This is a genomic window from Lentzea sp. NPDC037011, assembly GCF_055607425.1.
In genome coordinates this window covers 710,108-753,520 of sequence record NZ_JBVJRT010000005.1, presented here as the reverse complement: position 1 = coordinate 753,520, position 43,413 = coordinate 710,108, and the positions used below count along the sequence as shown (strand labels likewise).

General features: G+C 70.1%; 35 protein-coding genes, 1 tRNA gene, 1 rRNA gene and 1 other RNA gene. 12 read left to right on the top strand and 26 right to left on the bottom strand.

What is annotated here, in order from left to right; all coding sequences use genetic code 11:
• From ACZ7CH_RS19150 to glnA, 3 genes are all read right to left on the bottom strand, one after another.
• Positions 1–1,103, bottom strand: a 16S ribosomal RNA gene (locus ACZ7CH_RS19150); the annotation flags it as partial.
• A gap of 474 nt (positions 1,104–1,577) precedes the next feature.
• Positions 1,578–5,108: an FkbM family methyltransferase gene (locus ACZ7CH_RS19145; RefSeq protein ID WP_470374444.1), complete on the bottom strand. Its 3,531-nt coding sequence runs from the start codon at positions 5,106–5,108 to the stop codon at positions 1,578–1,580.
• Positions 5,109–5,127: 19 nt separating this feature from the next.
• Positions 5,128–6,471 carry a type I glutamate--ammonia ligase gene (gene glnA, locus ACZ7CH_RS19140; RefSeq protein WP_360386587.1) on the bottom strand — a complete coding sequence of 448 codons (1,344 nt, stop codon included), beginning with the start codon at positions 6,469–6,471 and terminating at the stop codon, positions 5,128–5,130.
• A gap of 125 nt (positions 6,472–6,596) precedes the next feature.
• Between glnA and ACZ7CH_RS19135 the strand changes: the two genes are divergently transcribed.
• Complete coding sequence (locus ACZ7CH_RS19135) at positions 6,597–7,148, top strand: LppX_LprAFG lipoprotein (protein ID WP_470374443.1); 552 nt, start codon at positions 6,597–6,599, stop codon at positions 7,146–7,148.
• A 1-nt stretch (position 7,149) separates the two neighbouring features.
• A complete protein-coding gene (locus ACZ7CH_RS19130) occupies positions 7,150–8,661 on the top strand; it encodes an MFS transporter (protein WP_470369347.1) in 1,512 nt (503 codons plus the stop codon).
• Here ACZ7CH_RS19130 and ACZ7CH_RS19125 read toward each other — a convergent pair.
• Both ACZ7CH_RS19125 and ACZ7CH_RS19120 read right to left on the bottom strand, forming a co-directional pair.
• Positions 8,616–10,139: an alpha/beta fold hydrolase gene (locus ACZ7CH_RS19125; protein WP_360386581.1), complete on the bottom strand. Its 1,524-nt coding sequence runs from the start codon at positions 10,137–10,139 to the stop codon at positions 8,616–8,618. The two genes, ACZ7CH_RS19130 and ACZ7CH_RS19125, sit on opposite strands and share 46 nt — an antisense overlap.
• Complete coding sequence (locus ACZ7CH_RS19120; RefSeq protein WP_470374442.1) at positions 10,136–11,701, bottom strand: alpha/beta hydrolase; 1,566 nt, start codon at positions 11,699–11,701, stop codon at positions 10,136–10,138. Before ACZ7CH_RS19120 ends, ACZ7CH_RS19125 begins: the two co-directional genes overlap by 4 nt.
• A gap of 29 nt (positions 11,702–11,730) precedes the next feature.
• Here ACZ7CH_RS19120 and ACZ7CH_RS19115 point away from each other — a divergent pair, with 29 nt between their 5' ends.
• From ACZ7CH_RS19115 to ACZ7CH_RS19105, 3 genes are all read left to right on the top strand, one after another.
• Positions 11,731–13,443 carry an NAD+ synthase gene (locus tag ACZ7CH_RS19115; RefSeq protein WP_360386576.1) on the top strand — a complete coding sequence of 571 codons (1,713 nt, stop codon included), beginning with the start codon at positions 11,731–11,733 and terminating at the stop codon, positions 13,441–13,443.
• A gap of 273 nt (positions 13,444–13,716) precedes the next feature.
• Positions 13,717–14,901, top strand: a complete 1,185-nt coding sequence (locus ACZ7CH_RS19110; RefSeq protein WP_360386573.1) for a sensor histidine kinase — start codon at positions 13,717–13,719, stop codon at positions 14,899–14,901.
• A gap of 4 nt (positions 14,902–14,905) precedes the next feature.
• Complete coding sequence (locus tag ACZ7CH_RS19105) at positions 14,906–15,553, top strand: response regulator transcription factor (RefSeq protein WP_360386570.1); 648 nt, start codon at positions 14,906–14,908, stop codon at positions 15,551–15,553.
• A 10-nt stretch (positions 15,554–15,563) separates the two neighbouring features.
• On the opposite strand, the gene ACZ7CH_RS19100 is transcribed toward ACZ7CH_RS19105, so the two are convergent.
• The 3 genes from ACZ7CH_RS19100 to lysX all read right to left on the bottom strand — a co-directional run bounded on the left by ACZ7CH_RS19100 (position 15,564) and on the right by lysX (position 20,489).
• Positions 15,564–16,100, bottom strand: a complete 537-nt coding sequence (locus ACZ7CH_RS19100; RefSeq protein ID WP_470374441.1) for a PIN domain-containing protein — start codon at positions 16,098–16,100, stop codon at positions 15,564–15,566.
• Entirely contained in the window at positions 16,097–17,179 is a 1,083-nt protein-coding gene (locus ACZ7CH_RS19095) for a helix-turn-helix domain-containing protein (RefSeq protein WP_360386565.1), read from the bottom strand. Before ACZ7CH_RS19095 ends, ACZ7CH_RS19100 begins: the two co-directional genes overlap by 4 nt.
• 64 nt (positions 17,180–17,243) lie before the next feature.
• Positions 17,244–20,489 carry a bifunctional lysylphosphatidylglycerol synthetase/lysine--tRNA ligase LysX gene (gene lysX, locus ACZ7CH_RS19090; protein WP_470374440.1) on the bottom strand — a complete coding sequence of 1,082 codons (3,246 nt, stop codon included), beginning with the start codon at positions 20,487–20,489 and terminating at the stop codon, positions 17,244–17,246.
• 21 nt (positions 20,490–20,510) lie between these two features.
• On the opposite strand from lysX, the gene ACZ7CH_RS19085 reads away from it, so the two are divergent.
• The gene (locus ACZ7CH_RS19085) at positions 20,511–21,350 is read left to right on the top strand and encodes an alpha/beta fold hydrolase (protein WP_470374439.1); all 840 of its coding nucleotides are present in this window, start codon (positions 20,511–20,513) and stop codon (positions 21,348–21,350) included.
• On the opposite strand, the gene ACZ7CH_RS19080 is transcribed toward ACZ7CH_RS19085, so the two are convergent.
• Positions 21,328–21,690 (bottom strand): VOC family protein, encoded by a 363-nt coding sequence (locus tag ACZ7CH_RS19080; protein ID WP_360386557.1) that lies wholly within the window; start codon positions 21,688–21,690, stop codon positions 21,328–21,330. The genes ACZ7CH_RS19085 and ACZ7CH_RS19080 overlap by 23 nt on opposite strands.
• A 125-nt stretch (positions 21,691–21,815) precedes the next feature.
• On the opposite strand from ACZ7CH_RS19080, the gene panB reads away from it, so the two are divergent.
• Positions 21,816–22,673, top strand: coding sequence for a 3-methyl-2-oxobutanoate hydroxymethyltransferase (gene panB, locus ACZ7CH_RS19075; RefSeq protein ID WP_360386555.1), 858 nt, complete (start codon positions 21,816–21,818; stop codon positions 22,671–22,673).
• A 75-nt stretch (positions 22,674–22,748) separates the two neighbouring features.
• On the opposite strand, the gene ACZ7CH_RS19070 is transcribed toward panB, so the two are convergent.
• Entirely contained in the window at positions 22,749–23,606 is an 858-nt protein-coding gene (locus ACZ7CH_RS19070; protein ID WP_360386553.1) for a glutathione S-transferase family protein, read from the bottom strand.
• A gap of 18 nt (positions 23,607–23,624) precedes the next feature.
• Here ACZ7CH_RS19070 and pip point away from each other — a divergent pair, with 18 nt between their 5' ends.
• Positions 23,625–24,566: a prolyl aminopeptidase gene (gene pip, locus ACZ7CH_RS19065; RefSeq protein ID WP_470374438.1), complete on the top strand. Its 942-nt coding sequence runs from the start codon at positions 23,625–23,627 to the stop codon at positions 24,564–24,566.
• On the opposite strand, the gene ACZ7CH_RS19060 is transcribed toward pip, so the two are convergent.
• The 11 genes from ACZ7CH_RS19060 to ACZ7CH_RS19010 all read right to left on the bottom strand — a co-directional run bounded on the left by ACZ7CH_RS19060 (position 24,563) and on the right by ACZ7CH_RS19010 (position 35,367).
• Positions 24,563–25,324 (bottom strand): helical backbone metal receptor, encoded by a 762-nt coding sequence (locus tag ACZ7CH_RS19060; RefSeq protein ID WP_470374437.1) that lies wholly within the window; start codon positions 25,322–25,324, stop codon positions 24,563–24,565. The two genes, pip and ACZ7CH_RS19060, sit on opposite strands and share 4 nt — an antisense overlap.
• Positions 25,324–25,989 carry an NADPH-dependent F420 reductase gene (npdG, locus tag ACZ7CH_RS19055; protein WP_458429222.1) on the bottom strand — a complete coding sequence of 222 codons (666 nt, stop codon included), beginning with the start codon at positions 25,987–25,989 and terminating at the stop codon, positions 25,324–25,326. Before npdG ends, ACZ7CH_RS19060 begins: the two co-directional genes overlap by 1 nt.
• Before the next feature lie 190 nt (positions 25,990–26,179).
• Entirely contained in the window at positions 26,180–27,577 is a 1,398-nt protein-coding gene (locus ACZ7CH_RS19050; RefSeq protein WP_470374454.1) for an RNB domain-containing ribonuclease, read from the bottom strand.
• Positions 27,578–27,612: 35 nt separating this feature from the next.
• The gene (locus tag ACZ7CH_RS19045) at positions 27,613–27,807 is read right to left on the bottom strand and encodes a hypothetical protein (RefSeq protein ID WP_360386543.1); all 195 of its coding nucleotides are present in this window, start codon (positions 27,805–27,807) and stop codon (positions 27,613–27,615) included.
• The gene (locus ACZ7CH_RS19040) at positions 27,804–28,277 is read right to left on the bottom strand and encodes a hypothetical protein (protein ID WP_360386540.1); all 474 of its coding nucleotides are present in this window, start codon (positions 28,275–28,277) and stop codon (positions 27,804–27,806) included. The genes ACZ7CH_RS19045 and ACZ7CH_RS19040 overlap by 4 nt, the downstream gene beginning before the upstream one ends.
• 18 nt (positions 28,278–28,295) lie before the next feature.
• Positions 28,296–29,297 (bottom strand): C40 family peptidase, encoded by a 1,002-nt coding sequence (locus ACZ7CH_RS19035; protein ID WP_360386537.1) that lies wholly within the window; start codon positions 29,295–29,297, stop codon positions 28,296–28,298.
• Between the two features lie 3 nt (positions 29,298–29,300).
• Positions 29,301–29,897, bottom strand: a complete 597-nt coding sequence (locus tag ACZ7CH_RS19030; RefSeq protein ID WP_458429224.1) for a hypothetical protein — start codon at positions 29,895–29,897, stop codon at positions 29,301–29,303.
• Positions 29,898–29,913: 16 nt separating this feature from the next.
• Positions 29,914–31,785, bottom strand: coding sequence for a hypothetical protein (locus ACZ7CH_RS19025; protein ID WP_360386531.1), 1,872 nt, complete (start codon positions 31,783–31,785; stop codon positions 29,914–29,916).
• Positions 31,782–34,595 carry an ATP-binding protein gene (locus tag ACZ7CH_RS19020; RefSeq protein ID WP_360386695.1) on the bottom strand — a complete coding sequence of 938 codons (2,814 nt, stop codon included), beginning with the start codon at positions 34,593–34,595 and terminating at the stop codon, positions 31,782–31,784. The genes ACZ7CH_RS19025 and ACZ7CH_RS19020 overlap by 4 nt, the downstream gene beginning before the upstream one ends.
• A 19-nt stretch (positions 34,596–34,614) precedes the next feature.
• Positions 34,615–35,085, bottom strand: a complete 471-nt coding sequence (locus ACZ7CH_RS19015) for a hypothetical protein (protein WP_360386528.1) — start codon at positions 35,083–35,085, stop codon at positions 34,615–34,617.
• A 3-nt stretch (positions 35,086–35,088) separates the two neighbouring features.
• Positions 35,089–35,367 (bottom strand): hypothetical protein, encoded by a 279-nt coding sequence (locus ACZ7CH_RS19010; protein WP_360386526.1) that lies wholly within the window; start codon positions 35,365–35,367, stop codon positions 35,089–35,091.
• A gap of 489 nt (positions 35,368–35,856) precedes the next feature.
• On the opposite strand from ACZ7CH_RS19010, the gene ACZ7CH_RS19005 reads away from it, so the two are divergent.
• Positions 35,857–36,048, top strand: a complete 192-nt coding sequence (locus tag ACZ7CH_RS19005; RefSeq protein ID WP_360386523.1) for a ParB family protein — start codon at positions 35,857–35,859, stop codon at positions 36,046–36,048.
• Between the two features lie 61 nt (positions 36,049–36,109).
• Here ACZ7CH_RS19005 and ACZ7CH_RS19000 read toward each other — a convergent pair whose 3' ends face one another.
• The 3 genes from ACZ7CH_RS19000 to rnpB all read right to left on the bottom strand — a co-directional run bounded on the left by ACZ7CH_RS19000 (position 36,110) and on the right by rnpB (position 39,392).
• The gene (locus tag ACZ7CH_RS19000) at positions 36,110–37,696 is read right to left on the bottom strand and encodes a DUF6345 domain-containing protein (protein WP_470374436.1); all 1,587 of its coding nucleotides are present in this window, start codon (positions 37,694–37,696) and stop codon (positions 36,110–36,112) included.
• Positions 37,697–37,856: 160 nt separating this feature from the next.
• Positions 37,857–38,981: a threonine synthase gene (locus tag ACZ7CH_RS18995; protein ID WP_360386518.1), complete on the bottom strand. Its 1,125-nt coding sequence runs from the start codon at positions 38,979–38,981 to the stop codon at positions 37,857–37,859.
• Positions 38,982–38,998: 17 nt separating this feature from the next.
• Positions 38,999–39,392, bottom strand: an RNA gene (rnpB, locus tag ACZ7CH_RS18990) — RNase P RNA component class A.
• A gap of 176 nt (positions 39,393–39,568) precedes the next feature.
• On the opposite strand from rnpB, the gene ACZ7CH_RS18985 reads away from it, so the two are divergent.
• Both ACZ7CH_RS18985 and ACZ7CH_RS18980 read left to right on the top strand, forming a co-directional pair.
• Positions 39,569–40,090 carry an NAD(P)H-dependent oxidoreductase gene (locus ACZ7CH_RS18985; RefSeq protein WP_360386515.1) on the top strand — a complete coding sequence of 174 codons (522 nt, stop codon included), beginning with the start codon at positions 39,569–39,571 and terminating at the stop codon, positions 40,088–40,090.
• A 19-nt stretch (positions 40,091–40,109) separates the two neighbouring features.
• Positions 40,110–40,289 carry a hypothetical protein gene (locus ACZ7CH_RS18980; RefSeq protein WP_360386512.1) on the top strand — a complete coding sequence of 60 codons (180 nt, stop codon included), beginning with the start codon at positions 40,110–40,112 and terminating at the stop codon, positions 40,287–40,289.
• Positions 40,290–40,291: 2 nt separating this feature from the next.
• On the opposite strand, the gene ACZ7CH_RS18975 is transcribed toward ACZ7CH_RS18980, so the two are convergent.
• Positions 40,292–41,392, bottom strand: a complete 1,101-nt coding sequence (locus ACZ7CH_RS18975) for a bifunctional RNase H/acid phosphatase (protein WP_470374435.1) — start codon at positions 41,390–41,392, stop codon at positions 40,292–40,294.
• A 119-nt stretch (positions 41,393–41,511) separates the two neighbouring features.
• Here ACZ7CH_RS18975 and ACZ7CH_RS18970 point away from each other — a divergent pair.
• Positions 41,512–41,597: transfer RNA gene (locus ACZ7CH_RS18970), tRNA-Leu, on the top strand.
• Here ACZ7CH_RS18970 and ACZ7CH_RS18965 read toward each other — a convergent pair.
• Complete coding sequence (locus ACZ7CH_RS18965; protein ID WP_470374434.1) at positions 41,576–43,324, bottom strand: recombinase family protein; 1,749 nt, start codon at positions 43,322–43,324, stop codon at positions 41,576–41,578. The genes ACZ7CH_RS18970 and ACZ7CH_RS18965 overlap by 22 nt on opposite strands.
• Positions 43,325–43,413 lie beyond the last annotated feature (89 nt).

Genomic DNA, 43,413 nt, shown 5'->3' with positions numbered 1-43,413 from the left:
GCTGGCAACATGGAACGAGGGTTGCGCTCGTTGCGGGACTTAACCCAACATCTCACGACACGAGCTGACGACAGCCATGCACCACCTGTACACCGGCCACAAGGGGGCCAATATCTCTACTGGTTTCCAGTGCATGTCAAGCCCAGGTAAGGTTCTTCGCGTTGCATCGAATTAATCCACATGCTCCGCCGCTTGTGCGGGCCCCCGTCAATTCCTTTGAGTTTTAGCCTTGCGGCCGTACTCCCCAGGCGGGGTGCTTAATGCGTTAGCTGCGGCACGGAGGACGTGGAAGTCCCCCACACCTAGCACCCACCGTTTACGGCGTGGACTACCAGGGTATCTAATCCTGTTCGCTCCCCACGCTTTCGCTCCTCAGCGTCAGTATCGGCCCAGAGACCCGCCTTCGCCACCGGTGTTCCTCCTGATATCTGCGCATTTCACCGCTACACCAGGAATTCCAGTCTCCCCTGCCGAACTCAAGTCTGCCCGTATCGACCGCAGGCTCGGGGTTAAGCCCCAAGTTTTCACGGCCGACGCGACAAACCGCCTACGAGCTCTTTACGCCCAATAATTCCGGACAACGCTCGCACCCTACGTATTACCGCGGCTGCTGGCACGTAGTTAGCCGGTGCTTCTTCTGCAGGTACCGTCACTTGCGCTTCGTCCCTGCTGAAAGAGGTTTACAACCCGAAGGCCGTCATCCCTCACGCGGCGTCGCTGCATCAGGCTTTCGCCCATTGTGCAATATTCCCCACTGCTGCCTCCCGTAGGAGTCTGGGCCGTGTCTCAGTCCCAGTGTGGCCGGTCACCCTCTCAGGCCGGCTACCCGTCGTCGCCTTGGTAGGCCATTACCCCACCAACAAGCTGATAGGCCGCGGGTCCATCCCATACCGCCGGAACTTTCCACCAAGAATCATGCGATTCCAGGTCGTATCCGGTATTAGACCTCGTTTCCAAGGCTTATCCCAGAGTACAGGGCAGGTTACCCACGTGTTACTCACCCGTTCGCCGCTCGTGTACCCCGAAGGGCCTTACCGCTCGACTTGCATGTGTTAAGCACGCCGCCAGCGTTCGTCCTGAGCCAGGATCAAACTCTCCAATAAGGATTGTGTTGATCGCTCCAGACGGAATATGTCTGGCAATCTGGTCTAGCTACTCAAAGGAATACTCCTGACGAGGAGTATTCATATTACTGGCTGTGTTATCGGCACGCTGTTGAGTTCTCAAAGAACACGCGCTCACCGGGTCCATCTCCGTTTCCGGAGAGTTTCTCTCGGGGCTTGTGTTTGAAGCTTAGCCAGTTCGTTTTCGCTTTGTCAAATCGGCCGTTTCGGCTTCTTCGGTGCGGCGCAAACTCGCTTCGCATTCAATTTTGCTTGGTTCAGAAGTTATCCGACTGGCTTTTCCGGTGTCAAATCGGGGTCATTTTCAGATCCCGGACAGCACGGTAGGCCGTTCATTTACTTCTGGGGGTTTGACGCCGTGAAACTTTACCCGGCCCGATCCGCGGTGTCAACCGCTCGTTCCGGGGGTCTCGCTTGCGACCCGGAGAAAGTTACTCACCGGGGGCACCGGTGTCAAATCGCCTGGTCAGCGGGCTGCTTGATGGGCACGGACGGCGGTGGAGCGGCCGGCTTGGCGCCGATCGGACGCGGTCGCAGCCACAGCGTCACCGACCGCAGACCCTCCATCGCCCGCACGATCTGCTCGGGAGAGGCGGCCTGGCGGGTGGCCAGCGGCACCAGCTCGTACCCCCAGATGCCGAACTCCTTGAGGACCGTCACCGGATCGTCACCGAAGTCGGCGGTCGCGGTGGCGGAGAACTCGAGGAACACCTGCGGGCGGTCCCTGCGCAGCAACCGGACCAGGCCGGCCAGTGCGCGGTGACCACGACCGGGCGTGTCGACCCGGACGACCGAGAGCTTCATGCCCTGTGCGAGCGCGATCTCCTCGAGCTCCTTGTCGAGCCGGACCGCGCGGACCCGCGGGACGTCGTCACCGGCATCGGCCGGCAGCGGTGCCACCGACACCCCGCCGGTCAGCGTCGGCGCGGCGGCCAGCTCGCCCGTGCTCTCCCACGCGGCGCCCTCGATGACGGTCATCCGGTCGGCGACGGCGGCGGGCAGGTTCGCGGTGACGTTGTGCCGCAGCAGGGCCGCGGCGCCCCTGTCGGGTTCGACGGCGACGACCGCGCCCATCAGGCCGAGGCGGGACAGCACCCTGATGGAGTGGTAGCCGACGTACGCGCCGACGTCGAGGAAGATCCCGTCCGGTTCGACGTGCGAGTCGAGCACCTCGGCGAGGTCCGGTTCCCACACGCCGTTGGACGACAGCAGCGGCAGCATGAACGCGTCGTCGGAGGGCAGCCGCAGCATGCCCGCGTCGCACAGCACCAGCGAGCTGCGCACCCCGGGCACGTCGGAGGAGGTCTCGTGCTGGCGCACCACGACCCGGCGGAGCGCGTCGGCGGTCTGCTGGGCCTGGTGGGCGGCGCGGACGGCGGCGTCGAGGCGGGTGTCGCGTTCGCGGAACACCTCGACGACGCGCGATTCGAGGGTGTCGATCCGGTCGAGCGTGCGGTCGAGTGCGACGGTGAGCTTGTCGATCCGGTCGGCGAGCACGTCGGTCGTCTTCGCGCGCTTGGCCGCCTCGGCGACGACGGCGTCCTCGATCTCGCGCAGCCGGCGGCCTTGGCCGGCCATGTCGGCGCGGACGCGGACCACGCCGTCGTCGACGCCGACGAGCTGGTCGGTGAAGTGGGTCTGGCGGGCGGCGACCTGTTCGACCTCGGCGCGCAGCAGCTCCAGCTCGCCCGCGCCGACGCCGGTGCGCAGCGCGTCCTGCCGGTTGACCAGCTCGGACACGGTGCGTTCGACGCCGTCGACGAGGGTGTGGAGCACCTCGCGCATGTGGTTGTCGTAGTGGTCCAGCGCGCGCAGCACGACCTTGCGCAGCGCGGGAGCCATGGGCGTTCGGTGTGCGGATCCCACGTCGGGCTGGCGCAGCAACGCGTGCTTGGCCGACTGGAGTGCGAGCAGCGGGTCGACCTCGGGGCGCGGCTTGGGCCGGCGGGCCCGCCAGCCGCGGTAGGAGTGCTCGACGCGTTCGCGCAGCAGTTCGCCGACGCGTGCGACGGACCGCACGGACAGGACGTGGTCGCGTGCGGCCTGGCCGAGGGCGGCGGCCGTGCCGAGGTCGTCGGCCAGTGACCGCATCAGCTTCGCGGCGGCCTGGACGTCGGGTTCTGCGCCCTGGTGGCACGGCACGAGCACGGCGGTCTTGCCGAACAGCTCGGCCACCCCGCCGTGGTCGGAGGCGAGCACGGGGATGCCGCGGACGGCGAGCTCGGCCAGGCGCAGTGCGATCCGGTCGTCGGCGCCGCCGCGGTGCAGCGACACCACGACGTCGGCGGTCTGGCACACGTCGAAGTCCTCGACCAGGGCGATCCGCTGGTCGGAGGCGGTGGCGAGACGCAGCCGCTCGGCGGCCTCGGGGTGGTCGTACGCACCGGAGACCGCGACCTGCAGCGTCACGTCGGTGCGGTCGGGGAACGCGCTGAGGAACGCCGACACGGCGCCGAGGACGTTGCCGGGCCGGTCGAGCGCGTGGTCCGCGATGGCCGCGAACACCACCACCGAGCCGGCCTCGTGGTCACGTGCGCCCACGTCGTGCACGGGTACCGGGACCACGCGGACGATCGGGCCGCCGATGCGTTCCGCGGCGGCGCGTGACGACTCGGACGACACCCACAGCTCGTTCACGCCGACGCGGTCGTCGGCCGCGGAGGCGTCCAGGGCGATGTCGACGACGAACCGCCCGTCGGGGACCTCGACGTCGTCGGAGGTGCGCACGACGACCGGGTAGGCGGCGGAGTCGGACACGGGCAGTCCGGACGCCCGTGCGGCGGCCAGCACGCGTTCGGTCACCGGGCCGTTGCCGACGATCGAGACGCCGAGCTGGTCCAGCAGCGCCGGGCCTTCTGACCGCGGCTGGGGCACGGCGGGCACGGGCAGCCGCCCGGAGGCGACGCCGGCACCGGCGCACCACTCGCGCCAGTCCTCGAAGTCGGCGCCGAAGGGTGCGGGGAACTGCTGTTGCAGCGCGGGGTCCGCGCGCCAGACGGCGTCCGCCCAGCGGGTGCCGCCCTGCTCGGTCCGCTCGCACGCCCAGATGAGGAACCCGCCGCCGCCGTCCTCGCCGAACGCGGGCAGCGGCGTCGGTGCGGTGGCCCGGTAGTCGGCGCGCAGCTCGGACGGGATGACCGTGCCGTCGATGAGGGCCCCGAACCGGTAGGGCACGGGGGCGGTGGTCCACCCGCAGCGCACCAGCTCGGCGCGGTAGGCGGTGCACAGGTCGGCGACCAGGGGGTGTTCGGACAGCAGCACGCGCGGCCGTTCGACGAACTCCGCGGACAGCATCCACGGTCGCAGGGGGTCGAAGCCCGCGAAGTGCACGGTGAGCAGGTCCTCGCCGAGGACTTGGACGGTGCCGGCCTCGGAGCGGTGCAACGGCCGGTCGGCGACGTTCCACACGGACAGTCCGACCCGTGCGTCGCGCACGACGTGGTGCGGCACGATCGCGGGCATGTCGAGCGAGCCGAGGTAGGGCTCGGAGCCGGGGCCGACCGCGATGAAACCGGGGTCGAAGGCACCTGACTCGTGCAGCTCCCACGGCCCCGGTTGCAGGCCGTCGTCGGGCAGTGGTCGCAGGGTGCGCGGCAGCAGCACGACCGGTGCGGTGCGCAGCGCCTCCAGCACGAGCTTCGTGACCGACCCGAAGACCTGCACCCACGGGTCGAGGTAGAGCACCGGCATGCCCTGCGTCAGCAGCGCCTCCAGCAGCCGGGGCAGCATGGCGGCCTTCAGCTCGGCGGCGTCGCGCGCGGTGGCCAGCACGTGCAGCTCGACCTCGGAGACGCCGATCTCGAGCGGTGTGATGAGGCCGGGGCCTGCGTGCTCGGGCTGGGCGTCGACGATCAGCGCGACGAACCGGCCCTCGGGGTGTTCCGCGAGGAAGGAGCTGGACAGCACCTTCACCGCGGGCAGCTCCGCCGCCGTGGCGACCGTGCACGCGCAGATCGTCGGCTGGAACTCGGGTACCTCTGTCACGGAGAGCAACGTATCGGCCTCACAGCACGGGAAGAAGAGTGCGCAACTCGTACGGGGTGACGCTACGACGGTACGCGTCCCACTCCGTCCTCTTGTTGCGCAGGAAGAAGTCGTAGACGTGCTCGCCGAGCGCTTCGGGGAGCAGTTCCGAGTTCTCCATCTCGGTGAGCGCCTCGCCGAGGTTCTGCGGCAGGTTCGCGTAGCCCGCGGCACGGCGTTCGCGGTCGGTGAGCGACCACACGTCGTCCTCGGCGGGCGGCGGCAGCTCGTAGCCCTTCTCGATGCCCTTGAGGCCGGCGGCCAGGATCACCGAGTACGCCAGGTACGGGTTGCAGGCGGAGTCCAGCGTGCGGACCTCGACGCGGCGCGACGACGACTTGCCCGGCGAGTACATCGGCACGCGGACCAGCGCGGACCGGTTGGCGTGGCCCCAGCAGACCGCCGTGGGTGCCTCGCCGCCGACGATCAGGCGCTTGTAGGAGTTGACCCACTGGTTCGTGACGCCGGAGATCTCGCGCGCGTGCTTGAGGATGCCCGCGACGAACTGCTTGCCGATCTCGGAGAGCTGGTACGGGTCCTCTTCGTCGTAGAACGCGTTGCGGTCGCCCTCGAAGAGCGAGAAGTGCGTGTGCATGCCGGAGCCGGGCTGGTCCGAGAACGGCTTGGGCATGAACGAGGCGCGCACGGCCTGCGTGATCGCGACCTCCTTCACCACGTACCGGAACGTCATGACGTTGTCGGCCATGGTCAGGGCGTCGGCGTAGCGCAGGTCGATCTCCTGCTGGCCGGGTGCGCCCTCGTGGTGGCTGAACTCGACGGAGATGCCCATGGCCTCCAGCGCCTCGATGGCGTGGCGGCGGAAGTGCGTGGCGGTCTCGTGCGAGGTCTGGTCGAAGAAGCCGCCGTTGTCGGCGGGCTCGGGTTCGCTCCCGTCGCCGGGAAGGCCCTTGAGCAGGAAGAACTCGATCTCGGGGTGCACGTAGCAGGTGAAGCCGGCCTCGCTGGCCCTGGACAGGGTCCTGCGCAGCACGTGCCGCGGGTCGGCCCACGACGGGGAGCCGTCCGGCATGGTGATGTCGCAGAACATGCGCGCGGAGTAGTTGTTGCCCTCCGGCGTCTGCCAGGGCAGCACCTGGAACGTGGCGGGGTCCGGCTTCGCGACCATGTCCGACTCGTAGACGCGGGCGAAGCCCTCGATCGCGGAGCCGTCGAAGCCGATGCCCTCGCTGAAGGCGCCCTCGAGCTCGGCGGGTGCGACCGCCACGGACTTCAAGAAGCCGAGGACGTCGGTGAACCAGAGCCGGACGAACCGGATGTCGCGTTCCTCGAGCGTGCGGAGCACGAACTCCTGCTGGCGGTCCATAACGCGCAGCCTAAGGCCTGGGGGGACTCTACGATCAACGCATGTCCGCCCGTTGGTTGTCGGTTTGCTTACTCGCCCTGCTCACGAGCTGCACCTCAGGCGGGGATCTCCCCGATGGTGCGACTTTGCTCTCGAAGTCGGCGGAGTCGATGCGCTCGGTGTCGAGCGTCCACTTCTCCATCAAGGTGGACGGGGAGCTCCCGGACGTGCCGGTGAAGGACGCCGACGGCGACCTCACCGCGGCCGGGGACTCGAAGGGCAACGCGAAGGTGAACTTCGCCGGTCAGCTGTTGTCCATCGAGTACGTGCTCACCGGCGGCAACCTGCACTTCAAGGGCCCGACCGGTGGGTACACGAAGCTGCCCGCGGCGTTCGCGGGCCAGGTGTACGACCCGTCGGCGATCCTGAACCCGGACAAGGGCGTGGCGAGGGTCCTGTCGGCGGCGAAGGACCCGAAGACCAAGTCGGCCGGTGACGTGTCGGTGGTCGAGGCGACCGTGCCGAAGGACGTGGCCGCGGGCCTGGTGCCGGGGATGTCGTCGGACGTGAAGGCGACGTTCTCCGTCGACCAGGACTCGAAGCTGAAGAACGCGCTGTTCGAGCTGCCCGGCGGGCAGAAGGTCGACGTCGGCCTGACGGACTTCAACAAGCCCGTCACGGTGACGGCGCCCGCGTAACGTGCGCACAGCAGCCCTTGCCGCGTCCGGCGCGGCCGTGCTCCTCGGTGCGCTCGACGCGTACGTCGTCGTCGGCGTGCTCACGGACATCGTGCGCGACCTGGGCATCGCGGTGAACCAGCTGGAGCAGGCCACGCCGATCGTCACCGGGTACCTGCTCGGGTACGTGGCGGGCATGCCGTTGCTCGGGCAGCTGTCGGACCGGCTGGGGCGGCGGTTCGTGCTGCAGGTGTCGCTGCTCGGGTTCCTGGTGGGGTCCGTGGTGACGGCACTGGCCGCGGACGTGCCGGTGCTGGTGGCGGGACGCGTGGTGCAGGGACTGGCCGGTGGTGCGCTGCTGCCGGTGACGATGGCGCTGGTCGCGGACCTGTGGGAGGCCGGGAAGCGGTCGACGGCGCTCGGGACCGTGGGTGCGGCGCAGGAGCTGGGGTCGGTGCTCGGCACCCTCTACGGCATCGGTGTGGCCACGTTGTTCAACGCGATGCCGTTGTTCGAGGCGTGGGAGCCGCAGAGCTGGCGGTGGGTGTTCTGGGTGAACGTGCCGTTGGCGGTCATCGCGATGGTGGTCGTGCAACGGTCCGTGCCGGACACACGGCGTCCGGTTCGGATCGACGTCGTGGGCGGTGTGCTGCTCGCGGTGGCGTTGTCGCTGCTCGTCGTGGCCCTGTACAACCCGGCGCCCGCCGAGTCCGTGCTGCCCGCGTGGGGTTGGCCGGTGCTCGGTGCGGCAGTGGTGGTGTTGGCGGGCTTCTTCGTGTGGGAACGCCGTGCTGCCGTGCGGCTCATCGATCCCGAGGGTGTGCAGTGGCGGCCGTTCTGGGCGGTGCTCGGGGTGTCGCTGGCGGCCGGTGCGGCGTTGATGGTGACGCTGGTCGACGTGGAGCTGTTCGCGCAGACGGTGCTGCGGCGTGACTCCGCCGCCGCGGCGACCCTGCTGACGCGGTTCCTCGTCGCGTTGCCGGTCGGTGCGGTCCTGGGTGGACTGCTGGCCGGACGCGTCGGTGACCGGTGGGTGTCGTTCGCCGGTCTGGCGATCGCATCGGTGTCGTACGTGTTCATCGCGCAGTGGCCCGCGGAGGTGAGCGGGCTGGTGCTGACGCGGGACCTCGCGGTCGCCGGGTTCGGGCTGGGCCTGGTGATCGCGCCGCTGTCCGGTGCGGTGCTGCGGGTCGTGCCACCGGTGCGGCACGGGGTGGCGTCGGCGTTCGTCGTCGTCGCGCGCATGACGGGCATGCTCGTCGGCGTGGCGGCGTTGTCCGCGTGGGGACTGCACCGCTTCCGCGAGCTCACGGCAGACCTGGACACCCCGCTGCCGTTCGGGGTCGAGCCCGCCGAGTTCCAGCGGCGGTTCGCCGAGTACCAGCGCGCGCTCACCGAGGCGCTGCTCACCGAGTACCACGAGATCTTCCTGATCACGTCGGTGGTCTGCGCGCTCGGAGCGCTGGGATCGGTGTTCCTGCCCGCCCGTCAGCAGACCGGGTCGGTCTCGGGCAACCGCAGCTCCGCCAGGTAGTTCGTCGCCACCCCGTCCACGCAGCCGATACCGGCCAGGAACGCCGTGTGCTGGTTGCCGTTGTAGGTCAGCAGCCGCGCGCCCAGTGCGGCCGCGAGGTCCACACCGGACCGGTACGGCGTGGCCGGGTCACCGGTCGTGGAGATGACCAGCACCTGCGGCAGCCCGGTGACGTTCGGCGGATGCGGTTCCGAGGTGTGCGGGGCCGGCCAGAACGCGCACGGGCCGAGCGCCGTCTCGTCGGTGGGGACCGTGTCGTTGCCGAGCAGTTCCAGCAGCTTCCGGCGGTTGGACTCCAGGGTGGCGCGGTCCTTGATGGGCGGTTCGTCGACGCAGCGGATGGCCACGAACGCGTCCTGGATGCGGCTGTAGGTGCCGTCCGCGGCGCGGCCGAGGTACTGGTCGGCGAGCTGCAGCAGGGTGGTGCCGCGGTTGGTGCGCAGCTCCTGCAGGCCCTTGAGCGCGGTCTCCCACAGCCGGTCGCTGTACATCGCCTGGATGATGGCGGTGTTCGCGTCCGAGTGGGACAGCCTGCGGTCGCCGACCGGCAGCGGGGTCTTCTTGAGCGGCTCGATCAGCTGGCGGAACTTCGACTCCGCGGTGTTCGTGTCCCTCCCCAGGGGACAGTCGCGTTGCGCGCACCAACCGGCGAAGCGCTGGAACGACTCCTCGAAGCCCTGCGCCTGCCGTGCCGACGCGGCCACCCGGTCGGGGCTGACCTCCACGGCGCCGTCGAGCACCATCGCGCGCACGTTGCGCGGGTACATCTCGGCGTACAACGTGCCGATGCGCGTGCCGTAGGAGTAACCGAGGTAGGTCAGCTTCTTCTCGCCCAGCGCGGCCCGCAGCACGTCCAGGTCCCGTGCGACGTCACGGGTGCCGACGTTGCGCAGCAGGTCGATGCCGCTGCGCTGGGTGCACCGGTCGACGAAGAACTTGTTCTCCGACTCCGTCTGGCTCGCGTTCTCGCCCTTGGGGCGCAGGCGTTGCGCGTCCCGTTCCGCGTCGGTGAGGCACTGGACGCGGGGCTGGCTCGCCCCGACCCCGCGCGGGTCGAAGCCGACCACGTCGAACCGCTTGCCGACCGGGTTGTCCGGCTGCATGTTCGCGACGTGCGTCATGCCCGAACCACCCGGACCGCCGGGGTTCACCACGAGCGACCCGACCCGCCGCTGCTGTTCGGCGGCGGGCCGGCGTAAGAGCCCGATGGTGATGGTCCCGATGTCCGGCTTCTCGTAGTCGAGGGGGACCTGCAGCCGTGCGCACTGGATGCCTTCGCGCTCGAACAGGCCCTTGCTCTTCGCATCGGTCGCGTACGGCTGGCACGCGGCCCACGACAACGCCTGCGCGTAGAAGCGCTCGACGCCCTTGCGCGCGGCGACGGGACTGCCGTCGATGCGCGCGTAGGACGTGGAGGTGCCCAGCACGACTATCAGGGCGAACACGGCCGCGGTGATGCGGGACCGCCGTTTCGTCATGAGGCGCACCGGGTTCCGTCGGCGGGCAGGGTCAGGTCGACCAGGTACTTCACGCCGGCCGCGTCGACGCACGACTGGCCCTGCAGGAACACGGTGTGCTGGACGCCTTCATAGGTGAGCAGCCGCGAGTTGAGCGCCTTGGCCAGGTTCACGCCGGCCTCGTAGGGCGTGGCGGGGTCACCGGTCGTGGAGATGACCAGCAGCGGCGGGATGCCGTCGGCCGTGGGCGGGCCGGTGCGCGCGGTCACCGGGGCCGGCCAGAACGCGCACGAGTCGAGCGCCGCGCCCGGCGGGTTGCCGTCGTCGAGGAACGGCGCCGCGGCCTTGTACTGCCTGGCGGTCTCCAGCAGGGCGTTCTTGTCGGTCAGGCGCTGGTCGTCGACGCAGTGCACGGCGCTGAACGCGTCCGTGATGGTCGAGTAGCTGCCCTGGTCGTCGCGGTCGAAGTACGCGTCGGCGAGGCGCAGCAGCATCGTGCCCTTGTCGTTCTTCAGCTCGTTGAGCCCCTGCAGCAGCAGCGGCCACAGCTGCTCGGAGTACAACGCCTGGATGGTCGCGGTGACGGCGTCGTTGTAGGACAGCTTGCGGCTGCCCACGTCGACCGGTTTCTGGATCAACGGGGTCGTGAGCTGGCGAAAGCTCGTGTTGGCGTCCCCGGCCAGGGGACAGTTGTCCTCCGTCCGGCACCACTTGACGAACTCGTCGAACGCCTTCTGGAAGCCGGCACCCTGCGCGACCAGCGACTGGAGCTGGTCCTGGGTCGGGTCGACGGCACCGTCGAGGACGAGGGCGCGCACGTTCTGGGGGAAGGTCTCGGCGTACTCGGTACCGATGCGGGTGCCGTACGAGTAGCCGACGTAGCTCAGCTTCGCGTCGCCGAGCGCAGAGCGAAGGACATCCATGTCCTTAACTACGTCCCGCGTGCCCATGTTGGCGAGCATTGCCGCCCCGAATTTCGTCCCGGCCGCACACTTCTCGGCATACGTCCTGTTCTCCTGCTCCGTTTGGGCGATTCCGGCCGCAGAAGTGTCCGTGTCGAGGTCGAGCCGCTCCGCGTCGCGCTCGGCGTTGGACAGGCAGCGGACCGCCGGCTCGCTCGCCCCGATGCCCCGCGGGTCGAACCCGATCAGGTCGAACCGTTTCGCGAGCTCGGTCTTGCGGTAGTCACCCACCATGCCCGCGGCCGACGCCATGCCGGACGCGCCCGGCCCGCCGGGGTTGGTCAGCAGCGACCCGATCTTCTGACCGGTGGCCCGGTAGCGCAGGACGCCGATGGTGATCGTGTCGCCCTCGGGCTTGGCGTAGTCGAGCGGGACCTGCAGCCGGGTGCACTCGACGTCGCGCTTGGAGCCGTAGGCCTGCCGGCTGGTGCCGGTCGTGGCGAACGGCGCGCAGTCCTGCCAGGCGAGCTGCTGGCCGTAGTACTTCTCCAGTCCCGGCGGGACGGTGCCGGCCGGACCGGGCTTCTCGAAGGTCACGCCGGGCTTGGCGGTCCCTTCGAGGATCGAGGTGCAGGAGGCCAGAAGGGGAATGACGAGCAACACGCTCAAGAGACGGACCACAGTCCGATGGTATGGGAGATGATGAGGGCATGCCGCAGCTTCGCATCGCGCTCGCCCAGGTCAACGCCACTGTGGGCGACCTTTCCGGCAATGCCGCGCTGGTCGTGGAGTGGACGCGCAAGGCCCGCGAGGGCGGCGCCCACCTGGTGGTGTTCCCCGAGATGGTCCTGACCGGCTACCCGGTCGAGGACCTGGCGATCCGCACCTCGTTCGCACGGGCGTCCGCCGAGGCGCTGGAGGCGCTGGCGGTGTCACTGGACGACGCCGGGCTCGGCTCCGTGACCGCGGTCGTCGGCTACCTGGAACACGACTCCGTCGGCCCGCGCAACGCGGTGGGGGTGCTGCACGAGGGCCGGGTCGTGGCGCGGCAGTCGAAGCACCACCTGCCCAACTACGGCGTGTTCGACGAGCGCCGCTACTTCAAGCCCGGCTCGTCGCTCGACGTCGTGCGCGTCAACGGCGTCGAGGTCGGCATGGTGATCTGCGAAGACCTGTGGCAGGACGGCGGCCCGATCACCGCGCTGGGCGACGCCGGCGTGGACCTGGTCGTCTCCCCCAACGCCTCCCCGTACGAGCGCAAGAAGGACGACGCCCGGCTGCCCCTGGTGGTCCGCCGCGCGGCCGAGGCGGGCGCACCGCTCGCGTACTGCAACCTCGTCGGCGGCCAGGACGAGCTGGTGTTCGACGGCGACTCGATGGTCGTCGGCGCGGACGGCCAGCTGATCGGACGGGCACCGCAGTTCGTCGAGCACCTGATGCTGGTGGACTTCGACGTGCCTTCTTCGGCGTCCTACGAGCAGGGTCAGATCGGTGACTTCTACGTGCGCCGTGTGTTCATCTCGGACGCCGTCGCTCCTTACGAACCGCTGCCCGCACCGCGCGTGTTCGAGCCACTGTCCGATGAGGCCGAGGTGTGGCACGCGCTCGTGACCGGCCTGCGCGACTACGTGCACAAGAACGGCTTCCGCTCCGTTGTGCTCGGTCTGTCCGGTGGCATCGACTCTGCCGTGGTGGCCGCACTGGCCGTGGACGCCCTCGGCGCCGACTCCGTGTACGGCGTCTCGATGCCGTCGTCGTACTCATCGGAACACTCCCGTTCGGACGCTTCGGAGATGGCGGCGCGCACGGGCCTGCACTTCACCACGGAACCCATTGGCGAGATGGTGTCCGTGTACGTGTCGCAGCTGGGGCTGACGGGTCTCGCCGAGGAGAACATCCAGGCGCGTTGCCGCGGCATGCTGCTGATGGCGTTGTCGAACCAGCACGGGCACCTGGTGCTGGCGACCGGCAACAAGTCCGAGCTCGCGGTCGGCTACTCGACCATCTACGGCGACGCGGTCGGTGGTTACGCGCCGATCAAGGACGTGCTGAAGACCCTGGTCTGGGACCTGGCGCGGTGGCGCAACGCCGAAGCCGAGAAGCGCGGCGAGACCCCGCCCATCCCGGAGAACTCGATCTCCAAGCCGCCCTCGGCCGAGCTGCGGCCGGGTCAGGTCGACTCGGACTCGCTGCCGGACTACGCGGTGCTGGACGACCTGCTGGACGACTACGTCGAGGGCGACCGCGGGTACGACGACCTGCTGGCCGCCGGGTTCGAGCCGGAGCTGGTCGACCGGGTGCTGCGGATGGTGGACCGGGCGGAGTACAAGCGGCGGCAGTACCCGCCGGGCACGAAGATCTCGAACAAGGCATTCGGGCGGGATCGGCGGTTGCCGATCACGAACGGGTGGCGGGAGGGCTGAGGGCCGGGTTGGGCAGGGTTGGCCAGGCTGTGCTCGCCCTCCTGACCTCGACGGACAGTCCACTTCGTCACCCACCCGAGTGATCCTTGTCCTGATCCACGCCTGACCGCGTCTGTCTCATGTCCGGATCTCCCTCCTCCGACCCCCGCCGAAGGAGGAAGGGGCGCGGGGGTGGCGAGCGGTGCGGCCGAGAACCCGGGCAGGAGGGTGGAAACCGGGGAGTGGAGCCTGCTCTACCGCGACCGACGGGTCCGGGTGGCTACGTTTGGCCACATGAAACGGATCTGGGCAGCGGTGGTCTACCTGGCGACCGGGTTGCTGACGGCGATCGCCGCGTGGCTCGCGATCGGCGTGCTGCTGCTGTCGGTGGTGGTGCTGCCGTTGTTGCCGGTGACCGCGCCGTACATCCGCCGGATCGTGGACTTCGACCGGCGGCGGCTGGCCCGGTTCACCGGGGTGGAGGTGCCCGCGTCGGAACCGCTCGACGGGCCGTGGCTGCACCGGGCGCAGCGGGTGCTGGCGGACCCGGCGAGCCGGCGGGACGGGTTGTGGCTGGTGCTGCACGCGATGTTCGGCACGTTGTTCGGGTCCCTGGCGATCGGGGTTCCCGGGTCGTTGGTGCAGCAGCCGCTCGCGGTGGCGCTGTGGTCGGTGGTGCCGATGGAGAACTCGTTCGGCATGCGGATCGACTCGTGGGGCAAGGCGCTGCTGAGCATCCCGATCGGGCTCGTGCTCGCGCTGGCGCTGACGCAGTTGCCGCGGCTCGCCGAGGTGGACGCGCGGTGGGCGCGGGTGTTGCTGGCGCCGCCGCGGGCGACGTTGGAGAAGCGGCTGGCCGAGGTGGTCGCGACGCGGGCCGCGGCGTTGCAGGCGCACGGGGCCGAGCTGCGGCGGATCGAGCGGAACCTGCACGACGGCACGCAGAACAAGCTGGTCGGTGTGGTGATGATGCTGGGGATCGCGGAGCGGACGCTGCACCAGAACCCGCAGAACGCGCTGCAGGCGTTGCTGCGGGCCCAGGACGCGGCCGGCGACGCCCTGGAGGAGCTGCGCAACGTCGTGCGCAGCATCCACCCGCCGGTGCTGGAGGACCTGGGGCTCGACGGGGCGATCCAGGCGCTCGCGGCGCGGTGCCCGGTGCCGTGCCTGTTGCAGGCCGACCACCTCGGGCGGTTGCCGGCGGCGGTCGAGGCGGCGGCGTACTTCGCGGTGGCCGAGGCGCTGACCAACGTGGCCAAGCACAGCGGCGCGAACCACGCGTGGGTCAGCCTCGGGATGAACGGCGAGCGGCTCACGGTCGTGGTGCACGACGACGGCAAGGGAGGTGCTGACGAGAAGAAGGGCACCGGCCTGGACGGCATCCGCGGGCGGGTCGAGGCGCTGGACGGGACCGCGACGATGAGCAGTCCCGAGGGAGGCCCTACGGTTCTCACCGTCGAGTTGCCGACCGGGAAGTGACCACATGCGCATCGTGATCGCCGAAGACGACGCGTTGCTCCGCGAGGGGTTGACGTTGCTGCTGCGCAACGAGGGCCTCGACGTGGCCGCGGCGACGGACAACCCGGACGACTTCCTGGTCGCCGTCGCCGAGCACGAGCCGGACATCGCCGTGGTCGACGTGCGCATGCCGCCGACGTTCACCGACGAGGGACTCAGGGCCGCGGTCGAGGCGCGCGCACGGCACCCGAAGCTCGCCGTGCTGGTCCTCAGCGCGTGGGTGGAGCAGAGCTACGCCCACGAACTGCTGGCCGGCACCTCCGGCGGCGTCGGCTACCTGCTCAAGGAACGCGTGGGCCGGGTCGCGGACTTCCTCGAGTCGCTGCACCGCGTCGCGAACGGCGGCACGGCGCTGGACCCCGAGGTCGTGTCGCAGCTGCTGGTGCGCCGCAAGTCCGACGACGCGCTCAGCGGGCTGTCACCGCGCGAACGCGAGGTCCTCGGCCTGATGGCGGAGGGGTTGTCGAACGCGGCCATCGGCGAACGGCTCGTCGTCAGCCCGGGGGCCGTGCACAAGCACATCGGCAACATCTTCCTCAAGCTCGGCCTCAACACCGAGGACGGTGCGGGTGACCGACGCGTGCAGGCCGTGCTGGCGTACCTGGATCACTGAGGACGAGCGCTCACAGCAGGCCGTAGCTCCTCGCGTATGCGATGAAACCCGAGCCCGTACAGGGCAGCCTCATGTTGCTGTCCCGCAGCATGTCGATGAGGTTGCCCGCGCCGGCCTCGGGAAGTTTGCCGTCCCGGCACAGCTGGGCGAGCAGCCAGATGGTGCCGTGCACTTCCAGTCCCCGTGCGCGCGCCACCTTCGTGGCTTGCCGGTCGTCGGTGAGAGCGACACCGTCGAGGACCTCGCTCGCCGCGAACACGCTCGCCTCGCCGTGGTCGCGGTCCGACGTGCCGATCGCCCTCGACCACTTGACGAAGAGCTGGATCTCGGAGAGTTCGTCCAGCGCCTTGACGTGCAACCACGGCAGGTCCAGAGCGTTGCGCAGCAGCGGGTGCTGCCCGACGCCGCGGGAGATCTCCTCCTTCACGACCGCGGTGGTCCAGCACTCCCTGTTGCCGAGCAGCTCTCCGAGCACGTCGAGCCGTTCGATCAAAGCGAAGTGCGACAAGCACATGGTGTCCAGGACCAGCGGCTTGTCGGCCTTCACGGTGCGACTTCGTCGTCAGGCGCGACAGGCAGGTCGCTCTCGACGAGCTGGCCGTGCATGAGCTCGACCGCGCGGGACGACGTCACCAGGTCGCGCTTCCACGCTGCCATCACCGCCTTCGCGTAGCTGCGCGGCACTCGGACGGAGTCGAGGTCGGGTTGCGGCGCCCATCCGACGGCGTCCATCAGCTCCGCCTTGGTCGGCGTGCGGTGCTTCCACCTCCGAGCCTCAGCGGCGTCGAACGAGTCGACCAGCTGGGCCTGGCGCGTTGCCAGCGACCAGGACGTCCGGTACCGAGCCGCCAACTCGACGAGGCCTTGGCGGCCGTTCGCCTTCGCCACCACCTCGGACGGGAGCAGCAGTTCCGCCGCGAACGCGTCGACCACCGCTTCCCGTTCCCGCAGTGACGCGTGCACGCCGATGTCGTTCGAATAGGGATCTCCGAGCACCATGTGCCCGAGCTCGTGCGCGGCGGTGGCGCGTCGCCGGCCCGGATCACCCGACCTGCTGACCACGGCGACCGCCAGCTCGTCGTCCACCAGCACCGATGCACCATCGCCCGGCAGGTCGGTGACGAGCACGAACTGCCCCGCTTGCTCGCACAGGTCCATCAGGGTCGGGATCGGCTCGAGGACGAGGCCCGCGCGTTCCCTGAGCCGCAGCGCCGCCCGCCTCGCGTCCTCTTCGGTGGCGACGGCTCCCTGGAAGCGGTAGGGGTTCCTGGGCGGGAGCGTTCCGAGCCCGATGAGCTGCTGGACGTCGCGTACCCACGATTCCAGGCGCGCTTCCAGCCGGTGAGCCTGCCGGCCCGCGTCGGTGGCGGTGTCCTCGCTCAGCTCGGCACGCCTGGACAGCACCGCCGGCGCGCTGTGGAGGAAGTGGTCCAGTGGCACCTGCAACGCGGCAGCCAGCCTGGTCAGCTCCAGCGCGTCGACCTTGCGCGTTCCCGCTTCGATCTTCGCGATCATGGTGCGGTCGAGCGACAACGCCGCGCCCAGCTCGGCCTGGGAGAGACCGGCGCCGATTCGAGCGTCACGGACACGCTCGCCCACCTGGCTCCACTCCCGGATTTCAGCCATGGTGCGATTTTCGCACACACTGTCGCGCGTGTCACAGTCGATCACCCAGGTGACCAGGAGTGGGTCACTGAGGGCGGACGAACGGGAACAGCACGGTCTGCCGGATCGACGTCCCGGTCAGCATCATCAGCAACCGGTCCACGCCCATCCCGAGCCCGCCCGTGGGTGGCATGCCGTGCTCCAGCGCCCGCAGGAAGTCCTCGTCCAGCTCCATCGCCTCGACGTCGCCGGACGCGGCCTTCAGCGACTGCGCCTCCAGCCGGCGCCGCTGTTCGAGCGGGTCGGTGAGCTCCGAGTAGGCGGTGCCGATCTCCGCGCCGAACGCGACGAGGTCCCATCGTTCGGCCAGGCGGGGGTCGTCGCGGTGGCGGCGGGTCAGCGGGGACACCGAGGTCGGGAAGTCGATGTAGAAGGTCGGTCCGACGGTGGTCGCCTCGACGAACGAGTCGTACGCCTCCTGCACGAGCTGGCCGTGGTCCCAGTCCTCGTTGATCTCGACGCCGCGTGCGGCGAGCAGCGAGCGGAGTTCCGGGACCGGTGTCGAGGGCGTCACCGAAGTGCCCAGCGCCGACGAGACCGCCGTGTAGACCGGGATGACCGGCCACTCCCCCGAGAGGTCGAAGTCGCCGTCGGGGCGTGAGGCGATCTCCGCGCCGAACGCTTCCCGTGCCGCGTGCTGGATCAACGCGCGCACGAGGTCCAGCATCACGCGGTAGTCCGCATAGGCCTGGTAGGCCTCCAGCATCGTGAACTCGGGGTTGTGCGTGGCGTCGGCGCCCTCGTTGCGGAAGTTGCGGTTCAGCTCGAACACCCGGTCCACGCCCGCCACGCACAGCCGCTTCAGGTACAGCTCGGGGGCGATCCGCAGGTACATCCGCATGTCGTAGGCGTTGATGTGGGTGACGAACGGCCGGGCGTTCGCTCCGCCGTGCACCGCCTGCAGCATCGGCGTCTCGACCTCCAGGTACGAGCGCGCGTGCAGGAACTCCCGCACGCTGCGGATCACGTCGCTGCGCAGCTTCAGCAGGGCCGCCGAGTCGGGGTTCACCACCAGGTCGAGGTAGCGCTGCCGCACCCGCGCCTCCGGGTCGGCGAGGCCCTTGCGCTTGTCCGGCAACGGGTGCAGGCACTTCGCGGTCAGCGTCCACGAGGTGGCGCGCACGGAGATCTCGCCCTTGTCGGTCTTCATCACGGTGCCGGTCACGCCGACGTGGTCGCCCAGGTCGACGTCCGACTTCCACGACCGCAGGGCGTCGCCGAGCGACTCGGTCTCCAGCATCAGCTGGATCTCGCCGCTGAAGTCGCGCAGCCGTGCGAAGCACAGGCCGCCCATCTCCCGCAGTGCGACCACGCGGCCGGTGACGGAGACCTCCTCGCCGAACCGTTCCCGTGCGCCCGCGAGGAGGTCCGACCGCGCGAAGCCGACCGGGTACGGGTCGACGCCAGCGGCGACCAGGCGTTCGACCTTCGCGATGCGGACCCTGACCTGTTCGGGGCGGCGGACGGTCTTCGGCTCGACCTTCAGCGCGTCGATCTCGGCGACGCGGGCGGCGAAGTCGGAGCTCACGCCGGTCTTCTGCAACGCGCGCCTGCGCAGCGACCGCAGCGACGGCACGAACCCCTCGGCCACGCCGGCGGCGATGCTGACCCGCGGCAGGGCCCTGGACCGCTGGTAGCAGAGGAACCGCGGCTCCCACTCCGGCAGGTACTTGGCGTTCGACCGGTACAGCGACTCCAGCTGGAAGAACCGCGACGCCAGCGACAGCACCCGCCGCCACGCCCGCAGCACCGGGCCGGCGCCGATCTTCTCGCCCTCCTCGAACACCGCGCGGAACATCGCGAAGTTCAACGAGATCCGCTGCACGCCGAGGTGTCCCGCGGCCGCGGCGAGCTGGGCGACCATGTACTCGTTCAGGCCGTTCTCGGCTCCCCGGTCGCGGCGCATCAGGTCGAGCGACACGCCCCGGCGGCCCCACGGCACGAACGACAGCAGCCCGCGCAGCGCACCCGAAGCGTCGTAGGCCTCGACCATCACGCACCGGCCGTCGCTCGGATCTCCCAGGCGCCCCAGCGCCATCGAGAAACCGCGCTCGGTCTCCGCTCCGCGCCACGCCTGCGCCAGGTCCAGGATGGACGACATCTCGTCCGGTGCGATCTCGCTGTGCCGGCGCACCCGCGTGGTGTACCCGGCGCGTTCCACGCGGGACACGGCCTGGCGCAGCCCGCGGCGTTCCGGGCCGGCGAGGTTGAACTCGCGCACGTCGAGGATCGCCTCGTCACCGATCTCCAGCGCCTTGAGGCCCGCGTCGGTGTAGACCTGCGCGCCGCGTTCGGAGGCGCCCAGGACACCGGCGGTCCAGCCGTAGGTGCGCGCCTCCGCGAGCCACGCGAGCACGGCCTCCGGCCACGCCTCCTCGTCACCGACCGGGTCCGCGCTGGCCAGCGTCACGCCGCCGATCACCCGGTAGGTCAGCGCGGCGCGCCCCGAGGCCGCGAACACGACGCTCTTGTCGCGCCGGGTCGCGAAGTAGCCGAGCGAGTCGGGTTCGCCGTCGGAGGCGAGCAGGCGGCGCACGTCCAGCTCCTGCTCGGACGTGATCATGCTCTGGGTGCGGACACCGCGGAAGAACACGTACAGGGCGCGGCTCGCGACCAGCGTGCCGCCCAGTCCCAGCACGACGCTCAGCCACTGCGGTCCCTCGGGGATGTCGAGCCGGCCCAGCCGGACGACCTCACCGGTGGCCTGGTTCGCCGCCCACGCGAGCTTGTCGGCGTGCTCCACCAGCCTGTCGGGGAACAGCTCGGTGAGGCCCCAGCCGGCCAGCACCAGGGCGATCATGCCCAGCACGAACGACGCCAGCGCCTGCCGCCACGCACCGCGCGCCAGCCGGGCCGGGAACGCCGCCCGCACCGCCCACAGCGCCGCCACGAACAGCACCGAGGTCGCGAGCCCGACGCCGAGGAACGCCCAGTAGCTCGACTCGTCGTCGCCGTCCAGCACTTCTTCAGGTGCGACGGCCAGGATGACCATGGTGAACGCGACCGCGAGCAGGCCCAGCGCCTGGAACAGCAGCAGGGCCCACAGGGCGGCCCGCTTGCGCCTGCGCAGCGCCGCGCCCAGCACGAAGAACACGAGCGCGATGAAGAGGTTGCCGTCGATGGGCAGGCCCGTGAAGTACCCGACGCCGTCGGCGAGGTCGGTGAACCAGCTGTCCTCCGGCAGGACCACCCGCAGCAGCGACATCACCCCGGCCAGCTGCACGATCGTCGCGATCCAGCCAGCGACCTTCCACTGCCACGCCGGTCCCACATCATCTCCCGAGGTCAGCCGATGACGGCCATGATCCCCTCTTCGGCGGGCCGGGTGCACGTGGCGGTCTCCGGGCGTGTTGACCGGCCGGTCGTGGTGCTGAGCTCGGGGCTGGGCGGGGCGTGGTTCGACTGGGACCGGACCGTGCGGATGCTCGAACCGCTGGCGCGGGTGGTGGTGTTCGACCGGCCCGGTCTGGGCATGTCCGGTCCGGCGCGGCGCGGGCCGTCGCTGGCGCGGGAGGTGGCGGTGCTGGATGCGGTGCTGCGCGGCGTCCCGCAGGCGGTGCTGGTGGGGCACTCGATGGCATCGATGCACGTCGAGGCCTATGCGCGGCTGCGGCCGCACCGGGTGCTGGGGGTCGTGCTGCTCGACCCGGACACGGAGATGCCGGGCGCGGGGGCGCCGTTCGACGTGTCGGCGGTGGTGGCGCAGGTGTTGCGCGCGTTCGGCAGCCGTTGGCTGGGAGCCCGCCTCACGCGCAGGTACGGGCACTCCTTCCGCAACTGGCTGACCGCGCTGTCCACGCTGGGCGCGACCGACCCGGCACCGCGGGACCTGGTCGAGCTGGTCTACCGGCGGGCCGATGTGGGACGCGCCACACTGGCCGAGCTGGCGTCCTACCCCGGTCAGGTGGCGACGCTGGAACGGCTGCGGACCCGCTGCGCGTTCCCGGAGGTGCCGTTCCTCGTGCTCACGGCCGGTCGGAAGATATGGCCGGAACACCGGTCGCTGGCCGCCCTCGTGCCGTGGGGGCGCAACGTGCCGGTGCCCGGCAGTCGGCACATGGTTCAGATGGACCGGCCGGACGCCGTGGTCATGGCGATCCGGACCGTGCTCAGGGCTCTGCCCGGCCGCTGAGCAGGCAGAACTCGTTGCCCTCCGGGTCGGCGAGGGTGTACCAGCTGACGTCCTCGCCCTGGCCGATGTCGACGCGCGTGGCGCCGAGCTCCAGCAGGCGCGCCAGCTCCTCGTCCTGCTCCCGGTCGGTGGCCCGGACGTCGATGTGCAGGCGCAGCTTCTGCAGCTTGCGGTCCGGGTTCTTCAGGAACAGCAGGGTGGTGCGGCGGTCCGGTGGGGCGATCTCGACGAGGACGTCCTCGCGGTCGACCACCTCGTAGCCGAGGACCTCGCACCAGAAGGCCGCGAGTCGTTCCGGATCGGTGCAGTCGAGCACCAGTTCTGTGATTCGGGCTGCCACCCGTGTGACGGTAGCCGCATCTGCAACCGGTTTCCGGTCGGCGGTGCCACCCTGGGGTTCGGCAACCGTGCACCAAGCGCCCGGGGACTCGCTGCGGCGGGCCTCGAGGAAAGGAACGGTCGACGATGACCAATGCCGAAGTTTCCGCGCCCTACGGCTCCGGAGCCGCTCCCCAGAAGGCTCCCGCGAAGCGCGTGCGGGTCCACCACCTGCGTGAGATGAAGGACCGCGGCGAGCCGTGGCCCATGCTCACCGCGTACGACACGTTCACCGCCCAGATCTTCGACGAGGCGGGCATCCCCGTTCTGCTGGTCGGCGACTCCGCGTCGAACACGGTCTTCGGCAACGACACCTCGCTGCCGGTCACGGTGGACGAGCTGATCCCGCTGGTGCGGGCGGTGACGCGGTCGGTCAAGCGCTCCCTCGTGGTCGCCGACCTGCCGTTCGGCTCCTACCAGGTGTCGGTGGAGCAGGCCGTGGCCACCGCGGTGCGGTTCATGAAGGAAGGCCAGGCGCACGCGGTCAAGCTGGAGGGTGGCGCCTACTTCGCGCCGCACATCCGCGCGATCACCGCCGCGGGCATCCCGGTCATGGCGCACATCGGCTTCACCCCGCAGTCCGAGCACCAGCTCGGCGGGTACCGGGTGCAGGGCCGCCACGAGAACCACGACGTGGTGCTGCACGACGCCGCCGCCGTCCAGGAGGCCGGCGCGTTCGCGGTCGTGCTGGAGATGGTGACCGCCGAGGTCGCGAAGCAGATCACGCACGACCTGGTCATCCCGACCGTGGGCATCGGTGCCGGTCCGGACACCGACGCCCAGGTGCTCGTCTGGCAGGACATGATGGGCCTGAACCGCGGCAAGGCGCCCCGGTTCGTGAAGCGCTACGCCGACATCGGCAACGTCATGCTGGGCGCGGCGACCGAGTTCGCGAACGAGGTGCGCGGGCACCAGTTCCCCGGCCCCGAGCACACCTTCCACTGAGCGGAAGTCACGCGGGAGTCCTACGTTCCCTTCCGGGGCACGCGGGGCCCCCGCGTGACAGCAAGCCGAGCAGGGTCAGCGGGTCCAGACCGACGGGTCTGGGCCCGCCGGCACGATGCCGGTCGGGTTGATCTCGTGGTGCGTCACGTAGTAGTGGCGCTTGATGTGGTCCCAGTCGACCGTGTCCCCGAACTGCGCGTAGAGGCGCTTCGCGTACGCCCACAGGTTCGGCATCTCGGTCAGCTTGGTCCGGTTGCACTTGAAGTGGCCGTGGTAGACGGCGTCGAACCGCACGAGCGTGGTCCACAGGCGGATGTCGGCCTCGGTGAGCTGGCCGCCCACCAGGTACTCGTGCGTGGCCAGGTGGTCCTCGATGCGGTCCAGCTCGGCGAACAAGGCGGTGTACGCCTCCTCGTAGGCCTCCTGCGACGTGGCGAAACCGGCCTTGTAGACGCCGTTGTTGACGTTGTGGAAGATCGGCTCGATCCAGGAGTCGATCTCCTCGCGCAGGTGCTCGGGGTAGAGGGTGCTCTCCGGGTTCCACTTGAGGCTGAAGTCGAGGGTGAGCTGCGGGTAGTCGTTGGTGACGACCTCGCCGGTGGTCGTGTCGACCAGCGCGGGAACGGTCACGCGGCCCTCGTAGCCGGGGTCGGCCTTCTCGTAGGCCTGGCTGAGGAAGTCGTAGCCGAGCACCGGGTCCGTGCCCTGGAAGCGCCAGCCGCGGTCGTCGCGGATCGGGTCGACGACGGCGAGCGAGATCGCGTCCTCCAGGCCCAGCAGCTTGCGCACGACGACCGCGCGGTGCGCCCACGGGCACGCGAGGCTGACGACGAGCCGGTAGCGGCCGGGCTCGGGTTCCGGCCGCGCGGTGAAGCGGTTCGGCTGCCGCACGAACGCTCCCGTGGTGGACGTCTCCTTCGTGAACTGCGCCATGTCCTCGACGATAGGCCCATGTACCCGGAGATCGAGCCCCACGCGTCAGGCCTGCTGGACACCGGCGACGGCAACCAGGTGTACTGGGAGGAGTGCGGCAACCCCTCCGGCAAGCCCGTCGTCTTCCTGCACGGTGGTCCCGGCGGCGGCTGCTCCCCCGCGCACCGCCGGCTGTTCGACCCCGAGGTGTACCGGATCGTGTTGTTCGACCAGCGCGGCTGCGGGCGTTCGCTGCCGCACGCGTCGGTGTCCGGTGACCTCTCGCTGAACACGACCTGGCACCTCGTCGCCGACGTGGAGCTGCTGCGCGAGTCGCTGCGGGTCGAGCGGTGGCAGGTGTTCGGCGGGTCCTGGGGGTCGACGCTGGCGCTGGCGTACGCGCAGAAGCACCCGGACCGCGTCACGGAACTGGTGCTGCGCGGCATCTTCACGCTGCGCCAGTCCGAAGTGGACTGGTACTACCGCGGTGGTGCGGCGAACGTCTTCCCCGACCTGTGGGAGAAGTTCATGGCGCCGTTGGAGGGCATGTCCGGCGACCCCGTGCAGCTGTACGCGGAGCTGCTGGCCGACCCGGACCCGGCGGTGCACGGCCCGGCGGCGGTCGCGTGGAGCACGTGGGAGGGCGCGACGGTGACGTTGCTGCCCAGGCCCGAGCTGGTGGCGCAGTTCGCGGAACCGGCGTACGCGCTGGCGTTCGCCCGGATCGAGAACCACTACTTCGTGCACGACGGCTGGTTCGAGGAGGGTCAGCTGATCCGCGACGCCGACCGGCTGGCGGGCATCCCGGGCGTGATCGTGCAGGGCCGCTACGACATGGCGACGCCCGCGGTGTCGGCGTGGGACCTGCACAAGGCGTGGCCCGGTTCGGAGCTCGTGCTGGTGCCGGACGCCGGGCACGCCTACGACGAACCCGGGGTCCTGGCGGCGCTGCTGGCGGCGACCGACCGGTTCCGCGACTAGCCCCCGAGGTGGCTCAGCGCCCGTTGAAGGCTCGCCCTGGCCTCCACGAGGGAGGGCCCGTACCACGTGAGGTGACGGCCGTTGACGAGCACGTACGGCAGGCCGGGGAAGCTCTCCGGCCCGTCCTCGTGGGTGAACGCGTACGGCTCGTCGGGCAGCACCACCAGGTCGGGCCGCTGCTCGTTCAGCTCGTCCAGGCTCGGCCGCGGATAGCGTTCCTCGTGGGAGGCGTAGACGTTCTCGACGCCGAGCCTGCGCAGCACGTCGGTGGCGAACGTGTCGCGGCCGACGACCACCCACGGCCGGCGCCACACCGGGATGAGCGCGGTGAGGCGTTGCGGTGCGGTGTCCCGCCACAGGTCCTCGGCGTCGACGAGCCAGCCGGGTTCGAGGTCCCAGGCGGTGGCGAAGAGCCGCCGCAGCGACGCCAGCGCCATCGGCACGGTCCGCGGCGCCTCGGTCACCCACACCGGGATGCCGTCGGCGCGCAACCGGTCGACGTCCTCGGCGCGGTTCTCCTCGGAGTTCGCGATCACGAGGTCGGGCCGCAGCCGCAGAACCTCCTCCACGTCCGGGTACTTCGAGCCGCCGACCCGCTCGACGTCCAGGCCGGCCGGGTGCGTGCAGTAGTCCGTCGCACCGGCCAGTGCTCCCGGAACGCTGACCGCGACGGCCTCGGTGATGGACGGCACCAGGCTGACCACGCGCCGGGGCCGGTCGACCGGAACCGGCTCACCGAGGTCGTCGACGGGCAGCATCAGACTCCCGTGATCTTCAGACCGGCGTGCGCCTTGTACCGGCGGTTGACCGCGATGAGGTTCGCCGTGAACGCCTCGACCTGGTGAGCGTTGCGCAGCCGCCCGCCGTAGACGCCGCGGAAGCCCGGCACCAGCTCGGCCAGCTCGCGCACGGTATCCGTGGCCTCGCGGTCGTCGCCCAGCACCAGCACGTCCATGTCCACTTCGGACACCGTCAGGTCCGCCAGCAGCACCGCGGACACGTGGTGGAACGCGGCGGTGACCCGCGACTCCGGCAGCAGCAGCTCCGCCTGCTGCGCCGCGCTGCCCTCGGTCACCGGCAACGCGAACGGGCCCTGCTTGTCGAACCCGAGCGGGTTCACGCAGTCGATGACGATCTTCCCGGCCAGCTGGTCCCGCAACGACGCCAGCAGGTCGCCGTGCCCGTCCCACGGCACCGCGACGAGCACGACGTCGGAGTCGGCCGCGCAGTCGGCGTTGTCCGCGCCTCTGACGTCACCACCGGCGACACCGGCGATCTCCTCGGCGGCGAGCCCGGCCCGTTCGGCACTGCGGGAGCCGATGATCACCTTGAGCCCGGCCCTGGCCCAGCGGATGGCGAGGCCCTTGCCCTGGGCACCGGTGCCACCGAGCACGCCGACGGTGAGGTCACGAATCTCTGTCACCCGTGCATCTTCACACGGTCCGGTGGGGGCGTGCGGCCCAACGTGACCTTGCGCTCGACACGCGCAACTACGCCGCGAACGCCGATAGCCCGCGCACGCGGGGATCGCACGAAAGGTCCCCGCGTGCGCCAGGAGGGCACGAAAGGGCCCCGCGTGGCATCAGGAGGGCACGAAAGGGGCCCGCGTGGCGTCAGAGCTGGGCGGTGAAGTGGACGCGGCGGGAAGGCGGGTCGGCTTCCGCAAGGCGCACGCGGATGCGTTCGCCCTCGGGGAGGTGGGGGCCGGCGCACTTGGCGAGGATCGGCGGCGAGGCGATGAACACCTCCGCCTCGTCGTCCCCCGCCCGCAGCACGACGGCCTCGAACTCCTGCCCGACCCGTCCGCTCAGCACCCACGCCTCGACCTGGTCCAGCGTCGCCCGCTCCACCTTCGACGCGAGCGAGTCCGACGCCCCCATCAGCGACGGCAGCACCGGCAGCGCCTCCGCCAGCCACGCGGGCACCGGCTTCCCCGCCGACACCGCCAGGCACACCTCGGTGGCGAACCGGTCGACGAGCCGGCGCAGCGGTGCGGTCACGTGCGTGTACGGCGCCGCGACCCCCGCGTGCGTCACGAGCTCGGGCACCGTGCCGTTGAACGCCGAGTAGCCCGCACCCCGCAACAGGCGCGTGGCGTCCGTGAACAGCGCCAGCGCCTCCGGTGTCGAGGCGTCCAGGTCGGCCAGGAACGCACCCGGCGACACCCCGGCGGCCCACGGCACGCCCAGCGCCGCCGCCGACTTCCGCAGCGACGCCACGGCCTCGGCGTCCGGGTCCGGCAGGGTCCGCAGGACACCGACGCGGGCCTCGATCATCATCTTCGCCGCCGCCATGCCGGTCATCAGCGAGATCTCGGCGTTCCAGGAGTCCACGGCGGCCCGCGGGCGGGTCACCAGCTTCCAGCCGGCGCCGTCGGGTTCGACCTCCTGCTCGGGCAGCTGCAGCTCGATCGCGCCGCGGGAACGGGCCAGTGCCCGCCGCAGCAGGCCGAACTCCGCCAGCGCCGCCACCGACGGATGCGGGGTGCCGGCGTCGAAGGTCCGCTGGACGGAGGCGTAGTCGAACTGCGCGGTCGAACGGACGAGAGCGCGCCGGACCTCGACCGCGGCGACCTCGCCGTCGGCCGAGCACGTGAACGTCCACACCACCGCCGGCCGCACCACGCCGGGCAGCAGCGACGCGGCGCCCTCGGACAGCACGGTCGGGTGCAGCGGCACGTTGCCGTCGGGCAGGTACACCGTCTGGCCGCGGCGCCGGACCTCCTCGTCCAGCGCACCGCCCGGCGTCACGAACAGGCCCAGGTCGGCGATCGCGTAGTGCACCACGAAACCGGAGGACGTGCGGACCAGGCACAGCGCCTGGTCCAGGTCCTTCGCGCCGGGCGGGTCGATCGTCACGAACGGGATCGACGTGAGGTCGAGGCGGTCGCCCACCGGGCGGGCGACCACCTCCTGCGCCTCGGCCAGTGCCGCGGCCGGGAACACCGGCCGCAGCCCGAACTCGGTGCGGATGCCGTCGAAGGACAGGTCAGCACGACCCGTGCGGATCACCAGGGAGGCCACCCGCACAGCCTAAGGACCGGCGATCAGTCCTCGTCGTCGCCGCGCCACTTCTTGTCCGCCTCGTCCGCGGAACGCGTGCGTTCGCGGGCGATCTCCAGGGCGCGTGCGGCCGTGGCCTCGTCCGGGTACGGGCCCATCCGGTCAGCGCCCCGGCAGCCCTTGCCCTGCTCGACGGTCTGGTGGGTCAGGCAGTAGAACCACCCGCTGGTGTCACTCATGCTCGTTCGCCTCCCATGGGCGCCGGGAATCCCCGCGGCGGCGTGGACTGGTTGGCGTTGGCGTACTCCGACGGGATCGGATCCAAACACGAGACCAGGACCGTGCGGTGCTCGGCGTTGTCGATCAAGCGGTCGGACCGGTCACGGTAGACCAGCGAACCGTCCGAGTCGATCTCCACCACGGCACCGACCTCCGCGAGCTGTTCCTCGTCGAGGTCGGTGAGCTTCTCGTAGCGCGAGGGCACCACGCGGTAGATCGGCCACTTCAGGTGGCCGTAGGTGCGGTGGAACTCCGCGAGCAGGTGGACCATGTGCTGCTGCCACGGCAACGGCATGGCCTCGGCCAGCGCGCGCGGGACCACCACGTAGTCGGACGAGACACCGGGAGCGCCGGCGGCCGTGTAGTCGCGCACGGGTGCGCTCGACGCGGGTGGTCCGGCGGGCCTCGGGATGGGGTTGTGGTTGAACATGCAGCGCCTCCCCGCGATCTACACGCCCGGCCGGACGGCCATCGGCATCAACTCGTGGTAGTTCCAGTTGATCTTGCTGATCTTCACGACGTCACCCGTCTGCGGTGCGTGGATGTACTCGTCGCCGCCGAGGTACATGGCCACGTGGTGCACCGAACGCGGGTCGGCCGTGTTGTAGGCCCAGAAGATCAGGTCGCCCGGCTGCGCGTCGCGCACCGGCAGGTGGGCGCCGCCCTTCTCGTACTGGTCGTTCGCCACCCGCGGGATCTTCACCCCCGCCCCCGCGAACGCCTTGACCAGGATGCCGGAGCAGTCCCAGGCGTCCGGGCCGTTGCCGCCCCACAGGTACGGCTCGCCGAGCTGCTGCTTGGTGAACTCGATGGCGACACCCGCCGCGTTCGAGGCGACCAGGAACTCGCCGGCGCCCGCGCCGCAGCCGGCCGGGTCGGAGATCTGGCCGAGCTCGCTCAGCAGGAACGCCGCCATGGACTCCCAGTTGTGGTACCTGTCCGGGAACGCCGAGCGCTCCACCGCCTGCGCCGAGTCGCCGGGCCTGCGGTTCTCCCAGTCCGGCACCTTCAGCAGCACGTCGTAGAACTTGTTGATCGCGTAGACCGGGTCGACCACCTGGGCCTCGGTGCCCCAGCCCATCGACGGGCGCATCTGGAAGATGCCGAGCGAGTCGCGGTCGCCGTAGTTCAGCGGGCGCAGACCCGACTCGGTCATGCCGGCCTGGATCGCGATCTGCCACGCCAGCGGCGGCAGCTCCCGCTGCTGGCCGATGGAGATGATCTGGGCGACGATGTTGCGCTGCTCGTCGTTGAGGCGCGACGCGTCGTGGCGGCCCTTGTCGCCGCCGCCCGCGTCCCACGGTCCGATCGAGGCGTTGCAGCTCATCCGCAGCACGCCGGCTCCGCCGGCCGCACCGCTCTGGTTGTTGACCACTTGCGTGACACCGGACGTCGCGACCACCGTCACGATGGCCACGACGACCGCACCGATGATCAACATGAGGCGCATGGCTCAGTCCGCCTTCGTGTAGCTGTTGACCCGCCACTCGTTGCTGGGCGAAAGCTTGATCAACGTGATGACGACCTTGCCGGAGTCGGTGCCGACCCGGAAGTCGGCCGACGACACCGTGGACCGCACCGGGGCGACCTTCTCGGTGATCTTGTCCGGCACGTTCTTCGGGTCGATGGTCGCCATCTGCGCGAGGAACTCCTCCGTGGTGTACGGGCGGAGGTTCGCGAGCCACTTCTCGACGTCGTTGTTGGGCGGCGGCTTGATCCAGTTCTCCGCCCAGAGCTCGGCCACCAGCTGCGCGTCCGCCTGCGGCGGCGCGGCCTGCGCCGAGTTCGTCGGCGGCGGCAGCTTGGTCGGCAGCGACACCCCGCTGCTGGGCAGCTGCCCCACCTGGGTCGGCTGCACGGAGGTCGACTGGGCCGCCACCGTCGTGCCGGTCGGCGAGCGGTCCAGCATCCTCGGGATGATCACCCCGAGGGCGACCACGAGCAGCACGAAGATGACGATCGACGCACCGAGGTGGCGCGGGGAACGCATCGGCCAGCCCCACAGGCTGCGGTAGACCGCGGCACGGCCGCGGTTCGTGCGGATCGGCACCGGTTGTCCCCCTTCCTCAGTTGTCCCTGACTTCGAAGCCGCGCGACGGGCGGTAGATCACGTGCACCTGGCGTCCCGCCACCACTTCGGTCTCCGCGCGCCGCGGTTCCTGCACCGGGGCCGAGTAGCCGTTCGACCGCGACGGCACGAGCACCGCGTCGTCCACGCGGTCCCACTGCCGGTCGGTGACCGGTGGGCTGTCCACGACGCGCGACCGGCCGACCGGCAGCGCCGCCGGACCCGATCCCGCGGGCAGCGCACCGGCGCGCGTGGTGCTGTAACCGTCGCCGGACGAGTTGATCTGGCTCGGCGCACCGCGGTCGAGCCGCTGGGCGGTGGCCGCGACCGGGTTCGACGCCTCCGGGCGCACCCGTCCGCGGCCCCGCTGCGGCACCTCCTCGCCGGCGCCGTCGCCCTCGCGCACCGAGTCCCAGAACTCGTCCTGCGGGCTGGGGCCGGTCTGCTTGCGGCCGCGCAGCTTCGACCAGACGCCGCCCTGCATCGGCAGGACGTTGCTCGCCGAGCCGACCGACATCTCGACCATCTGCCACATGCGCCGCAGCGGTTTGCCGATCACGAAGCACACCAGGGTGAGCATCAGTCCCAGCAACGTCCTCGTCAGCAGCGACAGCCCGGTCGCGTTGAAGATCGCCTGCAGCAGCAGCGCGTGGACACCCGCGAGGACCGCGAGCACCAGCACGTTGAACACCGTCACGGCGGCCGCGCGGGCGACCTTGCGCAGCAGGTCGTGGTGGATCAGTGCGACGAGACCGATGAGCGGTCCGGCGAGCGTGAGGATGCGCAGCAGCAGCTGGGCCAGCAGCACCGCGCCCTTCGCGAACAGCTGGAACAGCGAGAACGCGACCGCCTGCAGCAGCGAGAGGAACCCAGCGCCGGTGCGGCTGCCGTCGGTGCCGTCGAAGTAGCCCTTCGCGGTGCCGAGCTGGCCTTCGAGTGCGATCCACTCGGCCTTCTTGGCGCTCAGCGCCGCCTGGTCGGCGTCCTTGTGCTCGGCGATCTCGGCCGTGGTCCAGGCCTGCGCCTTGAGGATGCGCGGGCCGTACTCGACGGCCTGCGGTGCCTCGGGAGTGCCGAACGCGCCGCGCAACCAGCTCTGGTACACAACGGCTTCGTGCAGTTTCGTCGGCAGCACGTGGAGTGTGCCCTGCTCCTCGGGGGCCTCGATGAAGCCCGCCTGTATCTCCGACGTCTTGGAGACCAGGGTGTTGTCGAGGAGGTTGTAGAACTGGGGCAGCGCCAACGTCGACGTGGCGAGCCACATCGCGGCCAGTGCCCAGAGCCCGCGTTTGGAGATCGCGGCGAAGTCGCCGGTCCAGATCTGCCGGAACATCAGGATCGCGAGGATCAGCGCGACCAGCCCGAACCAGCGCAGGTAGACGTTGTCGTAGACCTTCTGCACACCGTTGTTCACGGCGTCGTCCAGCGGCACGAGCAGACCGCGGCCCATCACCGTGTAGTGCAGCGCGTTGGTGGCGCCGACGATGTTCTTGCCGATGCTGAAGAGCTCGTTGCCCGCCCACGTGTCGATCGTGGCGTTGGCGTTCGGGATGGTGCAGCTCTTCTGGTAGTAGTGCCAGACCATGCCGGCGTAGCCGTAGTCCAGGTACGCCGAGCCCGGCAGGCCGTTGCCGACCGGCGGGTCGAGCGCGCCGACCATGCCCGCACCCGGACGTTCCGGATTGGGTGCCTCACCGCAGTTTTGGGCGTGGGCGGCGGGGGCACCCAGTACCACCTGGAGTGCCAGGATCGCCGACACGAGACCGATGGCCCTCGTGCGCGCGCCCACGCGCTGGGAGAGGCGCAGCCCGAACCGCCGCCTCGCCCAGAGCAAGGCGACGACCGAGACCACGACCGCCAGCAGCGTCATGCCACGCCGTCCCGGTGGCGGTTGGAGCCGTCACCGTGACCCACCAGGTGGGCCTCGTCCTCTGTCAGCCCCAGTTCGAGGTCGGCGGCGAGCTCGTCGTCGATCTCGTCCGGCACGTACGCGGGTTGTGGCACTGACGGCACCTGGTCCTCCTCGCCCGACGGAAGAGCATCGCGGTCGCGCTTGGCGTCCGGAGTCGTGTCGAGCGCGTTGCGCAGGTGCTCGAGGTGCGGACCGCTGAAGTCGATGCGGATCCGTTCCACGCCACCGGCACCGTCGCCGAAGATGAACTGCCGCGGCGCGCGGTCGCGTTCGGACACGCTCCGCTCACCACCGGGACGGCGGCCGAGCGAGGCGACGACCTGCTCGTAACCGGCCCCCACGGGCACCTTCAGCAACCGCAGCGCGTCCGCCTGCGCCTGGTCGTCGTCGAGCCTGCCGACGAAGACCGAGTCGAGCAGGGCGACGAAGCCCTGGATCTTGAGGAAGTCGGCGGGGATCTGCGAGGACAGCAGCACGCGGACGTTCCACTTGCGCGAGTCGCGAGCGAAGCGGTTCATCAGCACGCGACCGGTCGGGACCTCCGACAGGAAGAACGCCTCGTCGATCCAGACGCCCTTGCGCTGGTCCTTCGGCTTCTCGTAGATCGAGCGCTGGGTGAGCCACGCGGCGAGGTTCAGCATCTCGACGCCGAGCGACTCCGCGTCCGTCCAGTGCTCGCGGCCGACGCCGTCCTTGGGCAGGTTCAGGCCCGCCATGGTCAGCACCGTGAGCCGGTCGTCCCGCGCCTCGTTGTACGGGTCGGCGTTCGCCTCGGGGATCAGCAACGACATGCGCTCGCGCATCTCGTCGAGGAAGTCCGCGACGACCACGGCGTGCTCGTGGTGCTCGGACGCGTCCCGGCGCAGCGCCTCGAAGACGAGACCGGGGTGGGCGTCGAAGCGGCCGCCGACGGTGCGGACCGCGCGCAGCAGCACGATGCGCGTCTGTGGCAGGCGGGCGACCTCGAACGGCAGCAGACCGGTGAGCACGTCCAGCACCAGCCGGCGGCGGGTGGCCGCGGCGAGTGCCTTCTCCCTGCGCCACGCGCGTTCCGGGTCGTCCTCGTCGAGGAAGTGCTCGATCATCGGCTCGGCGACCACCCGGTACGGGTTGAGGATGCCGGGCTGGGCGTTGAGCAGGTTGATCGGCCGGGCGTACGGGCGCAGCTCCGGCAGCTCGCACAGCGCCGCCAGCGGACCGGACGGGTCGAGCAGCGTCCAGTGCGCGCCGGAGCGCAGCGTCTTGTAGACGATGCCGCCGCCGAGGAACGACTTGCCGGCACCCAGACCCGCGACCATCGCCGTCAGACCGGACGCGTCGCGCAGCTCCTGGGCCATCCACGGGTCCCAGGCGACCGGGCGCCGGGTGGCCGTGACGGTCTCGCCGAGCAGGATGCCGCGGCGGTCACCGACCTCGGCCGTGGCCGTCGGGACGGCGGACGCCGCCCACAGCACGCTGCCGCGCCGCAGGTACGCGCCGTTCGACAGCGGCTCACCGGGGATGAACTCGCGGGCGATCGCGTACTGCGCCTCCGGGTGGTCGATGGCGATCTTGGGCTTGTACAGCTCCAGCAGCTGCTGGGCCAGGCGCAGGGCCTCGCGCTCGGTCGGCCCGGAGACCGCGAGCCGCCACCACGAGCGCACCCTGGTGCCCAGCGCGGTGAAGCCCGACGTCATCTCGTCGTCGATCTCCAGCACGCGCCCGGCCTGGCGGGCCAGCGACTGCGGCGGTTCCAGCTCGTGCTCGTCGGTGTAGTGGCGGACCTGCGAGCGCACCTTGCTCATCTGGCGGGAGAGCTCGCCGGACACCTCCTCCGGGCGGCGCACGTAGATCCGCGCGGACCACTCGACGGAGGCGGGCAGCCGGTCGGCGCGCTGCACCCACGGGTCGTCGACCTCGGGGATCTGCAGGCCGTGCATCAGCCCGACGGTGAGCACGGCGACGTGCCGCCGGATGCCCGCGTTCGAGCCGGTGCGGCCGCGCACGGTCACCGTCGGCGAGTACGGCTCCTGGTGGAAGTCCGCGGCGTCGGTGAAGCTGGCCAGGTCCTCCGGCTCCCACGCGGCACCCGGCACTGCGGGCAGGTTGCGCGGTGCGGGCAGGCCCAGCGAGCACGACCGGTGCATCAGCCAGGACATCTCCTCGGCCGTCGCGGGACGGCCTTCGAGACCGGCCGACCCGATGACCTGGTCGAGGTGCTCGACCTCGGAGTCCAGCGCCACCAGCTCGGCGTCGACGGCGTCCGGGAAGACCTTGCGCAGCACGGGAGCGGCGCGTTCGACGGCCCGGTCCATCATGTTGCGGGTCTGCACCTGGACGCCCAGGTAGACCTCTTTCTCCGCCATCGAGCGGCCCATGAGCTGCTGCTGCTCGCCGACCATGTAGTCGTCGAACGTCAGCGTGCCGGGGGTGTCCGGCAGGCGCTTGACGGCGTTGTGCACGTGCGCCTCGGCCCACATGCGGATCGGGTACGGCCGCGTCGTGACCCGCAGGTGCATCCAGCGGCCCTGCAGCTCGGCGTACTGACCGGCGATGGCGGCGATCAGGTCCTGGCGCTGCGAGTCGCTGCGGAACGACCAGCGCTGCGGCGCGAGCCGGTACCAGGCGTAGACCTCCTGGCCGGTGCGCAGCAGGTGGCCGTCGATGCTGCGGGCGCTGATCGACGGCGTGTAGCTGGGCACCGCCTGCTCGCCGGGCAGGCGGCGGCCGCGCTTGGAGTACGCGGCCCGGTCGCGGTCGCGCGGGTCCGCGGCCGCGTGCTGCGCGATGTGCTGGGCGGAGCGACGATCACGGTCTCGCCGGCGTCCGAACACCGCGAACCTCCTTCTTGCGCGTGGCTGACGTCCGGCGGTTCTGGGCCTGCTGTCTCGCCCGTTGTTTCTTGCTCAACTTGGGACGAGGGCGCTGCGAGCTGACCCGGATCCGGGCGGCACTGGCCGCCCCGCCGGTGCTGGCCGTGCGTTCTCGAGGTGCGGTGAGCTCGCGGACCCACATCGACATGACCGCCGTGAGCGGGCGTTCGTGGCTGATCCGCTGGGTGATGAACCTGGTCAGGATGATCGTGGCGACGAGGGCCCACGCGGTCGAGAAGAACCCGAACCCGATGCCCATCTGGCGCTCGATCGTGAGTACGACGAGGAAAACGACGATCCCGACGCCCCACGCGACGTAGCGCGCACGCCAGGGGAAGGTCGCTTTCGGCGGGCCCAGCCAGACGGCGTCGACCCGGTAGACCTCGTCGTCAGTGCGAACCCGCACGCGTCAGCCTCCGACGAACAAACCGGCGAGCCACTGCCCGATGTTCTTGCCCGCGTCGGTCGTGACCGCGAGGCCGATGATGGCCAGTGCGACGATCACACCACCGAGGCGGCGCATGACACCCGCGTTGTCGCCCTTGCCGCCACCCAGCCAGAGCAGCAGCAACGCGACGGTGAGCAGGAGCAGGGGAACGATGTTGCCCAGGATCCAGTCGCGGATGTTGTTTGTGCCCGGCACCGTCGGCTGCTGCTGAGCGAGTGTCACCAGTTCCATGGCGGTCATTTAGGTACTCCTGAGTGCGCTCGGGCTTGCGCTACGAGTAGAACACGAGTTCGTCACGGCGTGTGGAGCAAGTGGAGCTGGCTGCAGATCATCTGGGCGTTCCCCGGGCGGCGAATTACGTCTAATCTGGCCGACACATCATCACTGAGGAGACGTCAGTGGGGAACACCAGGACCAAGATTCTCTCCGTCGCTGGCAAGGTTCACCCGACTGCGAACGCCCTGGTCACACACAGTGCGTGCGTCTCAAAACCGCGCACGTGTCCATCCAGGTTGGATGCGCTGAACGGCCGGTTCGCGGCTCCGCCGCGCGTACGCCCCGAAGCGACGACTCCGAGGAGATTCGCCCATGCTCGAACCTGACCTCGTGCCGGACGGAAGTGTGGACGGAATCACAGCCTCCCCTAGTGCTCCAGGCGTTCCCCAGCCTACCGGGACGGGCCCGCAATCCCGGCGCCGGGTCCAGCGGACGATCAACTTCGACCGTTCGGTGCTGGAGCGCGCCCGTGCGGCGGCCACGTACCTCGCGTCGTACGAACCGCAGGCCGGGGTGCGCTCGCTCGCGGACATCGTCAACCCGGCTGTCCTGGCGTACGTGACAGAACTGGAGGAGCTGTACAACGGCGGGGAGCCGTTCCGGCCCGTGCTGCGGATGCCGTCCGGGCGGCCGGCGAAGCGCTGAGCACGCCGGAAAGGCCCGGCGACCGCAGTCGCCAGGCCTCCCACCGGTGTGCCGGGCAGGGTCAGGACCCGCCGCGGATCCGCCAGAACATGCCGGTCGAGGCGTAGTCGGGACCCACGGAGCCCTTGCCCCAGAAGTAGTCGTTGAAGTTGCCGTACCCACCGGACGCGCCCAGGTACACGCCCATGGTCGCCCACTCGACGGACGCGGGCTGGGTGTCGATGCTGGCCTGCGCCCACGCGTCGCGGACCTTCATCGGCTTGTTCCACCACAGGAACGGCGAGCGCCACAGGTAGTGGCCGTACTTGCCGCCGTGGTTGGAGGAGTTGTAGCTGATCGTGGTGAAGCTGTTGATCTGGTGCAGGCCGCGGAACGCCTGTCCCCAGCGCTGGCCCCACGTCTGGCCACCGGTGTTCGTCTCCAGGATCAGGCAGGTGAAGAGGCTCATCCACTCGACGTCGTTGTTGCCCCAGCGCGCCTCGGTGTTGGCGAGCTTGGTGTCGTTGTGGTTGGAGCAGCCGGTGAAGTAGAAGCCGGTGCCGGAACCGTGGCCCTGCCAGTAGGTCAGGTCGACGTCGTCGGCCCAGTTGGTGTCGTCACCGCCGGGGAACACCGGGTCCTTGAAGTCGCTCTCCCAGGCGTTGTGGTCGAGCCAGCTGAAGTCGCGGGTGATGCCGTGGCTGCTCGCCTCGGAGTTGAACGAGCCGATGTTGGCAGGGGTGTTGGGCAGGCCGGAGCAGTTGCCGGTGCCCTCGCTGCCGACCTGGGTGCCGGCGCGCTGCGCCTTGAGCTGCTGCTCGGGACGCGGGGTCTGCGGCGGCTGCGGGGCGGGCATCTCCGCGCCCACCACCGCGGGCAGGATGATGGCCTGCGGTGCGCCGCCGTCGGCGTTGCGGCCGGTGCAGCGGAACGACGGCTCCACCCGGTCGACCTTCTCGCCGAGCGCGGGGGCCGCGTAGACGTAGTTCACGTCCGGCTTCACCTCGGCGCCGAGGTAGCTCTGGCACAGCTTCAGGCCGTAGGTCAGGTCGTTGACCTTCACGCTGCCGGTCTTCTCGTACGTGCGGGCGGCGTGGCTGAGCGCCGTGACGCCCTGCGCGTCGAACGCGACGCGGATGTTCGCGCCCTCGCCCTCCAGCGGGATGCCGCCGAGGTCGAACGTGTACGACACCGACGTGTCGAGGTTCTGCGTGAGCCCGGTGCGGCCGTTGGCGTCCGCGAGCTCGAACGTCGTGTGCCGGGCGGTCGGGGTGGCGTTGTCCGGCAGCACCCCGGCGGAGCGCAGCGCCTCCTGGACGCGCTTCACGGCCACGTCGGTCGGGACGGTCTGGATGCGCTTGAGGGCCTCCAGGTCCAGTGCGGACTGCGTGGTCTCGTTGCCGTCCTCGTCCTCCTTGCCCCGTCCTTTGTCGACGGTCGGGACCTGGAGGTAGCGCTGCTCGTCGGCGAACGCCACCTCACCGCTCTCGGACCTGGCGACGTCCTTGAGCCCCAACGCCCTCTGCAGCTTCTGCGCCTGCTCCTGGTCGAGCCCGGAGCTCGTCACCCCGTACACGGGCAGCTCCGCCTCTGCGGCGAGGCTGGTGCCCGCGGCTCCCGCGGTGATCAGGCTGGACAGGGCCAGCACCGCGGTCAGCTTGCGTTGCATCGTCTTGTTCCCCCTCCTCGGTGGTACGGCCGGCTGCAGGGGCCGACCGTCTGACAGGAGGATGGGGGCGTGCGGGCCGTGATACCGGGAGTGGTGAACCGGGGCCGGCGCACCACTCGAACGGCCGCATTTCTGTAACGCCCTCAGGGCCTGCGCGTACTTAGAGGCGGATCCCCGGGTATTTGACGCCCGCACCGGTGTTGAGCACGACCACCTCGTCGGCCGGCTGGAGCCAGCCGTCCGCGCGCAGCTGCCTGACGGCGCTGACGGTCGCGGCACCCTCCGGGCACAGGAACACGCCTTCGAGCCGGGCGCACTCGGCGCGGTCGGCCTCGATCTGCTCGTCGGTGACGGCGACCGCGGTGCCGTTGGTCTGCCGGAGCGCTTCGAGGATGATGAAGTCCCCCAGCGGTTTCGGCACGTTGATGCCGAACGCGGCGGTGTGGGCGCCCTCCCAGAACACCGACTCCTCCGCGCCCTCCACGAACGCCCGCACGACCGGCGCGCAGCCCGTCGCCTGCACGGCGACCAGTCTGGGCAGCTTCTCGCTGATCCAGCCGAGCTCGCGCATCTCCTGCAGCGCCTTGTAGATCCCGATGAGGCCGACCCCGCCGCCGGTCGGGTAGACGATCACGTCGGGCACCCGCCAGCCGAGCTGTTCGACGATCTCGTAGCCCATCGTCTTCTTGCCCTCGATCCGGTAGGGCTCCCGGAGGGTCGACGCGTCGAACAGGTCGACGTCGGCGAGGGCCTTGGCCGCGTCGGCGATGGTGCCGGGCACGATCCGCAGCTCGGCACCGCTCGCCGCGACCTCCTCGCGGGTGATCAGCGGGGCGTCCTCGGGCATGGCGATGACGCTGCGCAACCCGGCGCGGGCCGCGTACAGGGCCCAGGCGGCGCCCGCGTTGCCGTTGGTCGGCATCTTGATGCCCTTGATGCCGAGCTCCTTGGCCTTCGCGACGCCGACGGCCGCGCCGCGGGCCTTGAACGACCCGGTCGGCACGAGCGACTCGTCCTTCATGATGACGTTCGCGTCCAGCGCCCGGCTCAGCGCCGGCAGCGGCACCAGCGGGGTCATGCCCTCGCCGAGGCTGAACGCCGGGTCCGGGCTGAACACCGGCAGCACGTCGCGGTAGCGCCACAGCGAGTTCTCGGCCGTCGGCCGGGTGACGCGGGTCAGGTCGTAGCGGGCCAGCAGCGGCGAGGCGCAGGAGTGGCAGAGGTTCTGGACGGCGTTGGCGTCGTGCTCACGGCCGCACCGGGCGCACTCCAGGTGAGAAAGCATGCGTCCATCAATACAGGCGGATGAGCCGGCATGTAAGCCGGATCCTGTTCACGGGGCTCACGCCCCGCTCGGCGGCCATCCATCTCGGCCTGCCGTCGCCGACAGGCTCTAGCGGCCTACCCGCGAGCATCGGGCGGGCCGCCCTCGAACGCTCGCGCAGGCGCCGTCGCTTTCGGTCAGGCGCCCTCTTGGCCTTGCTCCGGGTGGGGTTTACCTAGCCGCCCCAGTCACCTGGGGCGCTGGTGGTCTCTTACACCACCGTTTCACCCTTACCCCGGCCGTGGGCCGAGGCGGTCTGTTCTCTGTGGCACTGTCCCGAGGGTCGCCCCTGGTTGCCGTTAACAACCACCCTGCCCTGTGGAGTCCGGACTTTCCTCGACGGTCTCCCGCCGCGGCCGCCCTGCCGACTCATCCGCGTCCACCAGGATATCCCAGCGGCTGGGAGCGGTTGTCCACTGGTCCGAACGTTGCTTCACTCACACCCATGACACGACGTCGCCACGTCGACTACGGCCGCGTGGCAGCCAGCCTGTGTTGCCGCTGAGACCGCCACCGCCCACGTCCGCGATCTCAGGGAGTGCCCTGCCGTGTCCGAGCTGCTGATCATCTCCGGCGCGCCGTCCCCCGCCGCGCCCACCGGTCTCGTCGTGTCCTGCGTCGCCGCGCTGCTGGAGGCCGCCGGCCACCGCGTGACCCACCTGAACGTGCGCGCGCTGCCGACGTTGTCGCTGCTCACCGAGGACCTGCGCGACCCGGAGATCGCCGCGGCCGTGAGCTCCGTGCTCTCCGCCGACGGCGTCGTCGTCGCCTCCCCGGTCTACCGCGCGGCCTACAGCGGCCTGGTCAAGGCGCTGCTGGACCTGCTGCCGAAGAAGGCGCTGCGCGGCCGCGCCGTCCTGCCGCTCGCGACCGGCGGCAGCCAGGGGTTCCTGGTGGCGATGGACTACGCGCTGCACCCGTTGCTCGCCTCGAAGGGCGCGGACCACGTGGTGCGCGGCGAGTTCGTGCTGGACCAGAACGTCGGCACCCCGGCGGCGACAACGGCGCTGGAGGCCGCGGCGGACCGGTTCATGACGGCGCTGACGCCCCACCTGCGCAAGGCCGGCTGACCACTCCGGGAGGGGAACCGTGAAGCTGTTCGGCGTCGTGCTCCTGTTGGCCGTCTTCACCTTCCTGCTGCTCGACACCGGGCCACCGGCAGAGGCGTCCGCGGACCCCTCCACCCTCCCCGACGTCGAGGTGCTGGCCCTCAGCGGCGCCCTGGTCGCGGCGGCGGTCGCCCTGGCGGTGCACCGCCGCCGTTCCTAGCTTCAGCCCAGGTGTGACGTGTCGTTGATCAACTTCACCGACGCGTGCCCGTCCGGGTAGAACTCGGCGATCGAGACGCCGGTCAGGTCCAGGTGCATCCGGAACAGGAACTGCGGCCCGACGTCCAACGCCTGCCGCAGCAACGTCTTGATCGGCGTGACGTGACTCACGACCACGAGCGTCTTGCCGCCGTACTTGGCAATCAGATCCGTGCGCGCCTTCCGCACCCGCGCGTGCACCTGGTCGAAACTCTCCCCCTGCGGCGGCTGGACACTCGTGTCCCCCAGCCACCGCCGGTGCACGTCGGGGTCCCGCTGCGCCGCCTCCGCGAACGTCAGCCCCTCCCACGCGCCGAAATCGGTCTCGATGAGCCCCTGGTGGGTGACCACCTCAAGCCCGACCGCGCCGGCGACCTCCCGCGCGGTCTGCGCGGCCCGCTGCAACGGCGACGACACGACCGCCGCGACGTCCTCCACCTCGGACAGCCGCTGCGCGGCCTTGGCCGCCTGCTCCAGCCCCAACTCGGTGAGCGGGTGGTCGCCGCGGCCGGAGTAGCGGCGCTCGACGCTCAACCTGGTCTGCCCGTGCCGCAGGAGGATCAGCCGCGTGGGCTCGCCCGTGGCTCCACTCCAGTGCGGCTGCTTGTCGCCTTCGGCTTTGGCTTGGACCGGTTGGGAGGGCTTTCGGGGTTCCTGAGGCTTTTGCGCCTCGTCCATGGCTTCGTTCGCAAGCCGGTCAGCCTGCCGGTTGCGCTCCCGCGGAATCCACTCGTACGAGACCCGGTCGAACTCCTGCGCCACCTGCCGCGCTTCCTGCGCCAACGGCTGCATCGAGGGGTGCTTGATCTTCCACCGCCCCGACATCTGCTCGACGACCAGCTTGGAGTCCATCCGCACCTCGACGACCCCGGCCCCGACCTCCGCCGCAGCCCTGAGCCCCGCGATGAGCCCCTGGTACTCGGCCACGTTGTTGGTCGCGACCCCCACGAACCCCTTGCGCTCGGCCAGCGTCTCCCCGCTCCGGTGGTCGCGGACAACGGCCCCGTACCCGGCAGGCCCGGGATTGCCCCGCGACCCCCCGTCGGCCTCGACGATGACCTTCACCGGCCGTCCTCCTCGCTGTCCACGCGCCTGTGCGGCCCCGATCGTAGGCGGGCGTGCCGGCGTTGCGTGCCCCCTGGTTCAGGGGGCGTTCTGGGGGCGTATATGCTTCAGCCACACCGGTCCGGGTGGCGGAATGGCAGACGCGCTAGCTTGAGGTGCTAGTCCTCGCAAGGGGGTGGGGGTTCAAGTCCCCCCTCGGACACCAGCACTATTCACCCCCGCGGGGTTGATGGAGACATCAGCTTCGTGGGGGTTTTGCTTGTACCGGACCTGCAGGTCGATCGCCTCGTACAGCTCCTCCAGCCTCGTCGGCGCATGACCCTTGAGCGCTGCGCTGACGTCTCCGATGGAGTCGATCGCCGCGTAGATCTCGGCGACGTCTCGCTCGGCGGGTGCCGGGACGTTGTCCAAGGCAGCCCGTGCCGCGAGCCTCTCGGCCTGCGCGTCGTTGATCGCCTCGACCAACGCAGCCGGATCGACGCCGGCCATGATGGCGTTCTGGAATCTCGTCAGCTTGGCTTCCGCGTCAGCGAGCCTCCTCTTCGCGGCACCCCGGTTGACCTCGATCACCGGTTCTTGTGACTCCGTCAACGCGGCGACGGTCCGGTCCCGGTTCTTCCGGTCGAACAGGTGCCCGAGCCAGCCGTTGACGGCGTCCTGAAGAAGGTCCTCCCGCAAATAGATCGCTCCGGGATGTGACGCGAGCACCGGAGAGCCCGGAGCCAGGGTGCGTGCCGGGCACCGGTAGTACATGGCTTTCTTGCGCGGGCTGCCTTCCATCTTCCGCCCGCAGATGTCACATCGAATCCGGCCGCGGAACAGGTAGCGGTGCTTCACCGTCCGTTCGGACCGCTCTGTCTTCCGCGCGGTCCGCAGGCCGCCTTTCGATTTCCGCAGGAGCTGAGCAGCTGTGAAGTCCTCGATCTCCACGATGTTCGGATGCGCCGGTTCACGCGACCGGATTACCCGATCCGGACTGGCCTTGCGGAACCGGACCACGTGACCGGCAGAGACGTCGTCGGGGTCGAGCAGAGTTTCGTACTTCGTGGAGCGGCCGAAGAACGCATAACCGGTGTAGCGGGGGTTCTCCAGAATCGCTCGCACGGTGCTGCCCTGCCAGCCGTCTCCATGCCGGTGCCGGTTCTGGTCCGGCCGACGCGCAGACGGACACGGAATCCGGTCACGGTTGAGTCCGATGGCAATGGCCCGATCGCCCTTGCCACTCAGGTACTCGGCGAAGATCCGCTGCACGACCCATGCGGACTCGTCGTCGATCGCCAGCACCCGCAGCCGGTAGCCCTCCGCTGACTTGCGCGGATTTGGGTGCGGTCCGCCGTCCACCGTGACGTACCCGTACGGCGCTCGTCCGCCTTGATGCCTCCCCTCGTTCAGCACCTGCGTGTCCATCGCGGCACGGACACGCGCCTGCACGTGCTGACGCTCAGACTCGCTCATGCCCCCGAGCACGCTCATCAGCATCTTGTGCGACGGGTTGCGCGGGTCGTACTTCCCACCCAACTCCGGCACCCACAGGTCAACGCCGTACGCCTCGAACCGCGGAGCGATCAACGAGAACTGGTTGCCGAACCAGCACCGCGTTCCCTCCCCCACGACAACGGCATTCCAGCCGCGGTGCGGGTTTTTCAAGGCTGCCAGCAGCCGTGACGCCTCGTCCCGTCGCTCCCACGGCACCGACCGCGACTTCCCGACGTCGAAGAACTCCTCCACGATCCGGCCACCCAACGGCCCGACGAACTTCTCCGCGTTACCGAACTGCCAGCCGCGTGACGTCTCCGGGTCCTGGTTGTCCTCCGTCGAGCACCGCCCGTATCCCGCTACCGGGCCGATGCCGTCTTCCACGACTTCGCTGACCTCGATGCCCCACAGGTCGTCGAGCGTCGCCCACGGGTCTCGGCTGATTTCAACAGTCACTGCACCTCCCTCCCGGAGTCCCCGTCCGGGGCCTCCATCTCGCTCAGCTCGAACAGGATGTCTAGCAGTATGCGGCTTAGTCGCCTGGT

Coding starts and splice junctions, on each gene's coding strand:
- glnA (WP_360386587.1), bottom strand. CDS start 6,471: ATGGACCGCCAGCAGGAGTTCGTGCTCCGCACGCTCGAGGAACGCGAC.
- ACZ7CH_RS19125 (WP_360386581.1), bottom strand. CDS start 10,139: ATGACGAAACGGCGGTCCCGCATCACCGCGGCCGTGTTCGCCCTGATA.
- ACZ7CH_RS19115 (WP_360386576.1), top strand. CDS start 11,731: ATGCCGCAGCTTCGCATCGCGCTCGCCCAGGTCAACGCCACTGTGGGC.
- ACZ7CH_RS19110 (WP_360386573.1), top strand. CDS start 13,717: ATGAAACGGATCTGGGCAGCGGTGGTCTACCTGGCGACCGGGTTGCTG.
- ACZ7CH_RS19105 (WP_360386570.1), top strand. CDS start 14,906: ATGCGCATCGTGATCGCCGAAGACGACGCGTTGCTCCGCGAGGGGTTG.
- ACZ7CH_RS19095 (WP_360386565.1), bottom strand. CDS start 17,179: ATGGCTGAAATCCGGGAGTGGAGCCAGGTGGGCGAGCGTGTCCGTGAC.
- ACZ7CH_RS19085 (WP_470374439.1), top strand. CDS start 20,511: ATGACGGCCATGATCCCCTCTTCGGCGGGCCGGGTGCACGTGGCGGTC.
- panB (WP_360386555.1), top strand. CDS start 21,816: ATGACCAATGCCGAAGTTTCCGCGCCCTACGGCTCCGGAGCCGCTCCC.
- ACZ7CH_RS19070 (WP_360386553.1), bottom strand. CDS start 23,606: ATGGCGCAGTTCACGAAGGAGACGTCCACCACGGGAGCGTTCGTGCGG.
- pip (WP_470374438.1), top strand. CDS start 23,625: ATGTACCCGGAGATCGAGCCCCACGCGTCAGGCCTGCTGGACACCGGC.
- ACZ7CH_RS19060 (WP_470374437.1), bottom strand. CDS start 25,324: ATGCTGCCCGTCGACGACCTCGGTGAGCCGGTTCCGGTCGACCGGCCC.
- ACZ7CH_RS19045 (WP_360386543.1), bottom strand. CDS start 27,807: ATGAGTGACACCAGCGGGTGGTTCTACTGCCTGACCCACCAGACCGTC.
- ACZ7CH_RS19040 (WP_360386540.1), bottom strand. CDS start 28,277: ATGTTCAACCACAACCCCATCCCGAGGCCCGCCGGACCACCCGCGTCG.
- ACZ7CH_RS19035 (WP_360386537.1), bottom strand. CDS start 29,297: ATGCGCCTCATGTTGATCATCGGTGCGGTCGTCGTGGCCATCGTGACG.
- ACZ7CH_RS19025 (WP_360386531.1), bottom strand. CDS start 31,785: ATGACGCTGCTGGCGGTCGTGGTCTCGGTCGTCGCCTTGCTCTGGGCG.
- ACZ7CH_RS19010 (WP_360386526.1), bottom strand. CDS start 35,367: ATGACCGCCATGGAACTGGTGACACTCGCTCAGCAGCAGCCGACGGTG.
- ACZ7CH_RS19000 (WP_470374436.1), bottom strand. CDS start 37,696: ATGCAACGCAAGCTGACCGCGGTGCTGGCCCTGTCCAGCCTGATCACC.
- ACZ7CH_RS18995 (WP_360386518.1), bottom strand. CDS start 38,981: ATGCTTTCTCACCTGGAGTGCGCCCGGTGCGGCCGTGAGCACGACGCC.